The following is a 57,671-nucleotide window of genomic DNA, read 5'->3' as shown; positions in this document are numbered from 1 at the left end:
TTGCCAACCTGATCTCTGAGGCTTACGGCAAACTGGGATTTCGGGGCGATGCCAGCGTGAACGTTGGAGAATGGTCTGCGCTCCCCCACGGCTCAGCCAAGCCGCAGGTCATTCGCGAAGGAACGATCGTGCTGATTGACGACGGATGCACCGTCGAAGGCTATCAATCTGACATCAGCCGCACGTTCGTTCTGGGAAAGCCGACCGACAAAATGCGGTCGGTCTTTGACATCGTTCACCGGGCCCAGAGTGCGGCGCTGAAGCAAGCCAAGCCAGGAGTCGAAGCTCAATCAGTAGATGCCGCAGCAAGGAAAGTCATTACCGATGCGGGCTACGGCCCTGGCTACAAGTACTTCACGCATCGCCTCGGCCATGGCATCGGTATGGATGGACACGAGTGGCCATACCTCGTTCATGGCGACACTCTGGCGTTACATCCTGGAATGACATTCAGCGATGAGCCGGGAATTTATATCCGTGGAGAATTCGGCGTGCGCCTCGAGGACGACATGCACATCACTGAAGACGGCGCTGAGCTATTCACGCCGCAGAGCCCATCGCTGGAGGATCCGTTTGGGAATTGACGAGCAATCGGGTGATCGGGCCATCTTCAGATCACCCGATGTTCCTACTGCCCAGCCTTCTGCGTTAGTTCTGCATCAATTTGGATCTTGATCTCTTCACCAACCATTGCCGATGGTGTCTTGGCGCCTACACCAAAATCCTTGCGGTTGATGGAAGTACTAGCCGAGAGTCCACGTCGCTGATTGGGGCCCATCTTGATCGGAGATGACGGACCGTCCACGTCCAGAGTGACTTCTTTCGTTACGCCCTTGATCGTCAGGTCGCCAACAATTTTGAGCTTGTTGTCGCCATTCTTAGTCACGCTCTTGGATTTGAACGTCATAGTCGGGAACTGGGCGGCGTCGAAGTAGTTCGGGCTGCGAAGATCGTTGTCACGGCTGTCGTTGCCAGTGGTGATCGAGGCGATGTCCATGGTCGCATTCACGCTCGATTTGGTGATGTCGCTGTCGTCGATGTTAGCCGTGCCGCTTACTTTCGTGAACCGTCCGTGGACGTTGCTGATGCCCATGTGGCGCACGGTAAAGCCAACCGTGGTGTGTGCCGGGTCGATTTGCCACTCCGAACCTTGTGCCCAGGCGGCGGTTGCAAACAGAACAGCGGCTAAAAACGGGAATACACGACGTCTCATGAAGTCTCCTGAAAAGGGATGTGAAATACGTGCTCAGTCAGAGATGCCGGACATTGTACTTTGAGGTACAAAATTTCGCGCGAAATAGCATCCGGGGACGAAGCGGCCGGAGTGCACAGCCCCGGGTAGAAATGGGCTACTCCATGTCCTTGTCTTTGATCCAGCGCTGCATCTGGCGCTCGTTGGCTTTCACTTCAATTAATGAGATCTCACCTGGTTCCGCAGTCGCGATAAACATCTGGATGCCCTTGCCCTGTGCACGAAGATAAATCCAAGTCTGCTCTCCGCCATGATTCGAAATAGATTTCACAAACGGACTCCATTCCGGCCCGAGGGCACTCGAAACCGCGCTTTCAAGTTGCTGCAGCGTGCAATTTGAGAGTCGTTCATCTTCGAAGATTGCCAGCTTCGCACCAGGCATCTGGAAGGCGGTGGCTACTTTGCCGACGAACATGGCTAATCCAAGCATCGGGATATGGGTTCGCCGTACACCCAGTTGCGCTCCGACGGCACCCGCAACGCGGTCCATTTCAGATGCATGAGATAGAGTGGACGCAGCGACGAAGAGGATAGCCAACACCATCATCGGGCGTTTCATCGTGTACCTGCTTTCGTCGGCTTCGTCTGCGGACGCGTCTCAAGCCGTGGGACACCAAAATCACCGCCGATCTTGTCGAGGTCGCTGGGATCGAGTGGCCCATCGATGTGCACGATCGTGAGTTCTTTCGGATCGGCGGCAATCACTACCAGGCCCGCGATCTGATCGCTGGAATCCGTCTTGAAGTAGATCTCCGCGTTCTCACCCTCGCGCTTGCTGTGTACATTCACAACTTTCTCCCATACTGGAGACTTCAGTTGCGAACGAACGGATTCCACGTCTGCCTCGGAATATTGGCCCGGTGAATCGAACTCGAAACTGCGCACGTAGATTCCCTTCAGCTTCTTCACGATGTTGCGAGCTTCTTCATCGCCTTCATCGTTCATGAACTTCGCCGCAAGCTGCAGAGTCCGGCCGTTAAGCGTTACCTCGGTCGTTTCACTTGCCTTGGCCGCGAGCTTGTCGAGATCGACAGGCATTTTTATCTCCTGCGCGAACCCGATCGTGCCCGCGAGCAGGATAAAAATCGCAATACGTCTCATAGCGTGTTCTCCGTCTTCAGGCGTTCGCCTTCCACTGCCTTTACCTTGGCCTTTGCCATGCGCAGCTTGCTTCCAGTAATTCGCAGCGCCAGCATGATTTGCTGCTTGGCCGCAAGCGCTTCTTTCTCCTGCTGCCGCTGTTCATAGCCTCGCAACCAGAAGCCGAATACCAGGATCGCCGCAAGCGCCGGGATAGCCGCCCAGCGGAGTTTCAGCCACCAGTTCCACGAAGCGGTGCTTCGCTGAGAATCGCGAGCGGCGTCGCGATCGACATGTGCCATCACGCGCTCCGCAAATCCCGCAGGAGGATCGCAGCGGCGCAACGCGCTTCGAAGTTGTTTTTCCAAATCGCTCATCGAACTGTTTCTCCCATCAAGCGTTGGGCTTTGCCGCGCAACAGCGCGAGGCTTCTGCGCAACCGGCTTTTCACCGTCGCAACTGGTATGGCCAGCATCTCCGCGATTTCGTGCGGCTCCATCTCTTCCTCGTAACGCAGGACCACAATCATCCGTGCTTGAGGCGGAAGCGACGCCACCATCTTGCGCAGCGCCGCTGCCAACAGAGGATCGGAATCTGCAGAAGCGACGGCGGGCTCCGGAATGTCGTCGAGAGCTACAGCATGTCGTCGATACGCTGATCGGGCATAATCGAGCGAGCGGTGCGTGATCACCTTGCGCAGCCAGAACTTCACGTGGTCTGCCGATTCCAGCCGCGGCAGCTCGTGATAGAGCTTCAGGAAGACATCCTGCGCAAGCTCCTCGGCGGCGGCGGCGTCGCGGAGGAAGCGATAGGCGATGCTGAACACCATCGCCTGATGCTCCCGAACCAGATCGGCAAACGCCGCTGCGCTTAGCTTCACCCGGCAAACCTTCCGGCCTTGATTACGTCCTCACAAAGAGATACGACAGAACCGATGTAAGTGAACGCATTTTCTTTTGCCTGCCGACTGCATTGCATTCAGTCAGCCGCAGCTGCGCCCTAGGTTTGAATCAGCGGCCCGCCGGAGCGAAGCGCAGCCGTGCCGTTGCGCGAGAGAGTGCATATGCCAGCACGCCCCCGCTTATCACCAGTAACCCAAATAGCCATACGCTCATTCCTGCGATCTGTTCTTCACCGGCATACAAGCCGGCGACGATCAGCAAGGCTGTCGGGAGAGTGGCAACCAATATTGCTCCTGGCAGGCCTCCCGGCACGCGGAATGGACGGTCCAGTTGCGGCTGCTGCAAACGCAGGAATATTAACGCCAGAAATTCCAGCACCAGGCTTGCGCCCCAAAGCAGTACGTCGAGGGTGACGAGGCGATCGAATCCGAAGCCCAGGCATGCTCCGTACAGCACAGCACACGCGATGATCGCAACATAGGGGGCACCCGTGCGCTGCTGCACTCGGGCGAACACGCGCGGCAGAAATCCGTCTTCCGCCATCGCTAACGGCAGACGCGAGTAGCTCATCAGGAGCGCATTGAATTGTCCAAATGAACTCACCATGCCACCAACAACCAGCGCGACCCGCAAGCCGGAGCCGCCGAGCATTCCGCCGAGAGACGCCCATGATCCGGTGCTCCATTGCTCGGGACCAATTCCGCTTCGAGACATCGCGAAGACTGGCGTGGAGTAATCGATCGCGACCAGAAGCATCGTCAAAATGATGCCGACGGGATACGTTCGCTGCGGATTCTCAACTTCTCCCGCAACGGTCGCCGCGTTGTCGTATCCCATGTAGTTCCACATGCAGACCAGCAGCCCGGCAATCAGACCAGAGTGGGTGATCGGCTGCGAGCCGGCAACACCTCCCATCTTTCCCCAGTGCAGAAAGGCGGCGGTGATGAGGACGGCGAACGGTCCAATCATGAGGATGAGCATGCCGAGCGAGCCTTCGCCTACTGCTCGGCCGCCAGCGAGGTTCCAGATCAGGCACACGACAATTACGAGCGCGCCGATCGCGACACCATGCCAGCCTTGGTCGGCTCCGGGCAATATCCGGCCGAGGTATGCCACGAAGAGGGTCGGATAGATCGCCAGGTCGAAGATGCTGGAGGCCAGAGAGAGCCAAGCTTCTTGGAATCCCCAGAACGGACCCATCGCTCGCCGCACCCAGACGTAGTAGCCGCCCTCGGCCGGAATCGCACTTGCCAGCTCGGCAATCATGAGCCCGGTAGGAAGGCTCCAGATGAGCGGCGTGACCAGGATCAGCAGAATAGCTCCGGAGTATCCAGCCGAGCTGACCGCCTCCTCCAGTCCATACGGTCCGCCGGAAGCCATGAAATAGGTGGCGGCGATGAGCGGCCAGAGGGTAATGCCTTTTTTATGAGCGGGTTGTGAGGTGCTGAGGGTCATCTGTGGGCGTTAGGCAATAAGCAATACGCAATAGGCGCGATGAAGCTGCATATCGCTTATTGTCTATTGCCATCAAAAATCACGGATTCTAACACCAGCACCTATCCTCTTGAAAATAAAAGTGAGTTCCAAAGAATCGTGAGTCCGGTTTCCAGCATCTATCTGACAGTTGACAATAACTGACTCAACTCTGATAATACGGCTGTTATAAATTCAGCATCTTAGAATTTTCATTCACTTAGCAATCAGCAACTCAGAAGTCAGCAAGTTTAGGAGAAGGCGGCAATGGCAAAGATTATTGGAATCGACTTGGGCACGACAAACTCAGTCGTGGCCGTCATGGAAGGCGGCGAGCCCAAGGTCATCGCGAACGAAGAAGGCGGGCGGACCACCCCATCCGTAGTCGCATTCACGAAGTCGGGCGAGCGACTGGTCGGCCAGGTAGCGAAGCGGCAGGCAATCACCAATCCCGAGAACACGATTTATTCGATCAAGCGCTTCATGGGACGCCGCTACGACGAAGTGAACGACGAAATGAAGATGGTCCCGTACAAAGTCGTCCGTCAGGGCGACCACGTCGCAGTCGTCGCGCAGGGCAAGGAGTACACGCCTCCGCAGATCTCGGCGATGATTCTGCAGAAACTGAAGAAGGCAGCCGAGGACTACCTCGGTGGAGCGGTCACGGAAGCGGTTATCACCGTCCCCGCGTACTTCAACGACGCGCAACGGCAGGCGACGAAAGACGCCGGCAAGATCGCTGGACTCGACGTAAAGCGAATCGTAAACGAGCCCACGGCGGCGGCGCTCGCCTACGGTCTCGACAAGAAGAAAGACGAGACCATCGCCGTGTACGACTTCGGCGGCGGCACCTTCGACATTTCCATTTTGGAAGTCGGGGAAGGCGTGATCGAAGTGAAGTCCACGAACGGTGACACGCACCTGGGCGGCGACAACATCGACCAGCGCATCGTCGAGTGGCTCGTCGATGAGTTCAAGAAAGATGAAGGTCTCGATTTGCGTTCGAAGGGCAACGAGATGGCCCTGCAGCGTCTGCGCGACGCAGCGGAGAAGGCCAAGATCGAGCTCTCGACCGCGATGGAGAGCGAGATCAACCTGCCCTTCATCACGGCCGATGCCAGCGGTCCGAAACACCTGGTGAAGAAACTCACGCGTTCCAAATTGGAACAATTGGTCGAAGACATCATCCAGCGCTCAGTTGGACCATGCAAGCAAGCAATGAAGGATGCGGGCGTCGACGCCAGCAAAATCGACGAGGTCGTGCTCGTCGGTGGACAGACGCGCATGCCGCGAATCCAGCAACTGGTAAAGGATCTTTTTGGGAAAGAGCCACACAAGGGCGTAAATCCTGACGAGGTCGTAGCAGTTGGCGCGGCGGTGCAGGCGGGCGTGCTGGGCGGAGAGGTGAAGGACCTCCTGCTGCTCGACGTGACTCCGCTCACGCTCTCGATCGAGACGCTGGGCGGCGTATCGACGACCATGATTCCGCGCAACACGACGATTCCAACCAAGAAGACGGAAACGTTCTCGACGGCGGCGGACAGTCAGACTTCGGTCGAAGTGCACGTGCTTCAGGGCGAGCGTCCGATGGCAGCGCAGAATCGTACGCTGGGGAAATTTCATCTAACGGGAATCCCACCGGCTCCTCGTGGAGTGCCGCAGATCGAGGTCACGTTCGACATCGACGCGAACGGCATCCTCAACGTCACCGCAAAAGATGTAGCGACGGGCAAAGATCAGAAGATAACCATTACGTCTTCTTCCGGTCTAAGCAAAGAGGAAGTCGAGCGCATGGCAAAAGACGCCGATGCGCACGCTGCAGAAGACAAAGCCAAGCGCGAGGAAGTGGAAGCTCGCAATCAGCTCGACTCGATGGTGTATCAAATCGAGAAGATGCTGAAGGAACATGGAGACAAGATCTCCGGCAGCGAGCGTTCCGATGTGGAATCGGCGCTGGCCGATGCCAAGAAGGCGCTCGAAGGCACCGACGCAAGCGCGATGAACTCCGCGCGCGAGCGGCTCACGCAGGCTTCGCACAAGCTGGCTGAAGCAATGTACAAAACAGCTCAGCCCAGCGGAGCGCAAGCCGGGCCGGCCGCGGCAGGGGATGGCGCTTCGCCTGGAGAGGAAAAGAAGAAAGACGAAGGCGTGATCGACGCTGAGTACGTTGACATGGATAAGAAGTAACGCAATGGACTAAGTGGACCTTGTGGACGTCAGTGGACTTTGTGGACGGAATCGCGTTGTCCACTTAGTCCACCAAGTCCACTTCGTCCACGGAACGCACGAGCAAATTCAGGGTTTATAGAGGTAGAAGGGAACCAGGAGCACAGATCTCCGTAATAAACGACATGAAACAATATTTGGTGGTGAAAATCGCAAAGCGATTGGGAGCGCTGGCAATGGAAGCGATCCCCGTTGCCGGACTATTTCCGCTCGAAGCCGCCGAACAGTTCGTACGCAATGCGACGGCCAATGAGCCCGGGACATTATTCTTAATTCAGCAGGTTGGAAACGCATAAACCCCATTGGCAGAGGCGCGACATGACGCGTCTCTCAACGGAGCTCGAGTGAGCCGAAAACAAGGCGTTGCACGAAAAACGATCCCGCTGTGCGGGATCGTTCTCGTTTTGGGAATGCTTGGATGTGGCCGAGGTTCTTTTTACTCCGCAATTGCCAATTCAAAACCTGCTACAAAGAGCGACACGACGGAAAAACAGAAACTGATTACAACCATTCAGCATTTTCTAAAAGAGGTTCCTAAGAACGAGCGTGAAACGTTTGATCTTTTCTTTGCTGATGACGTGATCTACACGCGCGGCACAGGACAGGTGATCACAAAGAAAGACATCCTGGCTGACACCGGCAACTCCACTGTGCCACGTGCGAATGCAACATATGAAGGAGAAGATTTTCAAGTTCACTGGTACGGACCTTTCGCCGTCGTGAACTTTCGTCTGGTGATGCACGCGACCGAGGACAACAAGCCGGTGACGCGCACATTCCGCAACACCGGAACACTCATGAGGCGCGACGACAAATGGCAGGCAGTTGCCTGGCAGGCGACGCCGATTGAGCAGAAAGAAGTAGTTCGTCGAGAAGTTCGCGTCAGCACCGTTTCGCGGTAGCGAATGGGTGAGTAGACACAACCGAGTATTACCCATCCGCTACCGCGGACGGTACTGACCTCGCAACCAATGGCAACGCAAACCAAAGATTATTACGCCACGCTCGGTGTCAAGAAGACCGCCTCGGAAGACGAGATCCGCAAGGCATTCAGGAAGCTTGCGCGCAAATACCATCCTGACGTCAATCCCGGAGACAAGAAGGCAGAAGAAAAGTTCAAAGAGATCTCTGAAGCCAACGACGTTCTCAGCGATCCCAAGAAACGCAAGATCTACGACCAGGTCGGCTTCTACTCCGACAACATCGATCCCGCAACGGCCGAAGCCTACGCGCGCGCAGGCGGAGCAGGAGGCTTTCCCGGCGCAGCCTACACGCGAAGCGGAGGCGGCGCGCAGGGAGTTCCCTTTGATTTCGGCGGTTTCGATTTTTCCGATTTCGCCAGCGGAGCTGGGCGGGCGCAGTCCGGAGCTGGCGGAGGAGGTTTCCGCGATATCTTCTCCAGTATTTTTTCTGGAGGCGGCGCTCGCCCCGAACCGCAAGCTCCCGAGCCGGGAACAGAACTTGAATATCAGGTCACCGTTGGATTCTGGCAGGCAATTCGCGGCACGGTCATGCGCCTGAACATCACGAGACAAGACGTCTGCCCGATGTGCAAAGGCACCGCAACGGTCGGCTCAGGCAAGACGTGTCCGGACTGCAAAGGCACAGGTCAGGTCACGCAGACCAGTGGACGCATGAAGTTCAACATGGCCTGCCCGCGTTGTCACGGAAGTGGACAGATCATGAACGAGTGCCCGAACTGCCATGGGCAGGGCCTGATTAGTGTGACCGAGCCGCTCGAAGTGCGCATTAAGCCGGGCACGCGCGACGGTCAGCGTATCCGTATCGCGGGCAAAGGCAACGCCGGACGCGGCGGCGGCCCTGCAGGCGATCTGTTTATCATCATTCGTATCGAACAGCACTCGGTTTTTCACCGTGATGGTGATGACATTCACGTCACCGTGCCTATCTCGATCAGCGAGGCCGCGTTAGGCGCAAAGATCGAGGTACCCACGATCGACGGACGAGCGCAGCTAAAGATTCCGCCCGGGACGCAGAGCGGACAAAAGCTGCGCATGAGAGAAAAAGGTGTGCCTTCAGCAACGAAAGAAGGCGTGCGCGGAGACGAGATCGTCGAAGTCAAGATTGCCGTGCCCCAATTGCGCGATGAGCGCTCGCGGGAGCTTATGCGAGAATTGGCGCGGCTGAATGCGGAAGATCCCCGGGCGGAGCTGTGGGGAAAGACGAGCTACTAGTCTGTTGTTGTCATTCCGAATGAAGTGAGCAATCCCTGTAGAGTTTCTATAACGTTAGGGATTCCTCAGCCGCAAACAACGCGGCTTCGGAATGACACCACAAAAAGTTCATGCCAACCAAACGACGTAAACAAGGTGCGTACATGATCTCGGCTGTCGCTGAGATGTACGGTATTCATCCGCAGACGCTTCGGCTCTATGAGCGCGAAGGTCTGCTCAAACCTTCGCGGACGGAAGGCAACACGCGTCTCTACACGGATGCAGATCTTGAGCGTCTGGAATTTATTCTCAGCCTCGCCCGCGACCTGGGCGTGAACATCTCCGGCATTGCGATCATCCTCAACATGCGCGAACGCATGGAAGAGATGCAGCGGCAGATGCAGGAGTTCGTGAAGTTTGTGCAGAGCGAAGTCTTCTCGCGTGCTGCGGCAGCGCACTCCGATCCAAGTAAGGGCGCGATAATCCCTCTTCATCGCCCTGTCCTGCCCAATGTAAGAGAGCGGAAGCGCTAACGACACTTGGTCTTGAGCTAAACCCTCGTGTTTCCTATTAGGCATCCCGACGACGCAGTCTGTCCGTTCTCGACGCGATGGATCCGTCCATAATATCGACTTCGTGTCTAGGGTCCACCAGCACCGTTTCAGCAAAAATGCTCTAGACTGAAATCATCCTGCAACTATGCGGATTCTCACTCGCTACATTCTCTGGGAGGTCTTCTCCCACGGGTTAATCGGCGCGGCGCTGTTCACGTTTGTGATTTTCATGCGCGATGTGAGCCGCATCCTCGAGTTGGTTGTGCGCAACAGCGCGCCGATTCCGAGCGTGGCTGAGATCTTTTTCCTCACCGTTCCCACGGCACTCACGTTTACCTTGCCAATGGGCGTGCTCGTGGGAATTCTCATTGGCCTCTCACGCATGGCCGCCGACAGCGAAGTCACGGCTCTGCGCGCCAGCGGCATTGGCGCGTGGCGGTTTGTCGGAATCATCAGCATCTTTGCCACAGGTGCGCTGGGTATTGCGCTGCTGAACAACATCATCATTGCTCCACGATCCGCAGCAGCGCTTGCGGATTTGCAGAATTCGCTGAAGACTTCGCAGATTTCATTTGAGATCCAACCGCGAGTTTTTTATGAAGATCTCAAAGGCTACGTGCTGTATGTGCAGGACGTGGAACCCGCTTCCGGCGCAGCGCTGTGGAAGAACGTTTTTCTGGCGGACATCGCAAACCCTTCAGCGCCGAAGATTACGCTGGCTGAGCGCGCAACCGTCGTTACCGAAAATGACACGCTGCGCATGCACCTTGAGAACGGCAGCCAGCAGGAGACCGATCCTAACAACCCGAATCAGTACACCATCTCGACCTTCGATCAGACGGATATTCCGATTGCTCTGCCGCCGGCTGTTCCTCCGCCCTCTCGCGACCTCGTGCCGGCAGCAGAACTTACAACCAGCGAAGTTCTGTCGCGAGCCGAGCACAGCGACCGCGCGAAATCGCGTTGGTACTGGATTGAATTCCATCGCAGGTTCGCGCTGGCGGCCTCGTGCCTGGTGCTGATGTTCGTGGGAATCCCATTGGGACTCTCGTCGAAGAAGGGCGGGAAATCGACCGGATTTATTCTCACGATCCTGCTGGTTTTTCTCTATTACTTCGCGCTGAGCGCCGGCATCGCTTTCGCGCGTCAGGGAAAGGTTTCGCCTCCACTGGGTGTGTGGGGTGCGGATATTGCCTTCGCCATCGCAGGTCTGATTTTGCTGTTCCGCGTGCAACGCTCCAGCCTCGACGTAATTTCATTCCGAGCTGTTTGGAAGGAATTCGTTCAGAGGTTCTGGCGCGGTGGTCCGAAGGCGCAGACCGCTGAGAGCACGTCACTGCTGCGAAAGGGAGGTTCGCGGTTTCCGCTCATTCTTGACGATTATGTATTGCGGCAGTTCCTGGAATATCTCGGACTGGTGCTGGCGACGTTCGTCGTGCTCACGTTGGTCTTCAGCTTCTTCGAGCTGCTGGGCGATATCGTGCGCAATCGCATCGCGCTGATTACCGTTGGCGAGTACCTCGTCAATGTGATCCCCTCGATGCTCTACCTTATGACGCCGCTCAGCGTGCTCATTGCCGTGCTTGTAACCTTCGGATTGCTGCAAAAATCAAACGAGCTGACGGCCATGAAGGCGACGGGCATCAGCCTCTATCGGCTGATCGTTCCTGTGCTGGTGCTGGCAGGAATGCTGTCGGCGGCACTCTTTCTCTTCGACCAGTTTTATCTTCCGCACGCGAATAAGCGGCAGGACGCGCTCCGCAACGAGATCAAGGGAAAACCGGCGCAGACCTACTTAAATCCGCAACACAAGTGGATCTTCGGTCAGCATCACGAAATCTACTACTACGAATTCTTCGACAGCGAGCGAAATCAGTTTGCCAACCTTTCAGTCTTCGATCTCGATCCCAAAGCATTCGCGCTTACCGAGCGCACGTTTGCCACGCGCGTCTTCTGGAACGATTCGCTGCGCAAATGGATCTTCGAGCGTGGTTGGGTGCGCACTCTCGCACCCACGAACGTTAAGGATTACCGCACCTTTGACGTGACTACGTTCTCCGACATCGACGAGCCGCCGAGCTACTTCAAGAAAGAGGTGAAGCAGTCCTCGGAGATGAACTTCGACGAGCTGAGATCCTACATCCGCGAGCTGGAGCAGGGTGGCTTTGAAGTGGTGCGGCTCAAGGTGCAGCTCTATAAGAAGCTCTCATTCCCGCTGATCACGCTCGTGATGTCCATTTTGGCGATTCCGTTTGCACTGTCCGCTGGACGGCAAGGTGCGTTGCGTGGTGTTGCCACCGCTATCGGGATTGCGGTGGTGTACTGGATCACGAGTGGATTGTTCGAAGCGATGGGCAACGTGAACCAACTACCAGCAGCTCTCGCCGCCTGGTCCCCAGATGTGATCTTCGCGCTGGCCGGCGGCTACTTCATGCTGAAGGTGCCGACGTAAGATGGAACGAGACGGAGTCAGTACCGTCCGCGGTAGCGGATGGGTGATTGCGTACACACCCACCTGCTACCGCAGGCGGTACTGACTCCAGTTTAGATATCTGCACCCTCGCATCCTCAGATCTCGATGTTCAAAAGACTCAATCCTCTCAAGCCATATCTGTATCGCTACCGCGTTAAGTTCTTCTGGGGTGGCGTCGCCCTGCTGCTCAACAACGCGATCTGGATTCTTTTCCCTCAGGTCATCGGACGAGCAATTAACGATCTGAATGTCGGCGTCACTCAACACAAGATCGTTACTTACTCCTTGGCTTTGATCGGTATTGCTGTCAGCAAGGGCATTTTCCAGTTTCTGATGCGCTGGATCCTGATCGGCATCTCGCGCGAGATTGAGTTCGATCTGCGCAATGATCTCTTCAAGCATCTCGAATCGCTCTCATATTCGTACTACCAGCGCACGCGAGTGGGCGACATCATGGCTCGCGCCACAAACGATCTGAACGCCGTACGCATGCTCCTTGGTCCGGCGATCATGTACACGGCCAATACGATCATCTTCACGGCCGGCGCACTGGCGTTCATGCTGAACATCAGCCCACGGCTGACACTCTTTGCGTTCTTGCCGCTTCCTGCAGCGAGCATTTTGGTTCAGTACTTCGGGCGCCGCATTCACGAACGCTTCGAAAGAATTCAGGCAACCTTCTCGGATATTTCAGCGCGAGCGCAGGAGAACTTCTCGGGTGCGCGGCTGGTGCGCGCGTACGTCCAAGAAGAGGCCGAGATCGAACTCTTCGAGAATGCGAACCAGGAATACATCTCACGCAGCCTGAAACTCGTTCGCCTGATCGGCATGCTCTGGCCGACTCTGGAGACTCTGCTCGGCCTCGCCATCATCCTCGTTCTCTGGCTTGGCGGACGCGAAGTGCTGCTGGGCCGCATGAACGTTGGCCAGTTCGTCGCCTACAACACGTATATGGTCCAGCTCACCTGGCCGGTGATCGCGCTGGGCTGGGTCATTAATCTGTTTCAGCGCGGTACCGCTTCGCTAGGCCGCATCAACGAAATCTTTTCCGAAAAGCCAACCATCACTGATGCGGCTGTTGCTCCCGATTTGAGACATGTCTCTGAAACGCGAGGCGACCTCGAATTTAGAAATCTGAACTTCTCATATCCGGCCGGCGGCAAAGTTCTCAAGAATATCAACCTGCACATTCCTGCAGGGACGAGCCTTGCGATCGTCGGTCCGACCGGATCGGGAAAGAGCACGCTCGTCAGCCTGATTCCGCGCATCTATGATGCGCCGCGCGGGACATTTCTGCTCGATGCTCGTGAGATCAGCGAATTTCCTTTGGAGACTCTGCGCAGAAATATCGGCTTCGTCCCGCAGGAGACCTTCCTTTTCAGCACGAGTATTCGCGAGAACATCGCTTTTGGCGTGGAGAACGCTTTTGACGCGGATGTCGAACACGCAGCAGAAGCGGCGAGCTTTGCGCAGGATATCGAGGGCTTCCCCCAGAAGTACGCAACCATTGTCGGCGAGCGCGGACTTACACTATCCGGCGGACAAAAGCAGCGCACCGCAATTGCGCGCGCGATCATCCGCAATCCTCGAATCCTCATCCTCGACGACGCGCTGGCCAGCGTCGACACCTACACCGAAGAGCGCATCTTGACTCACCTGCGCGAGATCATGCGCGGACGCACAACGATCTTCATTTCACATCGCGTTTCCACGGTACGTGCAGCCGATCAAATCGCGGTGCTGTACGGAGGATCGATTGTCGAACTAGGGACACACGACGAACTGATCGCGCGCGATGGCTACTACGCCGATCTGTACAACAAGCAACTCCTCGAAGAAGAGTTGGAGAGCGTGCAATAGCATTCGCTCTGGCCCTGAAAATTAGTCCCTCACAATAATATGGATACGAACGAGTAAACGTGGCTCCGGCCGCTGTCGGCGGATCCACGTCAGCCAAAATGAAGCGTGTCGTAATACCCGAGTTGCTTGATGATGATCTGGGCACGCCCGACGAGGTTCGCGATAGCCTCCTCGACCTGCGCGGGATCAACCAGAAGTTCGGAGGATTCACAAGCTTCCGTCATCTCATCAAAAGTGTTGCTCGGAAATATCACAGGAGCTCGCTGGAGCTATTGGACGTGGCCGGAGGCACCGGCGACGTAGTCTCGAATGTTTCCCAAGCTCTCAATGGAATACAGCTTCGGGTGACCATCCTTGACCGCGCTCTGACTCACATGAACGGCATTCGCGAGAAGTTCACCCGAGTCGCCGGCGACGCGCTTTCATTGCCGTTTGCTTCTGGTAGTTTCGATATCGTCTCGTGCAATCTTTTCCTCCACCACTTAGAGCCCGAACAGATTGCGGTTTTCTTCAATGAGGCACTGCGAGTCGCGCGTCTGGCGGTGATTGCCAGCGATATCAGAAGAAATCGGTTTCACTGGATTGCTGCCCATATTGGGAAGCTCAAATATCGGAGCCGGCTGACGCGTCATGACGCTCCCGTCTCGATTCGCCGCGCTTACACGATCGCTGAAGCTCGCGCGATGGCACGGAACTCCAAGGCAAGTTCCTTCCTCGTCCAGCCTCATTACTTTCAGCGTTTTGGGCTGATCCTGTGGAAGGGGCCAAAATGAAAGAGACGTTTGATCTCGCGGTGATCGGCGGAGGACCTGCAGGTTCCTCGGCAGCAATCACTGCGGCACGCCTCGGCTTCACCGTTCTGTTGCTCGAAGCGGGCAGCTTTCCGCGACAGAAAGTCTGCGGCGAATTCGTCTCCGGGGAGGCCCTGAACATTCTCGCCGACCTCATGGGAGAAGAACAGTTCGCAGATGCACCGCGAATCAGCAGAGCACGGATCTTTGTCGAAGAGGCGTGCGCGACTTTGCCCGTCGCTCCGCCTGCTGCAAGTATTTCGCGCCACGAGCTCGATGCCGCACTGTACAAAGCTTGCGCGTTGCCAGGCTGTGTGGTCCGAGATCGAACGCGCGCGAAAAGTGCAGCGCCGTCCCAAAATGGCTTCGTGATTCGCCTCGAATCAGAGGAAATCCTCGCCCGAGCGGTGATCAACGCGACGGGCCGCTGGTCGAATCTCGCGAAGCGGACGGTGTCGGCCCATGAGCAATTCATTGGATTAAAGGGCCATTTTTTCGAGCCAGACTGCAGCAAATCCTGCGACCTCTATTTTTTCGACGGAGGCTATTGCGGCGTTCAGCCAGTCGGCGATGGCGTGGTGAACGCAGCGGCGATGGTAAAGCCGAGCGTCGCGCAACATCTAACTTCCGTCTTTGCTTTAAATCGCGATCTCAAAGAACGCTCCCGCAGATGGAAAGCTGCTGGCGATCCCATAAGCACCGCGCCGCTGGTCTTCCGGGCTCCGATGACCTCGCATGATGGAATGCTGTTGGTAGGCGATGCAGCCGCGTTCCTCGATCCATTTGCCGGAGACGGTATCTCGATCGCCCTACACAGCGGACGCATGGCGGTCGAAGCTCTTGGCCCTTTTCTTCTCGGCAACTGCACGTTTGACGATGCGGTATCTCGCTATGATCACGAGTATCGCCGATTGATTCACCCCGCATTAAATGGCGCGAAACGCCTGAGAACTCTGCAGCGCCTGCCGATAAAATTGCGGGCCGCGGCTGTTGCCTGTCTAAACATTCCGCTCCTGGCGCGAACCGTCGTCAAGACCACGCGTGTGAGAGCTGGCAGCTTGCGAGTCGCCTGAATGTTCCCGCAGCTTGAAGTAAGTACGACCTTCGATTTACCTTGTATTTACTGCGAGTTTGACTGTCAGCGCACGAGAGTTGCTGCCCTTGGTAGTTTGTGATCTGGGCATGCCTTGAAATTGCCGTTTGTCTGAGGCTGACTCATTGCTGACTATCGGAGGAACTTTATGAGATTCAGAACAGGAGCCGTGGCTCTGCTGTTCTTAATGGCAAGCGCAATCGGTGCGCTGGCACAAACAACTACGATTCAGGGCTTTGTGAAAGATCCCAGCGGCCCCGTCGTTGGCGCGCAAGTGCAACTGAAGGATATCGATACCGGTCGCAAGTACACGCTGAAGACCGACAAAAAAGGCAAGTTCTTCAGTATCGGTATCACCCCGGGAAAATTCGACGTGACGGTGAGCAAGGACAACAAGGTCATCTACACTACGCAATTTCAGGCTTCGCTCAATGCACCTCAGGACGTGAATGAGCTCGATATCGATCTCACGCCCGCCCAGCCCGGACAAGCGGCGGCGCCGCCACCTCCGCAACCCGGGATGAAGCAAGAGCAGCCCAAGCTGACTGAAGAGCAGAAGAAGCAGATCGAGGAGATCAATAAGAAGAACGCCGAGATCATGAAAGAGAATGCCAAGATCGGCAATCTCAATACCCTGCTGAAGGAAGCTCAGGCGGATATGCAGGCCAAGAACTACGACCAGGCAGTCACGACGATGCAGCAGGCTGAGCAGGCAGATAATGGCCAGCATCATCAGGTCTATGGCGTGCTTGGCGCGGCATATCTGAACGACAAGAAGTATCCCGAAGCGATCGACGCACTCAATAAGGCGGTGCAACTGGCGACTGCGGGCACGGCGGCCGCAGCCCCGAACACGAAGGCGATGCTCGCTTCCTACTACGACAACCTCGGCCAGGCATATGCCAAATCGGGAAAGATTCCGGAAGCGGTGGACGCCTACAACAAGGAAGTCGAGCAGGATCCCACGCACGCTTCGCAGGCCTACTACAACGAAGGCGCGGTTCTAACCAACGCCGGTAAGACAGACGAGGCAAACGCGGCGTTTACGAAATCGATCCAGGCCGATCCTAACCACGCCGATTCGTATTACCAACGGGCGATCAACTCATTGCAGAAAGCAACGGTGGATAAGTCCGGGAAGATGGTCGCTCCTCCGGGCACGGTTGACGACTTCAACAAGTATCTCGAGTTGCAGCCGACCGGTCCGTATGCCGAAGGTGCCAAGCAGATGCTCGACAGTTTGGGCGCAAAGGTCACCACGCAGTATGGGAAGAAGAAATAGTCGAATCCGAATCCGGTAAAGGCGGCCCGCGAGGCCGCCTTTTTTGATGGATGCCTCAGGTAAAAGCACAATCTCGAATTGATAACGTACTCAACTTCGAAGAGGCGCAGCGAACGGTTTTGTCGCACGCCAATCAAGCTCGCTTCTCGCAAAAACAAATCGAGCAGGTTCCGATTTTGGATTCCCTCGGCCGAGTCCTGGCGCAGCCCATCTTGGCCGATCGTGACTTCCCGCCGTTTCCTCGTGCCACGCGCGATGGGTACGCAGTGCGCAGCGAGGACGTGGGCCGCGTCCCCGCTGGATTGAAGCTCGCGGGCGAGATCCGAGCCGGAGGCGACTTTCCTGCAGGTTTCACAAGGTTAGGCAGCGGGGAAGCCATCTCGATCATGACAGGTGCCCCGGTTCCCGGCGGAGCGGACGCAGTGGTCATGGTTGAATACACCGAGCGCGCGGGAGAGCACGTACGCGTTCTTCGGCCCGTAGCCGCCGGTGAAAACGTTGTTCCTCGCGGCAGTGAGGCTAAACGGGGAAGCTCTCTTGTTTCTCCAGGAACTGTGATTTCGCATCCTCAGATCGCATTGGCGGCATCGGCAGGCAAGCCAATGATCAACGTTTATTCGCGGCCACGAATTGCGATCTTGCCTACGGGAGATGAGATCGTCCCTATTGATGCAGAACCGGCAGCCAATCAGATTCGCAACTCCAACAGCTTTTCTGTAGCTGCGCAGGTAATCGCGAGTGGCGGCGACGCAGTGCAGCTCCCCATCGCTCCGGATGAGCGGGCACGCCTGCGAGAGTTGATTGCTCAGGGACTTGAAAGCGATCTGCTGCTGCTCAGCGGCGGTGTCTCTGCCGGGGAATATGATCTGGTGGAGGACGCACTCGCCGAGTTCGGCGCTGAGTTTCTGTTTACAGGCGTGCAGATTCAGCCTGGGAAGCCGCTTGTGTTCGGACGCGCACATCCACAATCCAATCGCGATCGCTGGACCTACTTCTTCGGACTGCCAGGCAATCCGATCTCTACAATGGTGACATTCCAGCTTTTTGGAAGGTTGTTCGTTCGAGCGCTAGCAGGAGCCTCTGCGTCCGCAGTTACCGCAAGAAAGATGCGGTTGGGAAAAGACCTAAAGACCAAAACGGGACTAACGCGCTTTCTGCCCGGCAAGATCTCCGGAGCATGGGACGATCCTGAAGTTGAGCTGCTGAGCTGGCAGGGATCCGGAGACGTAGCTGCGTTCGCTGGAGCTGATTGCCTCCTGGTGATTCCGCCCGATCGGGAAAGCTTTAAATCGGGAGAATGGATGACGACAATACCCATCGAAAACTGATGGCTCGCAAACTGTCCCATTACGATGCGAAGGGCCGAGCGCGCATGGTCGACGTCTCAGAGAAGATGCCCACAAGACGTGAGGCTGAAGCTTCCGCCTACGTTCGCATGTCAGCAGATGTTCTCGCCGCGCTGCCGCACAATCCCAAAGGCAATCCCCTCGAAGTCGCCCGGCTGGCCGGAATCATGGCTGCAAAGCGCACTTCGGAGCTGATACCAATGTGTCACCCCCTACCGCTGACCTATGTGGATGTGAGTTGTACAGTGCGCGACAATGGAATTGCTGTGCGCGCAAAGGTAAACACAACCGCGAACACCGGCGTTGAAATGGAAGCGCTGGTAGCAGCCAGCGTCGCGGCACTCACGGTTTACGACATGTGCAAGGCGCTGGGCAAAAGCATTACTATCGAGCGAGTTCAGCTGGAGCGAAAATCCGGGGGCAAGAGCGGAGAATATTCCCGCTAGCAGGGCAAAACGAGAGGCCGATAGGCAAGCATGGTTTCCAACATCCGCGTCCTGGTAGTGGACGACAATCCGATGATCGTTGGTCTGCTCAAGCAGGCGGTATCTCCGCACGCTGCCGTCGAAGCATTCTCGAATTCGGCCGAAGCTTTGCTCCGCATCGTCGAGGAGGCGCCGGATCTCGTCATTTCCGACTTCCACATGCCAGGGTTGAACGGTAAACAGCTCATCGAAAAAGTACGCACGCGATCGCAGACGGCGCGGCTACCCGCAATCCTGATTGGCACACGCAGCGAGATCAACGAGCAACTGCGCTCGATGCAGGATCAGCTGGAAGATCTGATCGAGAAGCCATTTCTCGTAAAGGAGGTTTCAGCGCGATTCAAGCGCGTTGTCGATAAGATTTCTCTGGAGAAGATGGCACGCGCGGCGCCCGGCGAGTCCGTCGTTCGCGGCAATCTCCAGCAGATGAATACGATGGACCTATTCCAGTCTCTCGAACTCGGACACAAGAATTGTCGTCTGTCTCTGAGCAACAAAAGCGAGCGTTGCGATCTGTACTTCATCGACGGCCAAATCAACCATGCGGCTTATGGCAAGCTGCGCGGCGACGATGCCGTCTTCAAAGTCCTCGCCTGGACCGAAGGACAGTTCGAGATCGACTTTACCGGCAGCAGCAACGAGCAAAGCACCACTCGTTCCACGCAGGGCTTACTGATGGAAGGTCTGCGTCTGCTGGATGAAGCCAATCGCGATGCCGAAGAAAACGTTCTCGACGCGTGAAGATTCCCGCCGCCATCATTACCGTCAGCGACTCCTGCCATAAAGGTCTTCGGCAGGACGCTTCTGGTCCGCGGCTCCGTGTTGTTTTGGCCGATGCGGGTTTCGACGTAAAGAGTTCCAGAATTATTCCGGATGACATTGAACGGATCGCCGCCACGCTACGAGAACTCTCCGCCGAAGCCCGTTTCATCGTTACTACCGGTGGTACTGGGGTTGCTGCTCGCGACGTCACTCCCGAAGCCACTCGCGCCGTCTGCGAGCGCATAATCGACGGCGTGGCTGAAGTAATGCGGCACGCAGGAATGAAACACACACCTTTTGCCGCACTCTCGCGCGGTGTTTGTGCCACTTTGGGAACATCTCTGGTTTTGAATTTGCCCGGCAATCCTGCTGGAGCAGAGCAGTCGCTCAAAACAGTTCTGCCGCTGATCTGTCACGCCCTCGATCTACTCGCAGGCAAAACCGAGCACTCTGGAGCACACTAAACCAGAGAACCGTCGGCTGGCGGCTGGGAGATGACCGGATCCTCAGCTCCAAGTGCTGAGGATGCTCCAGAATTGCACCGAGCCAGAGAAAGCGCACCGGGAACTCGCGCTCTCAGTCGGACCGTAATCCGCCTTTACAATAAAAGCTCTCCTGATTTTGAACACGATCAAGCACATCCTCTCTCGCTACACGCATTTCATCTGGTCGGTGCTGCAACCGCTTGGGTCCTGGGGTATTTTCGCTGTAGCAATCCTCGATTCCGCGGCTTTCGGCATTCCGTTGGATCCGGTGGTCGCGGGCTATGTGTATGCTCATCCGCTGAAAATCTGGTTGTACGTCTTCATGGCATCGGCTGGATCGGCCGTAGGCAGTCTCATTCCATATGGGATCGGCAGAGCAGGAGGCGAGTTGCTGCTGCTCAAGCGCATCGACCGCAAAAGCTTCGAGCGGATGCGCGATCGTTTCGAAAATCAGGAGTTCTTCGCCATGATGATTCCCGCCATGCTTCCTCCGCCTACGCCATTCAAGTTGTTCCTGCTTGGCGCGGGTGTGTTTGAGATGCGTCCCTATCTGTTCCTTCTGTCGATTTTCGTGGGCCGCGTAATCAGGTTTCTCATTTTAGGGTTTCTGGTCGTGAAGTTCGGTCCAGGGATCGTGAGCATGGTTTCGGCAGTAATGGCAAAGCATCTCGCCTGGGTCTTGGTAGGGCTTGCGGTCCTGGTTGCGCTTATCTTGTCGCACCTGCACTTCCGCAAATCGCGAACTGCCAGGAAAGAAGAACCGCCAGAAGCCGCGTGAGTACCTCCAGAAGCTGCTTGAGTAGATGTATATTTGGTTCAACTTTCACGTAAATGCGATCATCACCCCGATTGCTGCAACTCCTGATCACAGCGTTAATTTCTGCTTTGGTCTTTTTAACGCTTGGCTGCACACCGAAAATCCCGAATCAAATCACATCGCAAGAGATGGACCTCTATCGCGATTGGCTGAAACAGCGCTTCGCCAATAAAGCCCCCGAGCATCTGTACCTGGATGATCAGACATTTGTCTTCGATCCGCTGCGGCAGGAGGGTTGCGCCAAGACCCTGCACCAGAACGACGGTGTTTCGAATTCGCTGATGCATGAACTGCACAAGCTGGGCAATGCAGATTACGAGATCGACACCGCGCCGGCATCAATGCGTCTTCCCTGGCCCTATCAGGTTCTGAACGTGAGACATCTGCCTAGCGCCGCCAATGGACTGCATATGATCTCGTTTTCGCGTGTGGCCTTTAACCGCGGTGGAAGTGAGGCCTTGTTCGCAGTGAATGATCTATGCGGCCCGCAATGCGGTTCAGGCCGTGCAATATCCGCAACGAAAGAAAACGGGGCGTGGGCGTTCAAGAACTCCACTACGTGTTCCTGGAAATATTGAGCATGGCTTCCTAAACAGGAAGCAGCATCCACTTTCCAACTGTCTTTCGCAATCCGAGTTGTTCCTGCGCCTGTGCTGACCCGCTGTTAAACTTTCTCTAACCCTTGTCTGCCAAGCCACAACCCGAAGCGCGTGTGCACGTTTTTCTGATCGACGCAATGTCATTCATCTTCCGCGCGTATCACGCCATGCAGCGGCAGCGTCCAATGTCGACCCGCACCGGCATTCCGACTGCGGCTACGTTCGTCTTCGTCAACATGCTGAACAAGCTGCGCGCGGACTTTAGCCCGCAATACCTGGCGGCTGTCTTCGATGTTGCCGCGCCTACGTTCCGTGACGAGCAAGCGAAGGCAATCTCGTCGGTTAAGCGCTTCGACAGCAAGACCCAGAGCTACCAGGAAGTCGCGTATGGCGGGTATAAGGCCAACCGTACGGAGATGCCGCACGATCTGGCGCAGCAGTTGCCGTACATTCGCCGCGCGCTCGATGCCTACCGGATTCCTATTCTGGAACAGGCTGGATTCGAAGCCGACGATGTGATCGGCACGCTCGCGCACAAGGCCGTCTCTTCCGGATATCCGGTTTACGTAGTCTCTAGCGATAAGGATATGCTGCAGCTCGTGGGCAAAGACATCTGCGTGCTCAATCCTACAAAGGACAATCTGATCTGCGATGCCGCGAAAGTCGAAGAGATCCTCGGCGTGCCTCCGCAGCAGGTGATCGACGTCATGGCGTTGCGCGGCGATTCCATCGACAACATCCCTGGCGCTCCGGGAATTGGCGACAAGGGTTCCGTCGAGCTGGTCAAGCGCTTTGGTTCGGTCGAGAACGCGCTTGATCATGCCGATGAAGTCGAGCGCAAGACGTATCGCGAATCGCTCCTGAACAACCGGAATGTGGTGCTGCGCAGCAAAGAGCTGGTGACGATCGATACCAATGTTCCCGTCCACCTGAACCTCGAAACCATGCGCGCGCAGGAGCCTGATTACGAAGGCTGCCGCGAGTTGTTCAGCGAACTGGAATTCACGACGCTACTGAAGGACTTTGTACGAACAACGGACGCCAGCACCGTCGAATACGGCGAGCTCAAGAGCGCGCAACAACTTCAGAGGCTGCTCAAGAACGCGAATAAAGGAGTCGGGCTCGCGATCTGCGCTCCCGCGAGTGCTCCAGGAGCTGCCGAGCCGAGTGCAGAAGACGAACCCGAGCTTCCACTGCTGAATATCAAGCAGCAAGGCTGCGACCCTATAGAAATCGGTATTTCTGTTGAAGAGAATTCCGGTTTCAACACACGGCTGATCGATAATGCGCTTTCCAAAAGCATTGACGAGATGCTCAGTGATCCGTCGATTCCCAAAACGATACACGACTCCAAGTCTGCGTTACGACTACTCGCTGAAAGAGAAGCAACCTTGGCCGGAGTTCGCGACGACGTAATGCTCTTTTCCTATCTGCTGAATCCTACTTACAGCAGCCACACACTCCCGGAAGTCGCATTGCGCCGCTTTAATCTGCAGCTCGCAGGAACGACGCCCGAAGCTGCCGACGTTACCCTGCGCCTCGCACGCACTCTGCGTCAGGAAGTCGAAGCCGAAGACGGGCTCGTTAACGTTTACGACACTATTGACCTGCCGCTCATGCCGGTGCTGGCGCGCATGGAGGGCGTAGGAGTAAAGATCGACACGAGTGCTCTGAGCCGGATGTCGGTCGAACTGGAAAAGCAGTGCGATGCTCGCTCGAAAGAGATTCACGCCATTGCGGGCATAGAGTTCAACGTCAACTCTCCACGCCAGCTCGGGGACGTGCTCTTTAATAAGCTCGGCCTGCCTAAGCCGGTGAAGTACGGCAAAGGCAAAACCATTTCGACAGCGGTGGACGTGCTTGAAGATTTGGCGGTCGAGCACGAGATCGCGCGCAAGGTCCTCGATTTCCGTCAGCTTTCTAAGCTGAAATCCACTTATGTTGATTCGCTGCCGACACTCGTCGATTCGCGCACTGGCCGCGTCCACACGACGTTCAATCCTGCCGGAACGGCGACTGGCCGGCTTTCGTCGACCAATCCCAATCTGCAGAACATTCCGATTCGTACCGAATTGGGACGTGAGATTCGCTCGGCCTTTATCGCTGAGCCGGGAAACGTTTTGCTTTCGGCCGACTACTCACAGATCGAGCTGCGATTACTCGCGCATTTCTCGGAAGATCCATTGCTTGTCGAGGCTTACCGTCGCGAAGACGACATTCATCAGCTCACCGCAAGCGAAGTGTTCGGCGTGCCTCCTATGCTGATTACCGCTGAGCATCGCAGTCGGGCCAAAGCCGTCAACTTCGGGATCGTGTACGGCATCTCGCCTTTCGGCCTCGCGGCTCAGCTCAACATCGAGCAGAAAGAGGCTAAGAAGTACATCGAGACTTATTTCGAACGCTACAAAGGCGTGCGCGCGTTCATCGAGCGCGTGCTCGAAGAGACCCGGCGTGAGCAGCGCGTGCGTACGCTCTTTGGTCGGATCCGTCCCATTCCTGACATCAACAGCAAGAACGCCAATATGCGCGGCTTTGCCGAGCGCACTGCCGTAAACACGCCTCTGCAAGGAACGGCTGCCGATGTAATCAAACTGGCGATGATCAAAATCGATGCCGATATCACTCACCGCAAATTGCGATCTCGCATGACGCTGCAGGTTCACGACGAACTGGTCTTCGAAGTTCCCGAGAAGGAAATCGATACTATGCGTGAGCTGGTATGTGAGCACATGCAGAATGTCTACCCATTCAAAGTGCCGCTAATGGTCGATGTTGGCGTAGGGCAAAACTGGCGGGATTTGGAATAACGGTTCCGGCAAATGCACAACGGAACCGCCGGCGGTAGCCGGTGGGCGGGAGATGGCCGAATGGCCAGCTCACGTCTTAGACATTGCTGATAGCGGAACCGAGGAAGCAGGCGCAAATAGAAGCGGCTGCCCCACGGGCTACCACCGCTGGTTCCGTCACCGCTTCAACCGCCTAAGAACGGTCTGCGCTTCAGGAATTTTCAGAATTGACGTAATGCCAAAATAGAACAATCCATACGGGATGAGAATGGCAATGGCCATAAGGCGCGGTCGATGCTGCCCGATTCCCAGCTTGATGGCCCACGCTCCGGCAGCTGAAATGGCAGCCGCAATCCAGAGCTTGGCGAGAAAGGCGCTCGCTGGCTGTACAGTCCCGATCCGCTGATGAAGCTTCCAGCGCAGCAGTAGAAACTCCACCCACCCCGCGATTCCGGCGGACGCCGTCAGTCCGGCGACGCCCCAGCTCCGGCTGATACCGATCATCTGAGGTAAGCGCAGGGCGCAGAAGAGTCCCAGGACCGTGGTGAGTCCCACGCGCACCATGGCGAAGCGCAGCGGGGTGCGCGTGTCGCGAAGAGCGTAGTAGGTCGAGGAATAAAGTCGCCCGAGCGACGATGCCAATAATCCGATCGCCGATCCGGCGAGCACTGCCCAAACGTAGATTGCGTCTGAGTGCTTGAATCGTCCGCTTTGATAGATGGCAGCCGATACAATGTCGCCTAAGGCGAGAAAAGCCACCGCGGAAGGAATCACCAGAAAGGCAATCTGACGCAAAGCTCTTCCCAGTCGAGCACGAAGCTCCGCGGCAATCTCGCTCTCATTTCCAAGGGCACCTGACATTGTCGGTAGCTCAGCGGCCGAGACGCTCATGCCAAAAAGACTTATCGGCAGCGTGTATAACACCTGCGCATATCCAAAATGGGCCACAGCACCGGTCGGCAGCAGAGTCGCAATCATGGAATCGATGTAAGCGCTCAACTGCACCACACCGCGGCTGACGAGCACAGGAAAAAAATTGTGAATCACCTCGCGAACTGACGCCAATTTCAGTCCAAGCTGAACACGTAATCGGCGCACCAGGCGGAGCGTGACCGGCAGTTGCACGCCAAATTGCAAGCCGCTTCCGATCACCGATCCCCAGGCGGTGATCACTGCCAGCGAGTCTTCGGTGTGCGATCGCCCAAACGTGATCATCGTTGCGATCATCACCGCGTTCCAGGCGACTGGCGCTGCGTAAGACAGGAAGAACTTGCGGTGGCTGTTCAGGATTCCCAGACACCAGGCCGACATCACCAGCAGTCCCGCTCCGGGAAAAAAGATTCGTACGAGACGAATCGTGAGTTCGCGCTTGGCACCGTGGAACCCAGGAGCGATCGCGTCGATGATGTACGGGGTAGCGAGCACGCCGATGAGCACCAGAATTGAGGTGACCATCGCCAGCAACCCGGCGATGGCGTCGGCTAAATCGCTTGCCTCTTCCTCATTACCAGTAGCGCGCAGCCGCACATAGACAGGGATGAACGACGCCGAGAGTACGCCTTCGCCAAACAGATTTTGCAGGACGTTGGGTATGCGCACGGCAGCGCGAAAGACGTCTGCTGCGTCGGATCCGCCAAAATAGTGCGCAAATACCGTTTCCCGGAGCAGGCCAACAATTTTGCTGAGGAATATCCCCGCAGCAACCAGAGTTGCCGAGCGTCCAACACTCTCGGATGGTTTCGCCACGGACGGACTCTCTGTGGAAGACGGCATGAATGGTCCCGCAGTCAATCTAGCATCTGCTGAGCCGGCAAAGTCGCTTCGGAGCTTCCTTTATAATTACGAGTCTTTGAACATCCGGTCCTGCGCATGGACCGACTCTGGAGCGTGCGATGGCTGTTTCCGTTATGGCCGGCAATCCGGCACTGCGAGACATTCACACACAACTGAAGAACCGCATGGACAAGGCAGTCGGGGATTTCCGAAATAGCCTGCTATCGACCCGGACGGGGCGCGCGTCTGTCCATATGGTCGACAGCATCCGCGTGCCTTACTACGGCTCGGAGATGCCGCTGAATCAGATCGCGCAAGTACACGCGCCGGAGGCACAGTTGATCACCGTGCAGCCGTTCGATCCTAGCTCGCTGGCGGAGATCGAGAAGGCGCTGCGCACTTCCGACATGGGATTTAACCCGCAGAACGACGGCAAGCTCATCCGTATTCCTATCCCGCCGCTCACAGAAGAACGCCGCAAGGAATTAGTGAAGCACCTGCATAAAGTCCTTGAGGAACATCGCACTGCGATTCGCAACGTTCGCCGCGACGGCAACGATCTGATCAAGAAGGCTCTGAAGGACAAGAAAATCTCTGAAGACGATGAGAAGCGCGCTTTGGAAGAGATCCAAAAGCTTACCGATGACGAGATCAAGAAAATGGAAGAGATGAGCAAAGCGAAGGAAAAAGAAGTCATGCAGGTGTGAGAAATGCCATTTCGCGATTGCGTGATTTCGCGATTTGAGTACCAATCACGAAATCGCGAAATCAGGAAATCACGAAATTTCTTAACACTCGACATCAAGCCGCCGTTTTCCTTGACCTTCTCTCCTTCTCCGTTCTCGTACGCCCTCTCCACTCTTCCCACAATTATTCCTGCCTGAGTTGATGCTCCGGAGCAAACCTCGTTAGAATCATGGCTGCCCACCTCCTGTTTCCGACAGACCTGCGCTCGCGGGTATAGGTGTGTGCAGTTGGAGGGACGTAAGTGCTCGAAGTAGGCGCAGTAGCTCCGGATTTCGATCTTCCCGCGGTGACTGGTGATCGGCGACACCGCGTACGCCTGAGCGACTTCCGGGGAAAGAAGAACGTCGTGCTCGCGTTCTATCCACTGGATTGGACGCCGACTTGAAGCGAGCAGATGACGGCGTACAGTCATGAACTGGAGACGTTCGCCGCATATGACGCCCAGGTCATGGGCGTAAGCGTTGACTCCACCTGGAGCCACATCGCCTGGCAGGAGAAAGAAATCGGAAAGCTGCGGTATCCGCTGGCCAGCGACTTCTATCCGCACGGAGAGGTCGCGCAGAAATACGATGTCTTCCGCACCGGCGATCCCATTCCGGGAATCAACGAGCGAGCGGTATACGTAGTAGACAAGGAAGGAAAGATTGCCTTCGCGCAGCTGTATGAACTTGGGGAAGCTCCGGATAATCGTGACGTGCTTGAAATCCTGGAGAAGCTGTCCCCGCGATTGGCTCAGCCTGCGAGCAAGTGACCGTTGCCTGCCAAGTCACATTCTGCCGTCCGCATCCGCAGAAGCGACTTGGCACATGATTAAGGCTATTTGGCGGTCGATAGGGATTCCTCCGCCAACTTCAGGCGTTCGGAATGACAAACAAGAAAGTCTAACCCATCGGAGGTCGATCGGTCATGCGGAACTGTGTACGGAAGTGTTCTGAGAGCAGTCCGATAGCGTCTCGATTGCCGTCCGGATCACTCTGGGCCAGGTATTTCATAGCCTCAACCAGCAGCTTTTGACCTTCGATGTAGCGCCTGTCGCTAATGCGTGGCGCGCGACGCCGTTTTGGCGCGGGGGTTACCGGGATCGTCAGTACTCTGGCCACGGTTACGATTCCTCTATAAAGGCAAAAATTAAGGGCAAGGAGAGTAGGAAGCTAAAACCTCTACTATTCGTTGCCAGTATAGGCAACGAACTACTCTGGTGGAAGCGTTTTTCGGCGAGCCTGTGCCGGGGCCAGCAATCCGAGCCTTCACGCAGCATTGACTAGAGTCCGTAGTTTTGCCAGTAATTGCTCCGGCTCGCCTTTGCGAGCGAATGCGGCAGCGTAGGGAGCAATATCATCGGGCATCCACTGCATATCCGAGAGCACCAGAACAGGCCGTTGAGGGAACGCCTGCTGCGCCAGCCTTGCCACTTCCGGAGAACTGATTGAATCCCCCATGCGGTAGTCCATCACGATAATGTCCACGGGCTCCGATCGTGGAAACTCAAGTCGGTCATGATTCACGAGCAATGTGAGAGGACGAAAGCCTCCCCGCTCCAGAATCCATGCATACAGCTTCAGGTGCGACGGGTTGTCGTCGATGAGGAGAACAGTGGGGCCGGCGGGCACGGTAAGTAAAGTATATGTTACAAACTAACCAGCGCAATGGGTTTATGTGATAACGCTAAATCGTACAGACAACCAGAGCTGCCCACCCGCCATCCAATCCCCGAGCAGCTCTCCCTCGCACAAATTTGGCCCCAGGCTGACACTTGGGGATCGCGTCTAGCTCCGGTGTTTGGAGCAGGCTGAAACGAAGCGAATGGACTGTTCCAAACCTCCAAAACCACTCCGCAGTGTGCCGGTTGCTCTGCTACTGGCTTGTGTGTGGTCGATCGGGTATGCCCAATCCACTTCCGACGTTCAGCTCGCGCAGAGCGGCCAGGCGCCGCTGAAAGAGCTCAGCCTCGAGCAGTTGGGCAAGATTGAGGTCACCACCGCTACCAAGACCCCTGAAACGCTGTGGAAAACTCCAGCCGCAATCTATGTAATAACTCAGGAAGACATCCGCCGTTCCGGCGTGACGAGCATTCCTGAGGCGCTGCGTCTTGCGCCCGGTGTTGAAGTAGGAAGAATTGATGCCGACACTTGGGCGATCGGGATTCGAGGCCTGCAGAGCAATTTTTCGAAATCGGTACTGGTCCTCATCGATGGACGCAGCGTCTACACTCCGCTTTTCTCCGGCGTTTTTTGGGATGTGCAAGACCTTCCGCTGGAGGACATCGATCGCATTGAAGTCATCCGCGGCCCGGGTGGCACGATCTGGGGCCCCAATGCGGTAAACGGGGTAATCAACATCATCACCAAGAACGCAACCGATACCCACGGCGCAATGGTGTCGATGCTGGCCGGCAACGTCGATAAAACCGTCGCTTCCGTGCGCGTAGGCGGCGGCAACGGACAGGGATTCAACTATCGCGTCTTCGGCCGAGGATTTGTCAGGGGTCCCGAGTTTCATCAGGACGGCAACAATTTCGATCAGTGGCATCAGGAGCGCGGCGGCTTCCGCATGGATTGGGACAACCGCGCCGATACCTACACAGTGCAGGGCGACATGTATCGCGGAAGCTCTCCGCATATGGTCGGCCTCGGTACGCTCAATCCGCCCACGTTGGGGGTGCAAACCGCGGTCGATTCGGCTGTTTCGGGCGGAGACCTGCTTGCGCGCTGGCGACGCGATCTGGGCAATGGTTCCGATATCTACCTCCAGGTCTATTTCGATCGCACGCAGCGAATCGATCCTTCGCTCGGCGAATCTCGAAATACGTGGGACATTGATTTCGTGCACCGCCTCAAGGTCGGGAGTCGCAACCTTTTCTCCTACGGCGCGGGACTGCGCTGGAGCCCGTTTTACATCGAACAAACCTCGCAAACCGTCGACATTGAACCGCATAAAGACACGGATCACGTCCACAGCATTTTCTTGCAAGATGAATTGCAGATCGTCCCTAATCGCTTCTCCCTGACCGGAGGCTTAAAGCTGCAACATAACAACTTCACCGGATTCGACGCACAGCCGACCGTCCGTGCATTGTGGACTCCTTCGGAACACCGCACCTTCTGGGCTGCGGTTACACGCGCGGTGACCACGCCTTCACGTTTAGAGGAGGATTTCAACCTGACCGGAGTGGCAAGTGTGAATCCGCTTATCTTTCTGCGAGTGTCGGGAAACCCAAAGTTTCAATCTGAAACGCTGCTGGGATACGAAGGCGGATACCGACAACTCTTCGGCCAGCGCGTATACCTGGATCTTGCAGTCTTCCACAACGATTATGACAATCTACAGAGCTTCGGAGCGCCATCCACATTTCTCGAAAATACTCCGCCCGCGCCGCACCTGGTGATCGATATTCCATATGCGAACCAAATCGCCGGAGCCACAGACGGTTTCGAGATTTCGCCGAATTGGCATGTAAGGGATGCATGGCGCCTGGCTGGATCGTACTCGTTTGTCACCGCCGGCATGCATGCGACCGGCGGCACCGCGGACATCAGTTCGACGGGCTCCATCAAGACCTATGAAGGCTCTAGCCCGCGTCATCAGGTAGAAGCTCGCTCATTCCTCAACCTGCCGTTCCATTTTGAATTCGACCAGACGTATCGTTACGCGAGCGCGTTGCCGGCGCAGAATGTAAACGCGTACCAGACAATGGACGCGCGCTTCGGCTTCAACTACAGAGAACTGCAGCTCTCGCTGGCCGGGCAAAACCTGTTTCAACCGTCTCATTTCGAATGGGGCACCGGCGACCCGAATCAGGCGCTTATCGGAGTTCGTCGGGCAGTTTATGCCAGCGTGGTGTGGAATCGGAGCCGATGAGCACAGCCGCGGCCGTCGACGGAAATTCCCGCACGCGGACCCGCTATCATTCTGGCTGGATGTTCGAAAGCTTGATTCCATTTCGGAATAAAGCATGCATTCTGTTTACTTGTCTGCTGGCGTTCTGTGGCCTGGCGCATGCGGACCGTCCTTCGGAATATCAAGTCAAAGCTGCATACCTGTACAATTTCGGGAAATTCGTCAATTGGCCTGCCGATGCAGGCGCCGCCTCCGAGTTTGACGTTTGTGTTTTGGGCACAGATCCCTTTGGACCGCTGCTCGACGCCACCGTCTCTGATTCAACCATCAACGGCAAACGCGTAATCGCGAGACGTATTGGGCGCGCGCAGGACGCGGCGAGTTGCCGCGTCGTCTTCATTGCTGCTTCGGAATCACAGCGTCTGGGCAGCGATCTTGCGGTACTCAGCAAACTCCATGTGCTGACAGTGAGCGACAATGCTCATTTTCTTGAGCGCGGGGGGATGATCCAGTTCGTGCTTGAAGGCGATCGCGTTCGCTTTGCCGTGAACCTGTCTGCCGCCCAGGAAGCCGGACTGACGCTCAGCTCAGAACTGCTGAAGGTTGCGACTAAAGTGGTCGGGAACACGCAGGTGCGATGAAGATGAAGGCCGAAAAGACCACATCGATTGCACGCCGGCTTACCTGGATGAACGTCCTGGTGAGCGCGATTGCGCTTGTGGTGTGCTCAGCCGCATTCATCGCCTACGATCTGAATGTCTACTTCGATGCCATTGTTCGCAACCTCAGCGTGCAGGCGCAGATGGTCGGCTTTAACAGCGTCTCCGCACTCACGTTCAACGATCCGCAGGCAGCCGAAAAAACGCTTTCTGCTCTTTCAACCTCCGCGAACATTATCTCCGCCGGCCTGCTCACGCCGGACGGCAAGCTGTTTGCCCGTTACGCCAAGCCGGGAACGCCCGTCAATATCCCTCCTCTGCCGCAAGGCTTCGACGATCAGCACTGGTTCAAGCGCGACGAACTGTCGCTGATCCACCCAGTCATCTTTCAGGACAAGCTGACCGGTTATGTGTACATACGATCGGACCTGCATCGGCTTTACGCTCGCCTGCAACAGTATGTGCTGATCATTGTCCTTGCGCTGCTCACAGCCTTCGTCGTTGCGATGCTCGCGTCGTCGATTTTCCGCCGGGCTATCGCCCAACCGGTGATGCGACTGGCAGAAACCGCGCGAATCGTCTCGCGCGAAAAGAACTATTCCGTTCGTGCTTCTCCAACCCGCGAGCACGATGAGCTGGCTACTCTGATCGCCGCATTCAACGAAATGCTCGAACAGATCCAAACACGCGATCAGGCGTTGCGCGAGGCGCAAGGCGAACTCGAGCATCGCGTGCAGGATCGAACGCACCAGCTGGTGGCAGCCAATAAGGAACTCGAGGCGTTTTCATATTCGGTGTCGCACGATCTGCGCGCTCCGCTCGAAGTAATCAATGGCTTCAGCTATGTGCTCGAGATGGACCACGCCAACAAGCTCGATGCCGGCGGACGTGAATGCCTCAAACAAGTTCGCGTGGCGTCGCAGCGTATGGGCGAGTTGATCGAAGACCTTCTCAACCTCTCTCGAGTTGCCACAACTACTATGCATCAGGAGCGCATCAATCTGAGCGCCGTCGCGAGCAACATCGCGGATGATCTGCATCGACGCGAGCCCGAGCGCGATGTCGCATTCGTGATCGCGCCTGACGCAATTGTCAGAGGCGATCCTCGCTTCTTGCAGATCGTGCTCGAGAATCTTCTTCGCAATTCCTGGAAATACACATCGCGGCATGCGAAGGCGCGAATCGAATTTGGCGTAGAAGAGAGGCGCGGCCTTCATGTGTACTTCGTGCGCGACGATGGAGCGGGCTTCGATCCCGCTCGTGCCGGTCGTCTGTTCCAGCCGTTCCAACGGCTGCACTCTGAGGCCGAGTTCTCCGGCAACGGTGTTGGTCTCGCAACCGTTCAGCGCATCATCCAAAAGCACGGCGGCCAAATCTGGGCCACCGGATCTCCCGAACGCGGAGCAACGTTTTACTTCACGGTCGGCGAGAATCATGCTGCGGTCGTGAGTTCCAAATCGGAACAGGAAGCGCGTGTGAGCAATAGGCAGTAGGCTATAGGCAGTAGTTAACACAACTAGCTTGCTACACCCTGACTCGCAAAAAGAGAAGATTCGCTGTGCCGGTTAGCAGCCCGTTCATGGCAACCCTTATTGCTTTTGGCCTATTGCCTATTGCTTATTGCCTACTGCGTACCACTGTCCTCGTAGACTCGCGCACTCTCGCCGTGCGCGCTGTCGAACAACAGGTTCAAGCTGTCAGGACCTGCGTGGTAGAGGACAAAGCGGCTGCTCTGATCGCCATAGGCGCGGAACAATAGCTCGCCACGGCCATCACCGCTGGCATCTACCGCGTCAATGATTTCCAGCCGCGGATACACATCGAGGTGCGCATCATCGGTGATCTGCGAAAAGACTTTTCGCAAGCTGCCATCGATCTCCTCCCATGCGGCTGTGGTGATGTACTTCTTCCCGCCATTCACCATGGCAGTCGCGGAATAGACCAAAATGGGAGCATTGTCGCTGTTCACGTCGAATATCCCGAACTTTACGCTCTTAAGTTCCAGCGGGGCAGGAGTGGGAGCGAGAGTCCGCGCCTTCCTGTTCGCCGTTCTCGGCCTGGGCGCTTCGGACGGCGTACGCAATTTTTCCAGCTCTGCCTGTGTGAGCTTCTCCATTAATGCGCGAAACCGATCCGCTTCTCCGGGCTTCGTGCGATAAGTAAACGGACGCGGTTCCGGTCCACTTGCATCAGAGACAGCCACCATCATGTGCATTGCCGGAGGGACGAATTCCTTCGACGGTGCTGCCGGTTTCTTCGTTTCCGTCGCGCTGTGACGGCGCAACGTTGGGCGCTCAGGGTCGCGATCGATATTTTTGAGCACTTCGTCGGTCTGTTCCTTCGGACTCGGAGGTGGCGGAGCCCCGCGGCGCAGCTTGGGCCGCTCATCTTCAGACGGCTCGGCAGGCGCCGACGGCTTTGGAGCGCTCTTCGCCTTCGGCTCATCGCTTCCTTTTTTCGCGAATTTGCCGAGGCCGTACCAGGTGCCGTCCTGGTCGCGCGCTCCGCCCACGGTGAATGTACCGACAACATCGCCGCTCTTGAGCACGTCGTAGATGACGCCGGAGTCGATGGCCATCGGCTCCGGCTGCGCCTGATAGAGCTCAGCGTCGTAGTAGCGGCCTTCGACGAGAATTGCGACCGGCGTCAGAACCGATGTTCCCGCAGTGGGAACTGGATCATCTCCGTTCCACGTTACAACTGCGATTGCCCGCGGCCCAGCGTCCTTCTTGCGCTGCGCCTTCACCACGATCGGAGATGCAAACCAAAGTGTCACGACCGCTAGCGCGGCAACACAAAATCGGACCTTGCGATATAAATGTTCAGAACGATACTTCAAGGAATAAGCCTTCATGGAAATTGGCGACAAGGTCCCCGATACAGCGGTACCCAATCAAGATGGCCAGCCGGTAAGCCTGAAAGACTTTCGCGGCAAGCCGGTCGTACTCTTCTTCTTCCCCAAGGCCGATACCCCGGGCTGAACCATTGAGGCCTGCGGCTTTCGCGATCAGTTCGAAAAGCTGCAGCGTGCCGGCACGGTCGTGCTGGGCATATCGAAAGACTCACCGAACGCTCAAAAGAAGTTCAAAGATAAATATAGCCTGCCTTACACACTGCTCGCAGACGAGGACAAGAAGCTCTGTGAAGCATTCGGAGTGCTGAAAGAAAAGAACATGTATGGCCGCAAGACGATGGGCATCGAGCGCACCTCATTCTTGATCGACGCACAAGGCCGAATCTCGAAGATATTTCCCAAAGTAAAGCCCGAAGGCCACGCGGAAGAGGTGCTCGCAGCGCTAAAGAAGTAAGCCGTAGAACCAGAGATCCGCGACTGCAAAACGCATGGTGCCGGGAGGGGGGGTCGAACCCCCACGAGGGGTAAACCTCGGCGGATTTTGAGTCCGCTGCGTCTGCCAGTTCCGCCATCCCGGCGCGGGAGGGACAGAAACAGGTTAGCACGATGCACTTCAACGGCTACCACAACAGATCGATATCGAAACTCTCGGAGAATTCTGCTGATTGAGTGTCAGGATTTTCGGGTATATACTTTGTATATACACTGGGAGCGTCCAAATGAAAGCGCAAATGGTGAGATGGGGCAATAGTTTGGCCATACGTATTCCGAAGCCGATCACGGCCGAAGCTCGAATCAGCGAAGGAGATTACGTTGAAATAGAAGCTAGTGAAGGGCGTATCCAGCTACGGCGAGCCAGCAAAAGCAAACGATTACGCCTGGAGGATCTCGTAAGGCAGATCACTCCTGAAAACCGCTACACAGACATGAACTCTGGTCCCGAGGTGGGGCGCGAGAGGATTGAGTGGTAGGCGAATATGTTCCCGATGCGGGAGATATCGTCAGTATCGATTTCGATCCGCAAGTTGGACACGAGCAGGCGAAGCGTCGTCCCGGTCTGGTCCTCACCGACAAGCGTTACAACAGGGCGAGCGGGCTGGCCATCATTTGTCCTTTGAGAAGCCAACGCAAGCCATACCCTTTTGCACTTCCCGTTACGTTAGACAATGTGGAAGGTGCAGCCTTAATCGATCAGATCAAGAGCCTCGACTGGGCAGCACGCAGGGCAGTGTTTCAGTCTAAAGCTGAGAACAACCTTCTCACCAAAGCCCGCCAATATCTAGCTGTCCTGCTGGGAATTCGTTGATCCCGGGTCATTTTCCATTACGGAAATCAGCGGCTTATGCCGGCAGCTGCCGATAGATCTTCCTGAACTCATAGAACCCAGTCTTGCCGACGAGCCATTCGGCAGCGCGGACAGCGCCGTCGGCGAAGCCGCGACGGTTCTTTGCATCGTGCACCAGCATCATGGTGTCATTGGGGGAATCGAGCAGGATTACGTGAGTTCCCACGGTTTCGCCTTCGCGCACCGAGGTGATTTCGGGCTCAATGTGGGCTACATCGGAAAAGATTCGCTGGATCGAGACCGCTGTGCCTGAGGGTGCATCTTTCTTATGGACGTGATGGCGTTCGACGATGGTAGGCACATATCCTTGCGAACAGGACGCAGCCGCAGCGGCGGCGATCTCGAAGAAGACGTTCACTCCGATGGAGAAGTTCGAACCGTAGAGGACCGCCGCTTGTTCTTTGCGGGTCTGCTCTTCCATGCGCGGAATGTGCTGATACCAGCCCGTGGTGCCGACGACGATCGGCTTGCGAGCGTGAATGCAGGCTTCGATGTTTTCGATGACCGCTTCCGGCGTGGTGAAATCGATCAGAGCATCGACACCGTGCAGATGATCCACTCCCAACCCGCTGGCGTGCGGGTTCTCCTTGGACGTGAGCACACGAACGGAGTGTTCACGCTGTCGCGCAACCTCCTCCACCAACGCTCCGGTTTTTCCATGACCTAGCAGGAGTAGATTCATTCCGCTCTTGAGAATCATTTCACCACGGAGTCACGGAGACACGGAGTTTCTCAGAATGGCAAACGAAAAGATTCTCTCTGTGGCTCCGTGTCTCCGTGGTGAAAACGAATTAAGCAAATACCCCAGGATCGGGATTAGCGAAGAATACTTTGTGCAGCGTGCGGACGGTCTCCTCCACATCGTCTTCTTCAATCACGAAACTGATGTTAATCTCCGACGCGCCCTGGGAAATCATACGCACGTTAGTCTCCGGAAGCGCGCCAAAAACTTTGGCTGCGATCCCGCGAGTGCCGCGAATGTTCTCCCCAACCAGACAGACGATCGCTTTGCGTCCTTCGTACTTCACATCCGCGAGCTTCTCGAGGTCGGCTGCAATCGCTGGGATGGCTTCAGTGGAATCGACCGTTAGCGAGATGCTCACCTCCGAAGTCGAAACCATGTCCACCGGGCATCGATGATGGTCGAAGACTTCGAAGATGTTTTTCAGGAAGCCGTGGGCCATGAGCATTCGCGTGGCGACCACGTCGACGATGGTGATCCGTCGCTTGGCCGCGATCGCTTTGAAGTAATTGCGGCATTGCGGTGCGCGGGCCGTGATTCGCGTGCCTTCGCAGGTGGGATTACGCGAGTTGAGTACAAAAACGGGAATGTCTTTCTGCACGGCAGGAAGCAGCGTGGCTGGATGAAGAACTTTCGCCCCGAAGTAAGCCAGTTCGGCAGCTTCCTCGAAGCTGATGGTACGGATACGGTGCGCGTCGGGGCAGATGCGCGGGTCGGTGGTCATCATGCCATCGACATCGGTCCAGATTTCGATCGACTGAGCATCGAGTCCAGCGCCCACGATGGCAGCGGTGAAGTCGGAGCCTCCTCGCCCTAGAGTCGTGGTGACACCTTCGCGCGTACTGCCGATAAAACCTCCCATTATGGGAATCTGTTTGCGGTCAAGCAAGGGGCGGACATGATGGGCGAGGCGCACATCAATTTCGGGAAATAGAGGAACAGCTTTGGTGTGATTCGAATCGGTGACCACGCACTGGCGCGAATCGACGTGCGCAGCCGGCAGGTCGCGGCGGAGAAATGCCGCCGTCACCATGCGGCTGGAGATGCGTTCGCCGAACGAAGCGATCAAATCCGTAGTGCGAGGGGTGAGCTCGCCGACAGCAGCGATACCGCGCAGCAGTTCGTCGAGCGCATCGAAGTCGCTTTCGAGCTCAGAATGGAACTGGGTAAAAACGGCACTGCCGAGAAGTTCGCCCGCAGTCGAGTAATGCCGCTCGCGCAGTCCGCGCGAAAGCTGTAGCGCTTTTTCACGATCGCCTTCGCCGGCCGCGCGGCCTGCAGCGAGAAGCTGATCGGTGACCTTCGACATGGCGCTGACCACGATGGCGGGTGCACGCTCGCGTCGTTCGGCAACGATCTTCGCAGCGCGATCAATCGCGGCGGAATCCTCCACCGAGGTCCCGCCGAATTTCATGACGATCATTGCGAAACCCAGGATCGAACACGGAGGTCACGGAGGACGCTGAGGTGATCCGTAGACGATAGCCGGCTTCGTTTAACCTGAAACTGCGGGAAGTTGCTCAATAAGGCTCCGGGATGACAACGTGTCTGTTTTTGAATCCTAGCCCTACTTTGTTTTCGAGCTTTTGTCTTTTTACCCCTCTGTGTCCTCCGTGCCCTCCGTGTTCAAATCCGGCTAGTCGAGATACCCATCGTGCCTGAGCAGTTCGGCATTCAGCAGGGCTGCGCCGGCGGCGCCGCGGATAGTGTTGTGCGAGAGCACGGTGAACTTCCAGTCGAGCAGGCTGCATGGACGAAGCCGTCCCACTACAGCACTCATGCCGTTTCCACGATTCACGTCGAGCCGCGGCTGTGGACGATCGGTGCCGCTGTTGTAAATCACCGGTTGCTGCGGAGCAGTGGGCAGTGAAATTTCCTGCGGACGCGACCGGAAATCCGACCACGCCTCTAGGATCTCCTGCTCTTCGGCAGCTTTCTTCAGCTTGATGGAAACCGATTCCGTGTGTCCATCTTCCACAGCCACGCGATTGCATTGCGCACTGATTTTGAATCCGGCTGCCTTGACCGATCCATTGTGAAGATCGCCAAGCAGCTTCTTGGTTTCGGCTTCGAGTTTCTCTTCTTCTTTCGAGATGAACGGGATCACGTTGCCGAGGATGTCGAGCGAGGCCACGCCCGGATATCCCGCGCCGCTGACAGCCTGCATGGTGGCGACGAACACAGCTTCGATCCCGAATTTGCGATGGAGTGGTGCGAGTGCCATGACCAAGCCGATTGCCGAACAGTTGGGATTCGTGGCGATGAATCCGCCATTGCGCTTGCGCGTAGGCTGCTTCTCGATCAGCTTGAGGTGATCGCCATTCACTTCGGGAATCACCAGTGGCACGTCTTCATGCATGCGGAAGGCACTGGAGTTCGTGATCACCGCATGGCCAGCTTCGGCGAACTTCGGCTCAAGCTCTTTTGCGATGCCTGCATCCAGGGCAGCAAAGATCACCTTGGGCGCTCCGTCTGGGGTGGCATCTGACACACGCATTTTGGCCACCTTCTCGGGGATGGGCGTGTTCAGCTTCCAGCGCGCGGCCTCCGCATATGGCAAGCCTGATGAACGCTCGGAAGCCGCGAGCCACGCGACCTCAAACCACGGATGGTGCTCAAGCAACTGCACGAAGCGCTGACCGACCATGCCGGTCGCGCCCAGGACTCCTATAGGGATCTTATTCGGCATTTCTGATTAATTTTCTACAGTAGCAGAACAGGTGGTGATTTCACCACGAAGCCCCTTCGGACGCTGAAAAGGCGAGCGCGGGCAATGCCGGACAGGGACTCATTCATTTTTCTCCGGTTCGTCACCATTATTACGGTATTCGTCCCCTCAATATTCGTTCAGGCCCTGACAACGATGATTTGCCCATGCTACGCTGCGCGGCCTAATAAGAAGTCGCGTCTCCACTGACGCGAGCCGCCACGGCGCGGCGAAGTGCTCGCTTTCATAGTCGTCTGGATTCTTAGTCAGCGTCTTCTGGCGTTGAAAATTTCTGGAGGGACGAATGATTGGGCAAGAAATGCGGTGTCACACATCCTCTGTGGCACGCAACAGCCGTAGCTACGCAGAAAAGCCAACAGTTAATTGGACACTTACAACCCTCGCTCAACTCCTTGCTTTCATCGTAGTGCTCGGATTTGCTGCTCCCAGCAGTTTCTCTCAAACGGGAGCAACAGGCGCAATCATCGGGACGGTTACTGACCCGCAAGGCGCCGTGGTGCCGTCAGCCGATGTACTGCTCACCGAGAAGAGTACCAACTCAACATCAAAGACAACGACCAACAGTGCCGGACATTACGCTTTCGCGAACGTAAATCCTGGCCTCTATGACATCAAGATTACAAAGCAGGGTTTCCAAACCGGCCTTGTCCGCGATCAGAGAGTTGAAGTGGGCAAGTCGCTCACCGAAGATGTGACGCTTCCCCTCGGAGCAGTAACACAGGAGGTCACGGTAGAGACTACCGGCACTGAACTTCAGACGATGAATGCCACGGTCGGCAATACCGTGAGCGGCGTCGCGCTTGATTCTCTGCCGAGCTTAGGTCGCGATGTAAGTACGTTCGTGACGTTGCAGCCTGGAGTAGGTCCGGATGGCAGCGTGGCTGGGACGGTCGTCGATCAAGCCAGTTTCCAACTCGACGGCGGGAACAACACTAACGACATGGACGGTAGCATGAATGTCTATACGCCGAGCTTCGGAGGCGATCCAACCGGCGGCATCGCCAGCCAACTCACCGGTGTTGGAACTCCAACGGGCGTGATGCCGACTCCTGCAGACAGCGTGGAAGAATTCAAGGTCAATACAGCAAATCAAACTGCCGATTTCAACAATTCCTCAGGCGCACAAGTGCAGGTGGTGACGAAACGCGGAACCAATACTGTTCACGGCACGGTATACGAGTACTACCTTGATAACAACTGGAATGCGAACACCTGGGACAACAATCTTTCCGGAACGCCGATTCCTGGCTATCACTACAGTCGGTTCGGCGCAGCTTTAGGCGGCCCGATTATTCCTAAAGAGATCCTCGGCGGCAAGACCTACATGTTTGGGAACTATCAGGGATTTCGATGGCCCAATTTCATCACCATCGAACGCCCTGTTCCCACGGCTGCGCTGAGGGCGGGATTGATCACGGATGCCGATACCGGTATTCAATATGATCTAAAAACAATCGACCCGCGCGGCATCGGACTCAATCCCACCATTCAGCAGTTGTGGAGCAAGTACATGCCACTGCCGAACGATCCCAAGTGCACCGGCGCACCCATCAGCGGGCCATTGCTAGGCAGCCGCTGTGACGGGTTTAATACTCAAGGGTTCAAGGCAAACATGGCGCTGCCGCAGAACGACAACTTCGGAGTCGTTCGCCTTGACCATGACTTCAGCTCAAAATTGCACTTCAACACGAGCTACCGCATTTACAAATTGACGCGAGCAACCGCTGATCAATATGACATCGGCGGATTTTTCCCTGGCGACAAACTGGGCGTCCCGACTTCCAACACGAATCGTCCCCAGCAGCCTTGGTACTACGTTGCCGGACTCACCACCAACCTCACCAGCACCACGACCAATGATTTCCACTTCAGTTATCTGCGAAATTTCTGGTCGTGGTCTTCGCAGGGCGATCCGGTACAGTTCGCCGGTTTGGGCGGAGCCCTGGAGCCGTTGGGAGAACAGCATTACAACGTGTTGGCTCCTTACAACGTAAACACTCAAAACACCCGCACCAGATTTTGGGACGGACACGATTACTTCCTACGCGATGACGTCACTATGTTGCATGGGAATCACCTGTTCACCTTCGGCGGCCAATATCAACGCAATTGGAACTATCACCAGCGCACGGACAATGGAGGTGGGATCAACTACTACCCCGTGTATCAGCTTGGAGACTCGAATGGTGGTCCGGACATCGGGCCCGCCACAACGGCATTCAACCGACTTGCGGCCGCAGCTCTGGGAATCGTAACCGACTCACAGATTGCGTACACGCGGTCTGGCGCCAATCTGGCGTTGAATCCGCCACTTACGCCTGCGTCTGATAGAAGCACGATTCCTTATTACAACGTCTACTTTAGTGATAGCTGGCATATCAAACCCTCTCTCACCCTCAACTATGGTCTGGGCTGGACCCTTGAAATGCCGCCAACTGAGCAGGATGGCAAACAGGTAATGCTCGTTGACTCGAGTAATCAACCACTCGACTTAGAGTCATATCTGGCGTCCCGCGAACGTGCTGCTTTGCAAGGGCAAGTCTACAATCCGACGGTCGGCTTCGCTCTCATCGGGAACACGGCAAACTCGCCTAAGTATCCGTACAACCCGTTCTATGGCGAGTTCAGTCCGCGCCTGGCAGTCGCCTGGAATCCACACTTCGGTGATAGTTGGATGGGCAAGATTTTTGGTGAAGACAAGAGTGTTCTTCGCGCGGGTTATGGACGAATCTATGGTCGGCTGAATGGCGTTGATCTCGTTCTGGTACCACTGTTGGGAACCGGTCTGATTCAACCTGTTCAGTGCAAGACTCCGAACAGAAATGGCACGTGTTCAGGGCCATATGACGCGAGTACTGCATTCCGAATTGGAATCGATGGCAACACGGCTCCGTTAGCCAGCGCCTCACCAACTCTGCCGCAGCCGGATTTTCCGGGTATCAACGATGTTGCTGCCGGCGCTGGCGAATCTCTGGATCCGAATTTCCGTCCGAACGTGGTGGACTCGTTTGACGTGACAATTCAACGTCAACTCTCGAACCGTGTGACTATGGAGTTGGGATACATCGGGCGCCTGATCAATCATGAATATCAGCCCGTCAACATCAACGCTGTGCCCTACATGATGACCCTGGGCGGACAGAGCTTCGCTCAGGCATACGCGAATGTCGAGACGGCGATGAAATGCAATGTCTCAGCCGGCGCTTGCGGCGCGGCCGGCGTGCCGACCGTCGCAACCCAGCCGTTCTTCGAGGCCGCACTGTCGGGGACTGGATATTGCAACGGATTCGCGAATTGCACTGCGGCTGTTGTCAACAAGCAATTCAGCAATTTCCAAAGTCAGGCAGTCTGGGATCTGTGGTCTGCCTTGGACCAGGGTGGAATCAACGGAGGCACGCCAGTAGTCGATCCAGTTACCGGCGCGGTCACCCCCACCACAAATCCTGGATTCAACTTTGCATGCAGCATGCTGAACTGCCCGTCAGTCGCAACAGGCGGACAGGGACAACTTAGCAGTGGTGTGGGCGTCAACGCGAGCATCGGCCATGGCAACTACCATGCTGGATTTGTTTCGCTCCGTATGAATGACTGGCGTGGACTCACGCTTCAACAAAACTTCACTTACAGCAAAGCACTGGGTACCGGAGCATTCGTTCAAGCGACTAGTGCCTATACGGTCGATGACCCCTTCGACATTGACAAAATGTATGGAGTACAGGGATTTGATCGCAAGTTCGTTTACAACACCTTCGTGGTTTACCAACCTCCGTTCTTCAAGAACCAGTCGGGAGTGATCGGCCACCTTCTTGGAGGATGGAATCTTGCGACCATCTTTACCGCAGGGAGTGGCGAGCCGTTATTCTGCAACACGCTGACTGGAGCCGACTTCCAGGGCGGGTCTGGTGCTCAAGGTTTCGGTGCCGGTGACAACGTTGATTTCAACGATACTGAAAACTGTCTCTTCACCGGTAAATCGAGCCCCAGCAATTCAGTGCACCAAAACGTCAATGGAGGCGCCGATTCGTTCGGTACCAACGTGGGAACAGCAACGGCGGGAAGCGGCAATGCAGCTCTGAACATGTTTGCCGATCCTGTCGCAATTTATAGTCAGGTTCGTTCTCCCATTCTGGGTATCGATAAGCGGGCCGGAGGGGCTGGATCATTCCGCGGCTTGCCTTACTGGAACATGGACCTGAGCGTGAAGAAGCGCTTCAGGCTCACAGAACGCGTAAGCAGCGATTTCCAGGTTGTATTCACGAACGTCCTTAACCACAACCAGTTCTTCGATCCCTTGCTCGACTTGCAAACTCCGAGCGCATTTGGGGTTCTTACCTCTCAAGGTAACAACCCACGGCAAATGGAGTTCGGGTTGAGAGTCAGCTTCTAGCCAAAATCGGCCCAATGAGCCGGTATCGAGTCCCTCGATACCGGCTTTTTCCTGTTCAAAATACCCAAAACTGAATAATCAATTCTTATGCTTTCCATCCAAATCTTTACGCTATCTATCCCGTTTTTCCCGCATTTTATCCCTGACAAGATTCACAGTCATGTGGTAAGCTGCGCGGCCTAATAAGAAGTCGGCTCCTTGCTGACGCGAGCCGCCACCGCGGCCATGTGCCTCGTTTTCATAAGTCGTCTGGATTTTTAATCAGCGTCTTTTTGACGTTGACAATTCTGGAGGGACGAATGATAGGGCAAACGACGCCGTGTCACACATCCTCTGTGGCACGGAAGTGCTGTGACTCCACCCCAAGGCTTCTAAACAAAACCCACAACTTAAAGTCAATGAAGGCGGTTGCGAATGGTCTCGCGTTCATGCTTCTCCTGCTGACCGGCGCAATGGTCTTCAGTCAAGCCGTTTCGACTGGAACAGTGATCGGAACTGTCACCGACCAGCAGGGCGCAGTCGTTCCGGACGCTACGGTCTCGTTGATCGACAAATCCACCAATGCAGAGATCAAGACTACGAGCAACAGCGCTGGCCACTATGCGTTCCCGCACGTAAATTCGGGAACATACGACATCAGAGTGACGAAGCAGGGCTTTCAGACTGCCATAATTCCAAACCAGACAGTTCAGCTGGCAAGCGCGTTAACCGAGGACATAAAGCTCACAGTGGGTTCAGTAACGCAGGAAATCACTGTCGAGACCACCGGAACCGAGTTGCAAACTCTGAATGCAACCGTCGGTAACACAGTGTCAACAATCGCGCTCTCATCGTTGCCCAGTTTAGGACGAGACGTCAGCACGTTCGCTACACTCCAACCCGCAGTAAGCCCAGACGGCTCCGTCGCTGGAACAGCCGTTGACAACAGCAGCTTCCAACTCGACGGCGGCAACAACACCAACGACATGGACGGCAGCATGAGCGTCTATACGCCGACATTTGCCGGCGATCCTACCGGCGGAATTGGCGATGGGCTACAGCCAACGGGCGTGATGCCGACGCCGGCGGACAGCGTCGAGGAATTCAAAGTCAACACTGCCAATCAGACAGCCGACTTCAACAGCTCTTCAGGCGCTCAAGTTGCCGTTGTGACCAAGCGCGGGACAAACAGGTTCCACGGGACTGCCTACGAGTACTATCTTGATAACAACTTCAACGCAAACACCTGGCAGAACAATTTCACTCACACGCCTATTCCCGACTATCACTACAGCCGTTTTGGGGTAGCTGCAGGTGGCCCGGTGCTTCCGGACTTTCTGGGCGGCAAGACCTATCTGTTTGGCAACTATCAGGGCTTCCGCTGGCCGAACTCGCAGACCTATGAGCGAGCCGTTCCGAGCGCGAACATGCGGAATGGAATTTTGTCGTTTAACGGAACAAACTACGACTTAAAGGATCCCGCCCTTGACCCTCGCGGTATCGGGATTAATCCACTGATTTCGCAAATGTGGAGCAAGTATGTTCCGGCGGCTAATGACCCCGGTTGCACTCTGAGCCGTTGCGATGGAACGAACGTCCAGGGATTTAAAGGCAATGTCGCCCTTCCCCAGAGAGACAATTTCTTTGTTGCCCGGTTAGATCATGACTTCGGCTCCAAGTGGCACCTCATGAGCAGCTATCGTTATTACAAGTTGACTCGTGCGAGCACCTCTCAGATCGATATAGGCGGTTTCTTTCAAGGCGATCAGCTCGGAGTTCCAGCGTCGGTTTCCAGTAGACCGCAGCAGCCGTGGTACTACGTTGCCGCTTTAACTACGAACATCAGCTCGAACATCACGAATGACTTCCATTACAGCTTCCTGCGCAACTACTGGTCATGGTCGGACAAGGAAGACACGCCTCAGTTCTCGCAACTTGGCGGAGCACTCGAGCCGTTCGGCGAATCCGGAACAAACGTCCTCTCTCCTTACAACGTGGATACCCAAGATGTGCGTACTCGCTTCTGGGACGGCCTCGATCACATGTTCCGCGATGACGTCACTTGGTTGCACGGCAACCATCTCATCCAGTTCGGTGGGACGTATCAGCACAACTATGACTTCCACCAGCGCAGTGACAACGGCGGCGGTATCAACTATCAGCCGGTTTACCAGCTCGGGCTCGCTTCGAGTTCAGGAGCGGGAATCGACATGTCAACTGTTCTTCCGCCACCTTGCCCGACCTCAACGCCTCAACCTAACTGCTTGACCTCGTCGCAAGCAACGAATTTTGGACGCGACTACGCAGCGGTGCTTGGCATAGTCTCCATCGCCCAGACCGCATACACTCGCAGCGGATCGAATCTGACGCTGAATCCACCAAACACCCACGCATTCGACCAAAGCACGATTCCGTTCTATAACTTTTACGGAGCCGACGCCTGGCACATCAAACCGAATCTGACTGTGACTTATGGTCTAGGCTGGACGCTCGAACTGCCGCCGGTCGAGAAGAATGGGAAACAGATTGAAGTCGTAGATGCCAGCGGTAAGCCCATTGATACAGAGGCTTACATAAAAGCGCGCTCGGATGCAGCTTTGCAGGGGCAGGTCTACAACCCGACTGTAGGTTTCGCTTTATTGGGAAACACTGCAGGTCATCCAAAGTATCCTTACAACCCCTACTACGGGGAGTGGAGTCCTCGAGTGGCGGTGGCGTGGAACCCTCACTTCGACTCCAGCGGTATGTTCGGGCATCTATTCGGTGGGGATGCCACAGTGATTCGTGGCGGATATGGACGCATCTATGGTCGTCTCAACGGTGTTGATCTCGTCCTCGTGCCATTGCTCGGTACCGGCTTGATCCAGCCTGTACAGTGCATTGGACCAATAATTGGGGGCACATGTGCCGGCAGCAGTGGGTCGAATCCCGCGAATGCGTTTCGCATTGGGGTTGACGGCAACTCCGCGCCGCTAGGTCCGGCTCCCTCGCAGACACTCGTACAACCGGATTTTCCGGGAATTAACGCCCAATCCGCTGGTGCGGGAGAAGGACTCGATCCGAACTTCCGGCCCAACGTCACCGATACGTTTACACTCACCATCCAGCGACAACTTTCCCAGAAGTTCATCATGGAACTCGGCTACATTGGCCGGAAGATCACACACGAGTATCTGCCGATCAATATCAATGCCGTGCCGTACATGATGACGCTCGGCGGACAGAGCTTCGCGAAAGCCTATGCAGGCGTTGAAGTCGCATTGAAATGCAACGTTTCTATAGATGCATGCGGTTCGAACGTTCCAGCCAAGAAGCTCACCGATGGTTCGCTCAATCCCGCATACACCAGCTTTATCAACAGCCTTCCCAAGCAGGCGTTTTTCGAAGCGGCGATGAAGCCCGGATTCTGCTCTGGATACTCGAGCTGCACAGCGGCGGTTGTGGATAGCGAACTCAGCGGCTTTGAAGGTCAAAATGTCTGGGATCTGTACAGCGATCTGGACAACGGTGGGTTCAACTTTCCACGCAGTATGTTGAATACGCCGCTGGCGGGAACCGCACCGTGTCCCGGGTCCTCAGATCCCACGCCCTGCGGCGCTAACGGACAGTTGACCTCTGGTGTTGGCATCAACGCCAGTGTCGGCTACGGTAATTACAACGCCGGATTCGTTACTTTGCGCATGAACCAGTGGCACGGATTGACGATGCAACAGAACTTCACGTGGTCGAAGGCGCTGGGAACCGGCGCGGTCTACCAGGCAACGAGCGAGTACACCGCCGACGATGCCTTCAATATACCGGCAATGTATGGCGTGCAGCCGTTCGATCGCAAATTCGTCTACAACGTCTTCTTCGTCTATCAGCCTCCGTTCTATAGAAACCAGTCTGGCTTCCTCGGCCACGTGCTAGGTGGTTGGACGTTCGCTCCAATCTTCGCAGCCGGCAGCGGTGAGCCCATGCAGGTTTACACCACGAACGGCGGCGGCGAAGCATTTGGCGAAGGCGATTCCGTCAACTTCTTCAGCAACGAAACCGGCATTCTGAACGGCTCGCTTGGCCAGAGCACCGGCTCGCTGCATTACAACGTCTGCACTGGATCGAACAAGGCTTCATGCAATGGGATCGGAACTTCAGGGAAGGGATTGAACTTCTTCGGTGATCCGGCAGCAGCATGGAGCAAGATTCGCATGCCTATTTTGGGACTGGATTCCAAGAATGGCGGATATGGGATCTTCCGCGGATTCCCATATTGGAACCTCGACATGAGCTTGCGCAAGAACTTCAGAGTTTCTGAGCGTTTCTCTGTTGAGTTCTCGACCATCTTCACGAATGTCCTGAACCACATGCAACCGGAGGATCCAAACGGATACTTCACCGGAACCGGAAACCTGGACGCAAGCAGTTCGTCCACCTTTGGAACGGTGGCGGGGCAGTTCAACACTCCGCGGCAGATGGAGTTCGGGCTGCGCGTGAACTTCTAGCCATAACTTTCGAGAACCTGAACGCTTCGAACTCCTGTTTATCAGCCGGTATCGAACATCTTCGATACCGGCTTTTTCTGTGCGAATTCTTCATGCACGATCAGTGCTTCTGCAGCTTCCAGTCTTTAGGCCAGAACGATAGCTGTACCTGTGTCGTGAAGTTGCTTTGCGGGCCTGACGCCAGCAGGGGCGCTACCCAGCGCTCGTGCTGCATCATGAATTCCAGGTCGAGGCCGTTCTGCCAGCGATACTTGAATGCAGCGTAAGCGTCCTGCTGGGTTTCCCCTTGTGGAATGAAGAACTGAGAAACCTTCACCATTCGAAAACCTGCCGTAATGCTGCTCGCGGGATTCAGCCAGTAATTCACCCAAGCTTTGCCGCCAGTGCCTTCGCGACCGATCCATGAGCCCAGCAGATTGCGTTCGATGGTGTAACTGTCCCGATAAAGGCTTTCATAGTAGTAGAAATTTCCGCCTTCCGCGCGGTCAGCAGGAAACGTGTCAGTCGTCCCACCCTCAAAGTGAAGGTCGAGATTTGAAAGTTTTGGGAAGTGGCTCACATAGATGCCGGGCATAAGAGCAGCGCGATTAGGAGCGTCCGCCGGCGATACGTCGTCGTGAACGAACGAATCGATGTACGCCGTCACCCAATTCCGCAGAAATGGCAGGCGATAGCGGATATCGAAGTTGGCGTGACGTGTGCCCGGTGTGAAGCGCGGATTGAATCCCGTATTCGTGCCACTGCTCGCGCTGGTGGCGGTTTTCCAGAGAGTGCCAAGCGTCAGCGGTTCGAGTCCCTTTCCCGCAAAGATTGAGCTGCGTGAAAAACCGATTTCCAGATTCTTCGTCGGTTGCAGAATGATCTTCTGTCCGAAGGTGAATGGATCCGGCGGATATTGGTTTCCGTACAGACGCCCAAAGAAGTTGTCGTAGCGAATGGTTCCAAATAGCCTCGAAAATAGGGGAATGTATAGCGGGAACGTGCGATTCAGCCGGATACCGTAAAACGGCGCCGCATTATTGCTCAGCATGAGCGAAGTGCTGTCGTCGGGTCCCCACCAGTACGTCTGTTTGCCGACTGAAATTTCGTTGCTCAACAGATTGAAGGAAGCATAAGTATCCAGCAGCCGAAAGACATTCTGCTCCGGCACACCGTTAAATGATTCGCCGGGAATCACGTCAATGCTGGCCAGCGTCTGATTCACCTGCGCGCTGTAACCAGGAACCGACGGCGCGTGCTGATACTCACCCCGGACAAAGAACGAGAAACGGCCTGCTTCCGCGCGGCTCTCGAATCCGGTGATCTGCTGCAGACCTTCCCCAAATGGTCGGCCGAAGTCGTCGACGATGGTCTGCCCAAAGTGGAACCCATCGTTCAATGGCGGTCCGGAAATGTACTGCGTGCGTGTGTACACGCGATCGATGGAGATCGCCTTATTCGGCTGCCCTCCACGCAGCTCAGCCTCACGATGGAACTCCGAGCGCAGGGCATTCAGAATAATGCTGGCCTCGGTACCCTCCGGCGGCTCCTCGGCGCGCGAGACCATCGAATACACTGCCATGCGGGTCCACGGGCGAATGCCGGCGAAGGTGGAATCGATCACGTTCAGTGCCGCGAGTTGCTCGACCGCTGGATAAATCCAGCTATCCAGTTCGATATAAGTCGAACTCATGCGCTCGGCCGGTATCGGCAGCGACGCGCGCTCGAACGTCCCGTAGTCCACGTCGGGATCGTGATGGTTCTTATAAACGCTGCGGCCAATCAGATATCCGAGTGTGCCGCCGATAAAAACATCAGATGGGAAGTGTTTTTGCCCACCCACGCGAGCCAGGCTGACCGCCGTAGCCAATCCGTAGCTGGCAAATTGGCTAAACGCTCCGGGATACTCGTGCGCGATCACAGTCGCAATCGCGAAAGACGTGCTGGCATGTCCTGACGGAAATGAAGTGCCACCGGATTGAAAAAATGCTCCCTGGCCGCGATCCACATCGGGACGCTCGCGACGCAAACTGTATTTGAGCGCGTCCGTGACGACGAACGTGTCGGCGGCAGCTTCTGCAGAGAGAAGTCCCGATTCGCGAAGATGGTCATCGTTGAGATGCCGCCCGGCAAGATACATCGTGCCTGAGGTCGCGACGAAGAGGCCCAGACCGAGATCGGAGAATTTTGCCGCCGCATCCACGTGGCTGTTGCGGGTCAACTCGCGCGAGGTAGTCGGATCTGTCATGAACAGACCAGTAGCAATTCCCGCAGTAGGCACCAGCCATTCGGCGTCGGAGATCTTCAGGTGCGCCGGAGCAGTCCAGATGCGCTTCTGGTCGGAAGCGAATCCCTCGAATGTCTTTTTTGCATCATCCGCAACACTGCCGTGACCGCTGGGTTTGGAAGACTTGCCAGCCCCGGCAATGGCGTTCGTTGCCGTATTCTCGTTTTCGGCAGTCGAACTCGGATCGGCTGTTTGCGATTGCGCGGCTGCCGTAGCCGCAATCAACAGAGCGCAAATTGCAACCCGTGAAAGCCGAATGAAGCGGCTCAATTTTCTGCAAGCTTGATTCAAATTGTCCTTCTCATGTAGCAAAAAGGAAGATAAGGAAACGGAGTAAGCACTCGCTGTGTCACAGGCGGCTAGCACCGTCACGGCACCAGTTCTTCTCCGCCTGTTCGAATCTAAATTCCCAGATTGGTGAACGTTCCCCGGCAGAATACCTTAAGTAATAATCCATTTAGCTTTAAAGGCCACTTTTCGCTTGCCAGTGTACCTTTCAGCAGCTTACATTTTTTCCAGCTTGTCAGAAATAACCAGCAAGCACTCGCTCCGTTAAGAATTCTTTAATCTTCCGGGGCGACCTTGGGCCCTCACCGCCGAACCGCGTTCGGCGAAGTCCTTGGTTGAGCCTTACCCATTTTTTCAGCAGTTCCAAAAAGCACGTCCTAAGTGACGGTAGCGAAGCTATGTCCAAAATCGGCGAAAACGTTAGAACGGCCACAGCGGGCGGTGAAAATTCCGAAGCGCTGCATCTCGTCCCGCAGTGGTTCGCTGCCTACACGACCACGCGGCATGAGAAAGCCGTCGCCGAGCACTTCGCTACGCGCAGCATCGAAGCGTTTTTGCCGCTGTATAAGACACAGCGCCTCTGGAAGAACGGCTGCAAGATGAATCTCGAGTTACCGCTCTTCCCCAGCTACGTCTTTGTACGTGTCCCAGTGCGGGAACGGGTGCGGGTGCTCGAAGTCCCCGGAGTGCTCTCATTGGTCAGCTCGGCCGGCAAGCCGGTCCCGCTGCCTGAAGCAGATATTCAGTCGCTGCGCTCTTCCCTGCCCTTCGTCAAGTGTGAGCCACATCCATATCTGAAAGTGGGTGAGCGTGTGCGGATCAAAAGCGGGACGCTCGAAGGCATGGAAGGCATTCTGTTGCGAAAAAAAGGAATGCTGCGCGTTGTGCTCTCTCTCGATCTGATCATGAAAAGCGTCGCCGTGGAGGTGGATGCTGACAATGTCGAAGCCGTCGTTCCATCGTTTGCCCGCCATAAACTGGCCTGAAAGCTCGATGCTCGTCCCCCGAAATCAGCAGAAAAGCGTAATTGAAGTACGCATCCTCGAAGCGGCCGTGCTGTTGTTCGCGCGCCATGGATTCAGCGGCACCAGCACGCGCGAGATTGCGCACCTGGCCGACGTGAATGAAACCACTCTCTTTCGTTATTACGGAACCAAAAAGGAACTATTCTGGGCGGCGCTCGAGGCGCGCCTGTCGCGGATTAAACTCAGCCGCGAGCTGCAGGCCGTGCTTGCGGGAGACGAGGATCCTGCAGAAGTTCTTCCCAAATTGTTTCAATTTGTGGTCGATTTGATTTGTGGGCAGCCCGAGCTGATGCGTCTACTGTGCGTCTCCGCTCTGGAACTTCCAGGCAGCGACGAAATCTATCGCAAACATCTGGGCGGAATCTTCGATTCTGTGAGTGCCTATCTCACGCGGGCCACGGCACGCGGCGCGATTGCCGGTATCGATCCTCACATTGCGACGCTCGCATTTGTTGGCACCGTGATTTCGCACTCCAGCTTGTATCAGCTCTTTGTCGGACGCGAGCTGCCGTTTGCGACCACTACTGAAGCCAGTTCCGCATACTCCAGTTTCTGGCTCAACATGCTGCGCAGTTCGATGGAATCGCAAGCGGTTGCCAGCGACGCGGGCTCTCTAATTGGCGACTAAATGCAAACCAGCTTTGAAGCAAGGCAAGGCGTTTATATGGTTGTGAAGCGAATCTTAGTACTCTCCGCAGTCCTTACCGGTTTTGCCGCGGCACAAACAACGCTGCGTGTTCCTTCCGGCAGCGCAAATCAGTGCGATGGCCCAAACTGCACCATCAATTCGCAGAGCACGGGTTCGACGGATGACATGGACGCGAACGATCAGTCTATGCAGGACCAGGATTCGGCGCAGGATCAGGCTTCCCAATACGGGCGTCGATCGGCGCAGGGATATCCGTCGCGCAGCGCTGATCAGAACGGTCACTACGGAACCTACACGCAGAATATTCCCACTTATCGGGTTCCCGGCGAGCGCAACGACGATCTCCAACAAGGACAAGAGAACGGAGTTCCGAATAGCGCCAGCGAGCCTCTCGACCTTTCGCTGACGTACCCTCCCCGCAATTCGCAGCCGGCGCGTGAAGCGCAAACTGAATTTCAAAAGTTTGTTTACAGCTCGACCGGGCAACGGCTTCCCATTTACGGACGCAATCTCTTCGACAACGTGCCCAGCACGTTCGCTCCGGTCGATCGCATTCCCGTTCCGGCAGATTACGTCGTCGGGCCTGGCGATGAACTGCTCATTCGCGCATGGGGACAGATCGATCTCGACGCTCGCGTCGTCGTCGATCGCAATGGACAAATCTACCTCCCGCGCGTGGGCAGCGTGACGGTTGCCGGTTTGAAATACGAGCAGGTAAATCCGTATCTCAAGACCGCTGTCGGGCGCATCTTCAAGAACTTCGACCTCAATGTAAATCTGGGTCAGCTACGCTCCATTCAAGTTTTCGTTGTCGGCCAAGCCAAGCATCCGGGCACGTACACGGTCAGCTCATTGAGCACGCTCGTCAACGCGCTGTTCGCCTCAGGCGGTCCAGACGCAACCGGCTCGATGCGCCACATTCAACTCAAGCGCAAGAATCAAGTCGTCTCCGAGTTCGATCTTTACGACCTGCTGCTGAACGGCGATAAATCGAAAGACGTCGCGCTGCTTCCCGGGGACGTGATCTACATCCCGCCGGTTGGACAGCTAGTCGCCATCGCAGGCAGCGTGAACATGCCGGCCATTTACGAAATTAAGGACAAGACGAGCGTTGCCGAAGAACTGGAAATTGCCGGCGGTCTGAACACCACGGCGGATAGCAGCCGTGCCGTTTTGGAACGCATCGAGAACCGCACCACCCGCAAGGTGGAAGAGTTCGCTCTCGACAAAAACGGAACCACACGTGAACTGCACGACGGCGATGTGTTGCGAGTCTTCTCTGTCTCGCCGCGATTCGAGAACGCTGTCACGCTGCGCGGGAACGTAGCGCAGCCTGGTCGTTATCCGTGGCGCGAAGGCATGCGCGTCTGCGATTTGATTCCCTCGCGTGATGCGATCATCAAGCGTGATTACTGGATGCGGCAGAACTCGCTCGCACTCACTCCGATCAGCTGGTCAAACAGTACCGATGAACGCCGCACGCAATTCCTGCGCAATCCAGCCGAAGTGAATTGGGATTATGCAGTCGTGCAGCGGTTGAACCATGAAGATCTCACGGCGCATCTGCTGCCTTTCAATCTGGGACATGCGATCTCCGACTGCCAGTCTCCCGACGATCTTCAGCTCGTTGCCGGCGACGTGATCACCATCTTTTCCCAAAATGATCTTGCTGTGCCCGTCGCTAAGCGCACGAAGTTCGTTTGGCTTGAAGGCGAGGTAAAGCGTGCAGGCGTGTATCGAGTTGGTCCCGGAGAGAACCTTCGTGACCTGGTCGAGCGCGCCGGCGGGCTAACACCAAACGCTTATTTATTCGCCTCCGACTTCCGCCGCGAGTCCACGCGGGTCGCGCAGCAGAAGGAACTCCAGCGCGTGAGCGACGAGTTCGACAAACAACTGCGCAACCGTGCGGCTCAAGAAAGTGCCAAAGCCAGCCCGGAAGAACAGATGGCATTCCAGCAGCAGCTCATGGCACAACAGAACGTGCTCGCAAAGCTGCGCGAGACACAAGCCACCGGACGTATCGTTTTGGGACTTAAGCCGGGGGACAACAATGCCGCGTCTTTGCCCGAGCTGTCGCTCGAAGACGGCGACAAGCTCACGATTCCGGCGAAACCTGCGACTGTCGAAGTGCTGGGCGCGGTCTACAACCAGAATTCGTTTATCTACAAAGACGGACGCAGCCTCAACGATTACCTCAGCGAAGCCGGCGGCGGCACTCGCGATGCCGACAAGAGCCGTCTGTTCGTCGTGCGTGCCGACGGCTCAGTCGAAAGCAAGCAGATGCACCACGGCCTCTTCTTCGGCAACTTCGAATCGATCAAGCTGATGCCCGGAGATACGATCGTAATGCCGCAGAAGATCAAAACCGGCAACGGCCTGCTGCAGATCCGCGACTGGACGCAAATCTTTTCGCAACTGGCATTAGGATCGGCAGCCATCAGCGTGCTGAAATGAGAACTTTAGCCGGAAGCCAGCAGCCAGAAGCCGGTAACTAATAATGGGAACGCAACTCCATCACGACCCACTGCTCGACGAGGCTCGCACTACGAGCATCGCCGAGCCGCGCCCAATGCCCGCGCCGGTCGACGACGAAATCGACCTGCTCGATCTCCTCATCGTCCTAGCGAAGCGCAAGCGCCTGATCGCTGCTGTCACTCTCGGTGCGGCGGTGCTTGCCGCGATCGTCTCGCTGCTGCTGCCGAACCGCTACACGGCGACGACGAAGATTCTGCCGCCACAGCAGTCGCAGTCCGCATCATCAATGATCCTCAACCAGCTAGCCGGCGGAGGCATGGGACCGCTAGCCGCATTAGCCGGCAGCAGCCTCGGCCTGAAGAATCCCAGCGACATCTATATAGGCATCCTCAAGAGCCGCAGCATCCAGGACGCGCTCATCCAGCAATTCAATCTGATGAGCGCCTACCGCGATAAGCGTCTTTCCGACACGCGCAAAGACCTCTCCGGATACAGCGACATAGTCGCCGAAAAAGAAGGGCTAATCTCCATCTCGGTCGAAGATAAAGATCCCAAGCGCGCCGCCGCCATGGCCAACGCCTACGTCGAAGAGCTCCGCAAAGTCACGCAGCATCTGGCCATCGGCGAAGCCTCGCAGCGACGCCTCTTCTTCGAGCAGCAAGTCCAGCAGGCCAAGGAAGACCTCAGCAACGCCGAAGTCGCGCTCAAAGAAACGCAGCAGAAGACCGGCATGATCCAGCTCGACAGCCAGGCCAAAGCCGTCATCGAGGCCATCGGAAACCTTCGCGCGCAGGTCGCGGCCAAAGAAGTGCAACTCCAGGCCATGCGCTCGTTCGCGACCGAGCAAAACCCGCAGCGCATCATCGTCGAGCAACAGGTAGCCGGACTCCGCGACCAGCTCCACAAACTCGAAGGCCAAGCCAGCGGCGGAGACGGCGACCCAATCGTCAGCACCGGCAAAATTCCCAGCGCCGGCCTCGAGTACGTCCGCAAGCTGCGCGACGTCAAGTACTACGAGACCATCTTCGAGCTGCTGGCCAAACAGTACGAAGCCGCCAAGATCGACGAATCGCGCGAAGCCGCCGTAATCCAGGTACTAGACCAGGCCACCGAGCCCGACCGCAAATCGAGCCCCAAGCGCCTGCTCATCATCGCCCTGTGCGCCATCTGCGGACTCATGATCGGCTGCGTCTCCGCGCTGATAAGCGAAGCCGTAGCCCGCGTCCAACTCGATCCCGAACGCGCCACCCAAATATCCCGCCTGCGCCAAACCCTCAGGTGGAAGGACAGAAAAGGACTTGTAGTTGACCGAGTTTAGCGGCAAGCTCCTGCTGACAGGAGCCTCAGGATTCGTCGGCGGATTCGTCCAGCAAGCCACACGCTTCATCCCGCTGACGCTTGCCGGCAAAGAGGTGGACCTGCGCGACGCACACGCCGTAACTGAGGCCGTCTCGCGCATCCAGCCCGACGCCGTGCTGCATCTCGCCGCCCAAACATTCGTGCCGCGTTCGTTTGAAAATCCGGTGGAGACCTTCGAGATCAACTTCCTCGGCACCTACAATCTGTTCGCCGCGTTGAAGAAAACCGGCTTCACCGGGCGCCTCCTGCTCGTCAGCAGCGGAGACGTCTATGGGGCAGTATCCGTCGGAGATCTGCCGGTCAGGGAAGAGCTCCCGCCAAAACCGCGCAGCCCATACGCGGTAAGCAAAGTAGCTGCTGAAGCCCTGTGTTTCCAGTGGAATGAGACCGCCGGGTTTGAAACAATAGTGGCTCGGCCGTTCAACCATATTGGACCAGGCCAGCGCGAGGATTTTGTGATCTCCGCATTCGCTAAACAAATCGCCGAGATCAAACACGGAACGAAGCCCGCAATCATTGAAGTGGGCGACCTCGACGTGACCCGCGACTTCCTCGATGTCCGCGACGTGGTGCAGGCCTATCTTCTTTTGCTGCGCGAAGGACGCGCAGGCGAGACCTACAACATCTGCTCCGGCACCGAGTGCTCGATCCGGTCGCTGCTGGAAAAAATGCTGAGCCTAGCCGAGATTCACGCTGAGATTCGCAGCAATCCGGCTAAATTCCGGCCCTCGGAGCAGCGCCGAGTCGTTGGCGATGCAAATAAGCTGCGCCGCCATACCGGATGGCAACCGAAATACACCATCGAGCAAACGCTCGCAGACACTATTCACAGTTGGGAGTACCAAATCGCATGAATAATGCCAAAGCCGCACTAATCACAGGCGTCACCGGACAAGACGGAGCCTATCTCTCCAAGCTTCTGCTCGAGAAGGGCTACAAAGTTTACGGACTACTGGCGCGCCGCTCGTCCGACACCACATGGCGCCTCCGCTATCTCGGCGTGCAGGACGACGTCACCTTCGTCGAGGGCGATCTCACCGATCAGTCATCGCTCATCCGCGGCCTCTCGCACTTCCCTGTGGACGAGGTTTACAACCTCGGCGCGCAAAGTTTCGTCGCCACCTCCTGGATGCAGCCCGTCCTAACCGGCTACGTCACCGGACTCGGCGCCGTAAACCTGCTCGAAGCCATCCGCCTCACCAATCCAAAGACGCGCTACTACCAGGCCAGTACCAGCGAGATGTTCGGCAAGATCCAGGAGCCGGTCCAGAACGAGCAGACGCCGTTCTACCCGCGCAGCCCCTACGGCGTGGCCAAACTCTACGCCCACTGGATGACCGTCAACTATCGCGAAAGCTTCGGCATGCACGCCTCCAGCGGCATTCTGTTTAACCACGAGTCACCGCTGCGGGGCATCGAGTTCGTCACGCGCAAAATCACTGACGGCGTCGCGCGCATCAAGCAAGGGGTGCAGAAGGAACTCCGCCTCGGCAACCTCGAAGCCAAGCGCGACTGGGGATTCGCCGGCGACTACGTTGAAGCCATGTGGCGCATCCTGCAACAACCCGAACCGGAAGACTATGTAATTGCCACCGGTCGCACCACAACTGTTCGTGAGTTCTGCCGCTTGGCCTTCG

The 57,671-nt window shown here is 56.3% G+C and carries 47 protein-coding genes and 1 tRNA gene (1 of these 48 running past the window's edge); 33 read left to right on the top strand and 15 right to left on the bottom strand.

The window, feature by feature from the left end; all coding sequences use genetic code 11:
• On the top strand, nt 1-584 hold the 3' portion of the coding sequence (locus tag VFU50_00295) for a Xaa-Pro peptidase family protein (protein HEU5231266.1). It extends 700 nt beyond the left edge of the window; 584 of the gene's 1,284 nt are visible here — the last part of the coding sequence; the start codon falls outside the window, past its left edge; its stop codon occupies nt 582-584.
• A 44-nt stretch (nt 585-628) separates the two neighbouring features.
• Here VFU50_00295 and VFU50_00290 read toward each other — a convergent pair whose 3' ends face one another.
• The 6 genes from VFU50_00290 to VFU50_00265 all read right to left on the bottom strand — a co-directional run bounded on the left by VFU50_00290 (nt 629) and on the right by VFU50_00265 (nt 4,689).
• A complete protein-coding gene (locus VFU50_00290) occupies nt 629-1,213 on the bottom strand; it encodes a YceI family protein (GenBank protein ID HEU5231265.1) in 585 nt (194 codons plus the stop codon).
• Between the two features lie 136 nt (nt 1,214-1,349).
• Entirely contained in the window at nt 1,350-1,811 is a 462-nt protein-coding gene (locus VFU50_00285) for a hypothetical protein (protein HEU5231264.1), read from the bottom strand.
• Entirely contained in the window at nt 1,808-2,353 is a 546-nt protein-coding gene (locus VFU50_00280) for a DUF4252 domain-containing protein (protein ID HEU5231263.1), read from the bottom strand. The genes VFU50_00285 and VFU50_00280 overlap by 4 nt, the downstream gene beginning before the upstream one ends.
• Nucleotides 2,350-2,709 carry a hypothetical protein gene (locus VFU50_00275; GenBank protein ID HEU5231262.1) on the bottom strand — a complete coding sequence of 120 codons (360 nt, stop codon included), beginning with the start codon at nt 2,707-2,709 and terminating at the stop codon, nt 2,350-2,352. The genes VFU50_00280 and VFU50_00275 overlap by 4 nt, the downstream gene beginning before the upstream one ends.
• Nucleotides 2,706-3,212: a sigma-70 family RNA polymerase sigma factor gene (locus VFU50_00270; protein HEU5231261.1), complete on the bottom strand. Its 507-nt coding sequence runs from the start codon at nt 3,210-3,212 to the stop codon at nt 2,706-2,708. Before VFU50_00270 ends, VFU50_00275 begins: the two co-directional genes overlap by 4 nt.
• A gap of 130 nt (nt 3,213-3,342) precedes the next feature.
• Nucleotides 3,343-4,689: an APC family permease gene (locus VFU50_00265; GenBank protein HEU5231260.1), complete on the bottom strand. Its 1,347-nt coding sequence runs from the start codon at nt 4,687-4,689 to the stop codon at nt 3,343-3,345.
• A 285-nt stretch (nt 4,690-4,974) separates the two neighbouring features.
• Between VFU50_00265 and dnaK the strand changes: the two genes are divergently transcribed.
• From dnaK to polA, 17 genes are all read left to right on the top strand, one after another.
• Nucleotides 4,975-6,894: a molecular chaperone DnaK gene (gene dnaK / locus VFU50_00260; protein HEU5231259.1), complete on the top strand. Its 1,920-nt coding sequence runs from the start codon at nt 4,975-4,977 to the stop codon at nt 6,892-6,894.
• 164 nt (nt 6,895-7,058) lie between these two features.
• Complete coding sequence (locus VFU50_00255; protein HEU5231258.1) at nt 7,059-7,229, top strand: hypothetical protein; 171 nt, start codon at nt 7,059-7,061, stop codon at nt 7,227-7,229.
• Nucleotides 7,230-7,277: 48 nt separating this feature from the next.
• Nucleotides 7,278-7,835 carry a nuclear transport factor 2 family protein gene (locus tag VFU50_00250; protein HEU5231257.1) on the top strand — a complete coding sequence of 186 codons (558 nt, stop codon included), beginning with the start codon at nt 7,278-7,280 and terminating at the stop codon, nt 7,833-7,835.
• Between the two features lie 69 nt (nt 7,836-7,904).
• Nucleotides 7,905-9,128, top strand: coding sequence for a J domain-containing protein (locus tag VFU50_00245; protein HEU5231256.1), 1,224 nt, complete (start codon nt 7,905-7,907; stop codon nt 9,126-9,128).
• Between the two features lie 110 nt (nt 9,129-9,238).
• Nucleotides 9,239-9,640: a helix-turn-helix transcriptional regulator gene (locus tag VFU50_00240; protein ID HEU5231255.1), complete on the top strand. Its 402-nt coding sequence runs from the start codon at nt 9,239-9,241 to the stop codon at nt 9,638-9,640.
• A gap of 166 nt (nt 9,641-9,806) precedes the next feature.
• Complete coding sequence (locus VFU50_00235; protein ID HEU5231254.1) at nt 9,807-12,113, top strand: LptF/LptG family permease; 2,307 nt, start codon at nt 9,807-9,809, stop codon at nt 12,111-12,113.
• 126 nt (nt 12,114-12,239) lie between these two features.
• A complete protein-coding gene (locus VFU50_00230) occupies nt 12,240-13,994 on the top strand; it encodes an ABC transporter ATP-binding protein (GenBank protein ID HEU5231253.1) in 1,755 nt (584 codons plus the stop codon).
• Nucleotides 13,995-14,053: 59 nt separating this feature from the next.
• Nucleotides 14,054-14,767, top strand: a complete 714-nt coding sequence (locus tag VFU50_00225) for a methyltransferase domain-containing protein (protein ID HEU5231252.1) — start codon at nt 14,054-14,056, stop codon at nt 14,765-14,767.
• Nucleotides 14,764-15,858, top strand: a complete 1,095-nt coding sequence (locus tag VFU50_00220) for an NAD(P)/FAD-dependent oxidoreductase (GenBank protein HEU5231251.1) — start codon at nt 14,764-14,766, stop codon at nt 15,856-15,858. The genes VFU50_00225 and VFU50_00220 overlap by 4 nt, the downstream gene beginning before the upstream one ends.
• 168 nt (nt 15,859-16,026) lie before the next feature.
• Complete coding sequence (locus VFU50_00215) at nt 16,027-17,160, top strand: tetratricopeptide repeat protein (GenBank protein HEU5231250.1); 1,134 nt, start codon at nt 16,027-16,029, stop codon at nt 17,158-17,160.
• A gap of 50 nt (nt 17,161-17,210) precedes the next feature.
• Entirely contained in the window at nt 17,211-18,488 is a 1,278-nt protein-coding gene (gene glp, locus VFU50_00210) for a gephyrin-like molybdotransferase Glp (protein ID HEU5231249.1), read from the top strand.
• Entirely contained in the window at nt 18,488-18,952 is a 465-nt protein-coding gene (gene moaC, locus VFU50_00205; protein HEU5231248.1) for a cyclic pyranopterin monophosphate synthase MoaC, read from the top strand. Before glp ends, moaC begins: the two co-directional genes overlap by 1 nt.
• Nucleotides 18,953-18,982: 30 nt before the next feature.
• On the top strand, nt 18,983-19,732 hold the full coding sequence (locus VFU50_00200) for a response regulator (GenBank protein HEU5231247.1): 750 nt from the start codon (nt 18,983-18,985) through the stop codon (nt 19,730-19,732).
• On the top strand, nt 19,729-20,217 hold the full coding sequence (locus VFU50_00195) for a MogA/MoaB family molybdenum cofactor biosynthesis protein (GenBank protein HEU5231246.1): 489 nt from the start codon (nt 19,729-19,731) through the stop codon (nt 20,215-20,217). The genes VFU50_00200 and VFU50_00195 overlap by 4 nt, the downstream gene beginning before the upstream one ends.
• Nucleotides 20,218-20,374: 157 nt before the next feature.
• Nucleotides 20,375-21,016 (top strand): VTT domain-containing protein, encoded by a 642-nt coding sequence (locus VFU50_00190; GenBank protein HEU5231245.1) that lies wholly within the window; start codon nt 20,375-20,377, stop codon nt 21,014-21,016.
• Nucleotides 21,017-21,069: 53 nt separating this feature from the next.
• Nucleotides 21,070-21,633 (top strand): hypothetical protein, encoded by a 564-nt coding sequence (locus tag VFU50_00185; protein ID HEU5231244.1) that lies wholly within the window; start codon nt 21,070-21,072, stop codon nt 21,631-21,633.
• Nucleotides 21,634-21,737: 104 nt separating this feature from the next.
• Complete coding sequence (polA, locus tag VFU50_00180) at nt 21,738-24,461, top strand: DNA polymerase I (protein ID HEU5231243.1); 2,724 nt, start codon at nt 21,738-21,740, stop codon at nt 24,459-24,461.
• Nucleotides 24,462-24,617: 156 nt separating this feature from the next.
• Here polA and murJ read toward each other — a convergent pair whose 3' ends face one another.
• The gene (gene murJ, locus VFU50_00175) at nt 24,618-26,186 is read right to left on the bottom strand and encodes a murein biosynthesis integral membrane protein MurJ (GenBank protein HEU5231242.1); all 1,569 of its coding nucleotides are present in this window, start codon (nt 26,184-26,186) and stop codon (nt 24,618-24,620) included.
• 146 nt (nt 26,187-26,332) lie between these two features.
• On the opposite strand from murJ, the gene frr reads away from it, so the two are divergent.
• Together frr and VFU50_00165 are read left to right on the top strand one after the other, a co-directional pair.
• Nucleotides 26,333-26,920, top strand: coding sequence for a ribosome recycling factor (frr, locus tag VFU50_00170; GenBank protein HEU5231241.1), 588 nt, complete (start codon nt 26,333-26,335; stop codon nt 26,918-26,920).
• 281 nt (nt 26,921-27,201) lie between these two features.
• Nucleotides 27,202-27,711 (top strand): peroxiredoxin, encoded by a 510-nt coding sequence (locus tag VFU50_00165; GenBank protein HEU5231240.1) that lies wholly within the window; start codon nt 27,202-27,204, stop codon nt 27,709-27,711.
• A 130-nt stretch (nt 27,712-27,841) separates the two neighbouring features.
• On the opposite strand, the gene VFU50_00160 is transcribed toward VFU50_00165, so the two are convergent.
• Nucleotides 27,842-28,060 carry a hypothetical protein gene (locus VFU50_00160; protein HEU5231239.1) on the bottom strand — a complete coding sequence of 73 codons (219 nt, stop codon included), beginning with the start codon at nt 28,058-28,060 and terminating at the stop codon, nt 27,842-27,844.
• A gap of 147 nt (nt 28,061-28,207) precedes the next feature.
• The gene (locus tag VFU50_00155) at nt 28,208-28,570 is read right to left on the bottom strand and encodes a response regulator (protein HEU5231238.1); all 363 of its coding nucleotides are present in this window, start codon (nt 28,568-28,570) and stop codon (nt 28,208-28,210) included.
• Between the two features lie 193 nt (nt 28,571-28,763).
• On the opposite strand from VFU50_00155, the gene VFU50_00150 reads away from it, so the two are divergent.
• Genes VFU50_00150 through VFU50_00140 form a run of 3 tightly spaced genes read left to right on the top strand, consistent with a single transcriptional unit; the run spans nt 28,764 to nt 32,949 of the window.
• A complete protein-coding gene (locus VFU50_00150; GenBank protein HEU5231237.1) occupies nt 28,764-30,818 on the top strand; it encodes a TonB-dependent receptor plug domain-containing protein in 2,055 nt (684 codons plus the stop codon).
• On the top strand, nt 30,815-31,438 hold the full coding sequence (locus tag VFU50_00145; protein ID HEU5231236.1) for a YfiR family protein: 624 nt from the start codon (nt 30,815-30,817) through the stop codon (nt 31,436-31,438). Before VFU50_00150 ends, VFU50_00145 begins: the two co-directional genes overlap by 4 nt.
• Nucleotides 31,435-32,949 (top strand): ATP-binding protein, encoded by a 1,515-nt coding sequence (locus tag VFU50_00140; GenBank protein HEU5231235.1) that lies wholly within the window; start codon nt 31,435-31,437, stop codon nt 32,947-32,949. Before VFU50_00145 ends, VFU50_00140 begins: the two co-directional genes overlap by 4 nt.
• A 131-nt stretch (nt 32,950-33,080) precedes the next feature.
• Here the strand turns inward: VFU50_00140 and VFU50_00135 are convergent, their stop codons facing one another.
• The gene (locus VFU50_00135; GenBank protein ID HEU5231234.1) at nt 33,081-34,310 is read right to left on the bottom strand and encodes a hypothetical protein; all 1,230 of its coding nucleotides are present in this window, start codon (nt 34,308-34,310) and stop codon (nt 33,081-33,083) included.
• On the opposite strand from VFU50_00135, the gene bcp reads away from it, so the two are divergent.
• Nucleotides 34,309-34,764 carry a thioredoxin-dependent thiol peroxidase gene (bcp, locus tag VFU50_00130; protein HEU5231233.1) on the top strand — a complete coding sequence of 152 codons (456 nt, stop codon included), beginning with the start codon at nt 34,309-34,311 and terminating at the stop codon, nt 34,762-34,764. The genes VFU50_00135 and bcp overlap by 2 nt on opposite strands.
• A 35-nt stretch (nt 34,765-34,799) precedes the next feature.
• On the opposite strand, the gene VFU50_00125 is transcribed toward bcp, so the two are convergent.
• A tRNA-Leu gene (locus VFU50_00125) sits at nt 34,800-34,888 on the bottom strand.
• A gap of 386 nt (nt 34,889-35,274) precedes the next feature.
• Between VFU50_00125 and VFU50_00120 the strand changes: the two genes are divergently transcribed.
• Nucleotides 35,275-35,616, top strand: coding sequence for a type II toxin-antitoxin system PemK/MazF family toxin (locus tag VFU50_00120; protein HEU5231232.1), 342 nt, complete (start codon nt 35,275-35,277; stop codon nt 35,614-35,616).
• Nucleotides 35,617-35,650: 34 nt separating this feature from the next.
• Here VFU50_00120 and VFU50_00115 read toward each other — a convergent pair whose 3' ends face one another.
• From VFU50_00115 to asd, 3 genes are all read right to left on the bottom strand, one after another.
• Nucleotides 35,651-36,355: a dihydrodipicolinate reductase C-terminal domain-containing protein gene (locus tag VFU50_00115; GenBank protein HEU5231231.1), complete on the bottom strand. Its 705-nt coding sequence runs from the start codon at nt 36,353-36,355 to the stop codon at nt 35,651-35,653.
• A gap of 91 nt (nt 36,356-36,446) precedes the next feature.
• On the bottom strand, nt 36,447-37,820 hold the full coding sequence (lysC, locus tag VFU50_00110) for a lysine-sensitive aspartokinase 3 (GenBank protein ID HEU5231230.1): 1,374 nt from the start codon (nt 37,818-37,820) through the stop codon (nt 36,447-36,449).
• A gap of 213 nt (nt 37,821-38,033) precedes the next feature.
• The gene (asd, locus tag VFU50_00105; GenBank protein ID HEU5231229.1) at nt 38,034-39,086 is read right to left on the bottom strand and encodes an aspartate-semialdehyde dehydrogenase; all 1,053 of its coding nucleotides are present in this window, start codon (nt 39,084-39,086) and stop codon (nt 38,034-38,036) included.
• A gap of 358 nt (nt 39,087-39,444) precedes the next feature.
• Between asd and VFU50_00100 the strand changes: the two genes are divergently transcribed.
• Nucleotides 39,445-43,512 (top strand): carboxypeptidase-like regulatory domain-containing protein, encoded by a 4,068-nt coding sequence (locus tag VFU50_00100; protein HEU5231228.1) that lies wholly within the window; start codon nt 39,445-39,447, stop codon nt 43,510-43,512.
• Between the two features lie 398 nt (nt 43,513-43,910).
• Complete coding sequence (locus VFU50_00095) at nt 43,911-47,972, top strand: carboxypeptidase-like regulatory domain-containing protein (GenBank protein HEU5231227.1); 4,062 nt, start codon at nt 43,911-43,913, stop codon at nt 47,970-47,972.
• 100 nt (nt 47,973-48,072) lie between these two features.
• Here VFU50_00095 and VFU50_00090 read toward each other — a convergent pair whose 3' ends face one another.
• Nucleotides 48,073-50,508, bottom strand: coding sequence for a capsule assembly Wzi family protein (locus VFU50_00090; protein HEU5231226.1), 2,436 nt, complete (start codon nt 50,506-50,508; stop codon nt 48,073-48,075).
• 416 nt (nt 50,509-50,924) lie between these two features.
• Between VFU50_00090 and VFU50_00085 the strand changes: the two genes are divergently transcribed.
• From VFU50_00085 to VFU50_00060, 6 genes are all read left to right on the top strand, one after another.
• The gene (locus VFU50_00085; protein HEU5231225.1) at nt 50,925-51,512 is read left to right on the top strand and encodes a UpxY family transcription antiterminator; all 588 of its coding nucleotides are present in this window, start codon (nt 50,925-50,927) and stop codon (nt 51,510-51,512) included.
• Between the two features lie 7 nt (nt 51,513-51,519).
• A complete protein-coding gene (locus VFU50_00080; protein ID HEU5231224.1) occupies nt 51,520-52,179 on the top strand; it encodes a TetR/AcrR family transcriptional regulator in 660 nt (219 codons plus the stop codon).
• Nucleotides 52,180-54,654: an SLBB domain-containing protein gene (locus tag VFU50_00075; protein ID HEU5231223.1), complete on the top strand. Its 2,475-nt coding sequence runs from the start codon at nt 52,180-52,182 to the stop codon at nt 54,652-54,654.
• Nucleotides 54,655-54,697: 43 nt separating this feature from the next.
• Nucleotides 54,698-55,993, top strand: coding sequence for a Wzz/FepE/Etk N-terminal domain-containing protein (locus tag VFU50_00070; GenBank protein HEU5231222.1), 1,296 nt, complete (start codon nt 54,698-54,700; stop codon nt 55,991-55,993).
• Nucleotides 55,980-56,888, top strand: a complete 909-nt coding sequence (locus tag VFU50_00065) for a GDP-mannose 4,6-dehydratase (protein HEU5231221.1) — start codon at nt 55,980-55,982, stop codon at nt 56,886-56,888. The genes VFU50_00070 and VFU50_00065 overlap by 14 nt, the downstream gene beginning before the upstream one ends.
• The coding region (locus VFU50_00060; protein ID HEU5231220.1) for a GDP-mannose 4,6-dehydratase at nt 56,885-57,671 on the top strand (787 nt) is incomplete at its 3' end. The genes VFU50_00065 and VFU50_00060, both read left to right, overlap by 4 nt.

Source organism: Terriglobales bacterium (assembly GCA_035764005.1).
In the GTDB taxonomy this organism is placed as follows: domain Bacteria; phylum Acidobacteriota; class Terriglobia; order Terriglobales; family Acidobacteriaceae; genus Gp1-AA112.
This window is presented reverse-complemented; position numbering and strand designations above follow the sequence as displayed.

What these genes read in the sequence shown, in the direction of transcription:
- VFU50_00290 (HEU5231265.1), bottom strand. Translation starts at nt 1,213, where the DNA reads ATGAGACGTCGTGTATTCCCGTTTTTAGCCGCTGTTCTGTTTGCAACC.
- VFU50_00285 (HEU5231264.1), bottom strand. Translation starts at nt 1,811, where the DNA reads ATGAAACGCCCGATGATGGTGTTGGCTATCCTCTTCGTCGCTGCGTCC.
- VFU50_00280 (HEU5231263.1), bottom strand. Translation starts at nt 2,353, where the DNA reads ATGAGACGTATTGCGATTTTTATCCTGCTCGCGGGCACGATCGGGTTC.
- VFU50_00275 (HEU5231262.1), bottom strand. Translation starts at nt 2,709, where the DNA reads ATGAGCGATTTGGAAAAACAACTTCGAAGCGCGTTGCGCCGCTGCGAT.
- VFU50_00265 (HEU5231260.1), bottom strand. Translation starts at nt 4,689, where the DNA reads ATGACCCTCAGCACCTCACAACCCGCTCATAAAAAAGGCATTACCCTC.
- dnaK (HEU5231259.1), top strand. Translation starts at nt 4,975, where the DNA reads ATGGCAAAGATTATTGGAATCGACTTGGGCACGACAAACTCAGTCGTG.
- VFU50_00255 (HEU5231258.1), top strand. Translation starts at nt 7,059, where the DNA reads ATGAAACAATATTTGGTGGTGAAAATCGCAAAGCGATTGGGAGCGCTG.
- VFU50_00245 (HEU5231256.1), top strand. Translation starts at nt 7,905, where the DNA reads ATGGCAACGCAAACCAAAGATTATTACGCCACGCTCGGTGTCAAGAAG.
- VFU50_00240 (HEU5231255.1), top strand. Translation starts at nt 9,239, where the DNA reads ATGCCAACCAAACGACGTAAACAAGGTGCGTACATGATCTCGGCTGTC.
- VFU50_00235 (HEU5231254.1), top strand. Translation starts at nt 9,807, where the DNA reads ATGCGGATTCTCACTCGCTACATTCTCTGGGAGGTCTTCTCCCACGGG.
- VFU50_00230 (HEU5231253.1), top strand. Translation starts at nt 12,240, where the DNA reads ATGTTCAAAAGACTCAATCCTCTCAAGCCATATCTGTATCGCTACCGC.
- VFU50_00220 (HEU5231251.1), top strand. Translation starts at nt 14,764, where the DNA reads ATGAAAGAGACGTTTGATCTCGCGGTGATCGGCGGAGGACCTGCAGGT.
- VFU50_00215 (HEU5231250.1), top strand. Translation starts at nt 16,027, where the DNA reads ATGAGATTCAGAACAGGAGCCGTGGCTCTGCTGTTCTTAATGGCAAGC.
- glp (HEU5231249.1), top strand. Translation starts at nt 17,211, where the DNA reads ATGCCTCAGGTAAAAGCACAATCTCGAATTGATAACGTACTCAACTTC.
- moaC (HEU5231248.1), top strand. Translation starts at nt 18,488, where the DNA reads ATGGCTCGCAAACTGTCCCATTACGATGCGAAGGGCCGAGCGCGCATG.
- VFU50_00200 (HEU5231247.1), top strand. Translation starts at nt 18,983, where the DNA reads ATGGTTTCCAACATCCGCGTCCTGGTAGTGGACGACAATCCGATGATC.
- VFU50_00185 (HEU5231244.1), top strand. Translation starts at nt 21,070, where the DNA reads ATGCGATCATCACCCCGATTGCTGCAACTCCTGATCACAGCGTTAATT.
- frr (HEU5231241.1), top strand. Translation starts at nt 26,333, where the DNA reads ATGGCTGTTTCCGTTATGGCCGGCAATCCGGCACTGCGAGACATTCAC.
- VFU50_00150 (HEU5231237.1), top strand. Translation starts at nt 28,764, where the DNA reads ATGGACTGTTCCAAACCTCCAAAACCACTCCGCAGTGTGCCGGTTGCT.
- VFU50_00145 (HEU5231236.1), top strand. Translation starts at nt 30,815, where the DNA reads ATGAGCACAGCCGCGGCCGTCGACGGAAATTCCCGCACGCGGACCCGC.
- VFU50_00140 (HEU5231235.1), top strand. Translation starts at nt 31,435, where the DNA reads ATGAAGATGAAGGCCGAAAAGACCACATCGATTGCACGCCGGCTTACC.
- VFU50_00135 (HEU5231234.1), bottom strand. Translation starts at nt 34,310, where the DNA reads ATGAAGGCTTATTCCTTGAAGTATCGTTCTGAACATTTATATCGCAAG.
- VFU50_00115 (HEU5231231.1), bottom strand. Translation starts at nt 36,355, where the DNA reads ATGATTCTCAAGAGCGGAATGAATCTACTCCTGCTAGGTCATGGAAAA.
- lysC (HEU5231230.1), bottom strand. Translation starts at nt 37,820, where the DNA reads ATGATCGTCATGAAATTCGGCGGGACCTCGGTGGAGGATTCCGCCGCG.
- asd (HEU5231229.1), bottom strand. Translation starts at nt 39,086, where the DNA reads ATGCCGAATAAGATCCCTATAGGAGTCCTGGGCGCGACCGGCATGGTC.
- VFU50_00095 (HEU5231227.1), top strand. Translation starts at nt 43,911, where the DNA reads ATGAAGGCGGTTGCGAATGGTCTCGCGTTCATGCTTCTCCTGCTGACC.
- VFU50_00085 (HEU5231225.1), top strand. Translation starts at nt 50,925, where the DNA reads ATGTCCAAAATCGGCGAAAACGTTAGAACGGCCACAGCGGGCGGTGAA.
- VFU50_00080 (HEU5231224.1), top strand. Translation starts at nt 51,520, where the DNA reads ATGCTCGTCCCCCGAAATCAGCAGAAAAGCGTAATTGAAGTACGCATC.
- VFU50_00075 (HEU5231223.1), top strand. Translation starts at nt 52,180, where the DNA reads ATGCAAACCAGCTTTGAAGCAAGGCAAGGCGTTTATATGGTTGTGAAG.
- VFU50_00070 (HEU5231222.1), top strand. Translation starts at nt 54,698, where the DNA reads ATGGGAACGCAACTCCATCACGACCCACTGCTCGACGAGGCTCGCACT.